This window comes from Simplicispira lacusdiani (assembly GCF_003604195.1).
Taxonomy (GTDB): Bacteria; Pseudomonadota; Gammaproteobacteria; order Burkholderiales; family Burkholderiaceae_C; genus Simplicispira; species Simplicispira lacusdiani.
Window position 1 is genome coordinate 283,995 of sequence record NZ_QXGR01000003.1, and the last position, 56,517, is coordinate 340,511.

At 67.7% G+C, this 56,517-nt stretch carries 50 protein-coding genes and 2 tRNA genes (1 of these 52 cut by a window edge); 20 read left to right on the forward strand and 32 right to left on the reverse strand.

The features are described from left to right. Window positions 1-18: 18 nt before the first annotated feature. Together D8S75_RS05810 and D8S75_RS05815 are read left to right on the forward strand one after the other, a co-directional pair. Window positions 19-495 carry a YhbY family RNA-binding protein gene (locus D8S75_RS05810; RefSeq protein ID WP_119965002.1) on the forward strand — a complete coding sequence of 159 codons (477 nt, stop codon included), beginning with the start codon at window positions 19-21 and terminating at the stop codon, window positions 493-495. Between the two features lie 4 nt (window positions 496-499). Continuing rightward, on the forward strand, window positions 500-1,249 hold the full coding sequence (locus tag D8S75_RS05815; protein WP_119965003.1) for a glycosyltransferase: 750 nt from the start codon (window positions 500-502) through the stop codon (window positions 1,247-1,249). A gap of 7 nt (window positions 1,250-1,256) precedes the next feature. Here D8S75_RS05815 and D8S75_RS05820 read toward each other — a convergent pair whose 3' ends face one another. The 21 genes from D8S75_RS05820 to rpsB form a co-directional block, all read right to left on the reverse strand. After that, window positions 1,257-1,685: a DUF4149 domain-containing protein gene (locus D8S75_RS05820; RefSeq protein WP_119965004.1), complete on the reverse strand. Its 429-nt coding sequence runs from the start codon at window positions 1,683-1,685 to the stop codon at window positions 1,257-1,259. Between the two features lie 9 nt (window positions 1,686-1,694). Further along, window positions 1,695-2,171 (reverse strand): transcription elongation factor GreA, encoded by a 477-nt coding sequence (gene greA / locus D8S75_RS05825; RefSeq protein ID WP_119965005.1) that lies wholly within the window; start codon window positions 2,169-2,171, stop codon window positions 1,695-1,697. A 164-nt stretch (window positions 2,172-2,335) separates the two neighbouring features. Beyond that, complete coding sequence (carB, locus tag D8S75_RS05830; protein WP_119965006.1) at window positions 2,336-5,581, reverse strand: carbamoyl-phosphate synthase large subunit; 3,246 nt, start codon at window positions 5,579-5,581, stop codon at window positions 2,336-2,338. A gap of 10 nt (window positions 5,582-5,591) precedes the next feature. Then, the gene (locus D8S75_RS05835; protein ID WP_119965007.1) at window positions 5,592-6,002 is read right to left on the reverse strand and encodes a hypothetical protein; all 411 of its coding nucleotides are present in this window, start codon (window positions 6,000-6,002) and stop codon (window positions 5,592-5,594) included. 17 nt (window positions 6,003-6,019) lie between these two features. After that, entirely contained in the window at window positions 6,020-7,192 is a 1,173-nt protein-coding gene (gene carA, locus D8S75_RS05840) for a glutamine-hydrolyzing carbamoyl-phosphate synthase small subunit (RefSeq protein WP_119965008.1), read from the reverse strand. 218 nt (window positions 7,193-7,410) lie between these two features. Further along, entirely contained in the window at window positions 7,411-8,184 is a 774-nt protein-coding gene (locus D8S75_RS05845; protein ID WP_119965009.1) for a TrmH family RNA methyltransferase, read from the reverse strand. After that, window positions 8,181-8,822, reverse strand: coding sequence for a ribonuclease HII (rnhB, locus tag D8S75_RS05850; RefSeq protein WP_119965010.1), 642 nt, complete (start codon window positions 8,820-8,822; stop codon window positions 8,181-8,183). The genes D8S75_RS05845 and rnhB overlap by 4 nt, the downstream gene beginning before the upstream one ends. Beyond that, complete coding sequence (gene lpxB, locus D8S75_RS05855) at window positions 8,794-9,942, reverse strand: lipid-A-disaccharide synthase (RefSeq protein WP_119965011.1); 1,149 nt, start codon at window positions 9,940-9,942, stop codon at window positions 8,794-8,796. The genes rnhB and lpxB overlap by 29 nt, the downstream gene beginning before the upstream one ends. Window positions 9,943-9,953: 11 nt before the next feature. Beyond that, window positions 9,954-10,742: an acyl-ACP--UDP-N-acetylglucosamine O-acyltransferase gene (gene lpxA, locus D8S75_RS05860; RefSeq protein WP_119965123.1), complete on the reverse strand. Its 789-nt coding sequence runs from the start codon at window positions 10,740-10,742 to the stop codon at window positions 9,954-9,956. 20 nt (window positions 10,743-10,762) lie between these two features. Continuing rightward, window positions 10,763-11,203, reverse strand: a complete 441-nt coding sequence (fabZ, locus tag D8S75_RS05865) for a 3-hydroxyacyl-ACP dehydratase FabZ (RefSeq protein ID WP_119965012.1) — start codon at window positions 11,201-11,203, stop codon at window positions 10,763-10,765. Window positions 11,204-11,209: 6 nt separating this feature from the next. After that, on the reverse strand, window positions 11,210-12,193 hold the full coding sequence (lpxD, locus tag D8S75_RS05870) for a UDP-3-O-(3-hydroxymyristoyl)glucosamine N-acyltransferase (RefSeq protein WP_119965013.1): 984 nt from the start codon (window positions 12,191-12,193) through the stop codon (window positions 11,210-11,212). Window positions 12,194-12,220: 27 nt separating this feature from the next. Next, window positions 12,221-12,733, reverse strand: coding sequence for an OmpH/Skp family outer membrane protein (locus D8S75_RS05875; RefSeq protein ID WP_119965014.1), 513 nt, complete (start codon window positions 12,731-12,733; stop codon window positions 12,221-12,223). After that, window positions 12,733-15,030, reverse strand: a complete 2,298-nt coding sequence (bamA, locus tag D8S75_RS05880) for an outer membrane protein assembly factor BamA (RefSeq protein WP_119965015.1) — start codon at window positions 15,028-15,030, stop codon at window positions 12,733-12,735. Before bamA ends, D8S75_RS05875 begins: the two co-directional genes overlap by 1 nt. A gap of 44 nt (window positions 15,031-15,074) precedes the next feature. Then, complete coding sequence (gene rseP, locus D8S75_RS05885; protein WP_119965016.1) at window positions 15,075-16,436, reverse strand: RIP metalloprotease RseP; 1,362 nt, start codon at window positions 16,434-16,436, stop codon at window positions 15,075-15,077. A 31-nt stretch (window positions 16,437-16,467) separates the two neighbouring features. Continuing rightward, window positions 16,468-17,658 (reverse strand): 1-deoxy-D-xylulose-5-phosphate reductoisomerase, encoded by a 1,191-nt coding sequence (gene ispC / locus D8S75_RS05890; protein ID WP_119965017.1) that lies wholly within the window; start codon window positions 17,656-17,658, stop codon window positions 16,468-16,470. Then, on the reverse strand, window positions 17,655-18,509 hold the full coding sequence (locus tag D8S75_RS05895; protein WP_119965018.1) for a phosphatidate cytidylyltransferase: 855 nt from the start codon (window positions 18,507-18,509) through the stop codon (window positions 17,655-17,657). The genes ispC and D8S75_RS05895 overlap by 4 nt, the downstream gene beginning before the upstream one ends. Window positions 18,510-18,532: 23 nt before the next feature. Then, window positions 18,533-19,264, reverse strand: a complete 732-nt coding sequence (gene uppS, locus D8S75_RS05900; protein ID WP_119965019.1) for a polyprenyl diphosphate synthase — start codon at window positions 19,262-19,264, stop codon at window positions 18,533-18,535. 23 nt (window positions 19,265-19,287) lie between these two features. Further along, window positions 19,288-19,848 carry a ribosome recycling factor gene (gene frr, locus D8S75_RS05905; RefSeq protein ID WP_119965020.1) on the reverse strand — a complete coding sequence of 187 codons (561 nt, stop codon included), beginning with the start codon at window positions 19,846-19,848 and terminating at the stop codon, window positions 19,288-19,290. A gap of 47 nt (window positions 19,849-19,895) precedes the next feature. Then, entirely contained in the window at window positions 19,896-20,618 is a 723-nt protein-coding gene (gene pyrH / locus D8S75_RS05910; protein WP_119965021.1) for a UMP kinase, read from the reverse strand. Between the two features lie 58 nt (window positions 20,619-20,676). Then, window positions 20,677-21,603, reverse strand: a complete 927-nt coding sequence (gene tsf, locus D8S75_RS05915) for a translation elongation factor Ts (protein ID WP_119965022.1) — start codon at window positions 21,601-21,603, stop codon at window positions 20,677-20,679. Between the two features lie 114 nt (window positions 21,604-21,717). Further along, complete coding sequence (gene rpsB / locus D8S75_RS05920; RefSeq protein WP_119965023.1) at window positions 21,718-22,470, reverse strand: 30S ribosomal protein S2; 753 nt, start codon at window positions 22,468-22,470, stop codon at window positions 21,718-21,720. A 139-nt stretch (window positions 22,471-22,609) separates the two neighbouring features. On the opposite strand from rpsB, the gene D8S75_RS05925 reads away from it, so the two are divergent. From D8S75_RS05925 to D8S75_RS05935, 3 genes are read left to right on the forward strand one after another with little or no spacing between them, the layout of a single operon-like run. Continuing rightward, window positions 22,610-23,980: an amidase gene (locus D8S75_RS05925; RefSeq protein WP_119965025.1), complete on the forward strand. Its 1,371-nt coding sequence runs from the start codon at window positions 22,610-22,612 to the stop codon at window positions 23,978-23,980. A gap of 50 nt (window positions 23,981-24,030) precedes the next feature. Next, window positions 24,031-25,275: an FAD-dependent oxidoreductase gene (locus D8S75_RS05930; protein WP_119965026.1), complete on the forward strand. Its 1,245-nt coding sequence runs from the start codon at window positions 24,031-24,033 to the stop codon at window positions 25,273-25,275. Between the two features lie 58 nt (window positions 25,276-25,333). After that, window positions 25,334-26,860, forward strand: coding sequence for an NAD(P)H-hydrate dehydratase (locus D8S75_RS05935; RefSeq protein ID WP_119965125.1), 1,527 nt, complete (start codon window positions 25,334-25,336; stop codon window positions 26,858-26,860). Here the strand turns inward: D8S75_RS05935 and D8S75_RS05940 are convergent. Continuing rightward, the gene (locus D8S75_RS05940; RefSeq protein ID WP_119965028.1) at window positions 26,847-27,581 is read right to left on the reverse strand and encodes a helix-turn-helix transcriptional regulator; all 735 of its coding nucleotides are present in this window, start codon (window positions 27,579-27,581) and stop codon (window positions 26,847-26,849) included. The two genes, D8S75_RS05935 and D8S75_RS05940, sit on opposite strands and share 14 nt — an antisense overlap. An 82-nt stretch (window positions 27,582-27,663) precedes the next feature. Between D8S75_RS05940 and D8S75_RS05945 the strand changes: the two genes are divergently transcribed. After that, window positions 27,664-28,629 carry an alpha/beta fold hydrolase gene (locus D8S75_RS05945; RefSeq protein ID WP_119965030.1) on the forward strand — a complete coding sequence of 322 codons (966 nt, stop codon included), beginning with the start codon at window positions 27,664-27,666 and terminating at the stop codon, window positions 28,627-28,629. A gap of 48 nt (window positions 28,630-28,677) precedes the next feature. Here the strand turns inward: D8S75_RS05945 and rnr are convergent, their stop codons facing one another. Continuing rightward, a complete protein-coding gene (gene rnr / locus D8S75_RS05950; protein ID WP_370807412.1) occupies window positions 28,678-30,975 on the reverse strand; it encodes a ribonuclease R in 2,298 nt (765 codons plus the stop codon). A 34-nt stretch (window positions 30,976-31,009) separates the two neighbouring features. Between rnr and D8S75_RS05955 the strand changes: the two genes are divergently transcribed. Continuing rightward, window positions 31,010-31,094: transfer RNA gene (locus tag D8S75_RS05955), tRNA-Leu, on the forward strand. A gap of 107 nt (window positions 31,095-31,201) precedes the next feature. Then, window positions 31,202-31,286 (forward strand) — tRNA-Leu (locus tag D8S75_RS05960). A 130-nt stretch (window positions 31,287-31,416) separates the two neighbouring features. Here the strand turns inward: D8S75_RS05960 and D8S75_RS05965 are convergent. Next, entirely contained in the window at window positions 31,417-34,116 is a 2,700-nt protein-coding gene (locus D8S75_RS05965) for a DUF349 domain-containing protein (protein WP_119965033.1), read from the reverse strand. Window positions 34,117-34,242: 126 nt separating this feature from the next. Continuing rightward, entirely contained in the window at window positions 34,243-37,932 is a 3,690-nt protein-coding gene (locus D8S75_RS05970) for a DUF748 domain-containing protein (protein ID WP_119965035.1), read from the reverse strand. A gap of 714 nt (window positions 37,933-38,646) precedes the next feature. On the opposite strand from D8S75_RS05970, the gene D8S75_RS05975 reads away from it, so the two are divergent. From D8S75_RS05975 to D8S75_RS05990, 4 genes are all read left to right on the forward strand, one after another. Further along, window positions 38,647-39,501, forward strand: a complete 855-nt coding sequence (locus tag D8S75_RS05975; protein WP_119965037.1) for a lytic transglycosylase domain-containing protein — start codon at window positions 38,647-38,649, stop codon at window positions 39,499-39,501. Window positions 39,502-39,749: 248 nt separating this feature from the next. Beyond that, window positions 39,750-40,994: a serine hydroxymethyltransferase gene (glyA, locus tag D8S75_RS05980; RefSeq protein ID WP_119965038.1), complete on the forward strand. Its 1,245-nt coding sequence runs from the start codon at window positions 39,750-39,752 to the stop codon at window positions 40,992-40,994. Window positions 40,995-41,019: 25 nt separating this feature from the next. Next, window positions 41,020-41,469: a transcriptional regulator NrdR gene (gene nrdR, locus D8S75_RS05985; protein WP_119965040.1), complete on the forward strand. Its 450-nt coding sequence runs from the start codon at window positions 41,020-41,022 to the stop codon at window positions 41,467-41,469. Between the two features lie 135 nt (window positions 41,470-41,604). Then, a complete protein-coding gene (locus tag D8S75_RS05990; RefSeq protein ID WP_119965042.1) occupies window positions 41,605-42,492 on the forward strand; it encodes a DMT family transporter in 888 nt (295 codons plus the stop codon). A 15-nt stretch (window positions 42,493-42,507) separates the two neighbouring features. Here D8S75_RS05990 and aroC read toward each other — a convergent pair whose 3' ends face one another. Together aroC and D8S75_RS06000 are read right to left on the reverse strand one after the other, a co-directional pair. Continuing rightward, the gene (aroC, locus tag D8S75_RS05995) at window positions 42,508-43,605 is read right to left on the reverse strand and encodes a chorismate synthase (RefSeq protein ID WP_119965043.1); all 1,098 of its coding nucleotides are present in this window, start codon (window positions 43,603-43,605) and stop codon (window positions 42,508-42,510) included. Window positions 43,606-43,777: 172 nt separating this feature from the next. Further along, window positions 43,778-44,227 carry a CBS domain-containing protein gene (locus tag D8S75_RS06000; RefSeq protein WP_119965045.1) on the reverse strand — a complete coding sequence of 150 codons (450 nt, stop codon included), beginning with the start codon at window positions 44,225-44,227 and terminating at the stop codon, window positions 43,778-43,780. A gap of 106 nt (window positions 44,228-44,333) precedes the next feature. On the opposite strand from D8S75_RS06000, the gene D8S75_RS06005 reads away from it, so the two are divergent. Further along, the gene (locus tag D8S75_RS06005) at window positions 44,334-45,635 is read left to right on the forward strand and encodes an O-acetylhomoserine aminocarboxypropyltransferase (protein WP_119965047.1); all 1,302 of its coding nucleotides are present in this window, start codon (window positions 44,334-44,336) and stop codon (window positions 45,633-45,635) included. A 3-nt stretch (window positions 45,636-45,638) separates the two neighbouring features. Further along, entirely contained in the window at window positions 45,639-46,457 is an 819-nt protein-coding gene (locus D8S75_RS06010; protein ID WP_119965048.1) for an alpha/beta fold hydrolase, read from the forward strand. 45 nt (window positions 46,458-46,502) lie between these two features. Here D8S75_RS06010 and D8S75_RS06015 read toward each other — a convergent pair whose 3' ends face one another. Beyond that, window positions 46,503-47,771, reverse strand: coding sequence for a YihY family inner membrane protein (locus D8S75_RS06015; protein ID WP_119965050.1), 1,269 nt, complete (start codon window positions 47,769-47,771; stop codon window positions 46,503-46,505). A 51-nt stretch (window positions 47,772-47,822) separates the two neighbouring features. On the opposite strand from D8S75_RS06015, the gene D8S75_RS06020 reads away from it, so the two are divergent. From D8S75_RS06020 to D8S75_RS06040, 5 genes are all read left to right on the forward strand, one after another. Then, on the forward strand, window positions 47,823-48,227 hold the full coding sequence (locus D8S75_RS06020) for a DUF2069 domain-containing protein (RefSeq protein WP_119965052.1): 405 nt from the start codon (window positions 47,823-47,825) through the stop codon (window positions 48,225-48,227). Between the two features lie 40 nt (window positions 48,228-48,267). Then, window positions 48,268-49,686 (forward strand): FAD-binding oxidoreductase, encoded by a 1,419-nt coding sequence (locus tag D8S75_RS06025; RefSeq protein WP_119965053.1) that lies wholly within the window; start codon window positions 48,268-48,270, stop codon window positions 49,684-49,686. Between the two features lie 159 nt (window positions 49,687-49,845). Next, window positions 49,846-50,658 (forward strand): thymidylate synthase, encoded by an 813-nt coding sequence (locus D8S75_RS06030; protein ID WP_119965055.1) that lies wholly within the window; start codon window positions 49,846-49,848, stop codon window positions 50,656-50,658. Between the two features lie 72 nt (window positions 50,659-50,730). Continuing rightward, window positions 50,731-51,330, forward strand: a complete 600-nt coding sequence (locus D8S75_RS06035; protein WP_119965057.1) for a DUF4337 domain-containing protein — start codon at window positions 50,731-50,733, stop codon at window positions 51,328-51,330. Between the two features lie 22 nt (window positions 51,331-51,352). Next, window positions 51,353-51,844, forward strand: a complete 492-nt coding sequence (locus D8S75_RS06040) for a dihydrofolate reductase (RefSeq protein WP_119965059.1) — start codon at window positions 51,353-51,355, stop codon at window positions 51,842-51,844. Between the two features lie 168 nt (window positions 51,845-52,012). Here D8S75_RS06040 and D8S75_RS06045 read toward each other — a convergent pair whose 3' ends face one another. The 4 genes from D8S75_RS06045 to modA form a co-directional block, all read right to left on the reverse strand. Beyond that, a complete protein-coding gene (locus D8S75_RS06045) occupies window positions 52,013-52,825 on the reverse strand; it encodes a TOBE domain-containing protein (RefSeq protein ID WP_119965061.1) in 813 nt (270 codons plus the stop codon). Then, a complete protein-coding gene (locus D8S75_RS06050; RefSeq protein WP_119965063.1) occupies window positions 52,818-53,498 on the reverse strand; it encodes a sulfate/molybdate ABC transporter ATP-binding protein in 681 nt (226 codons plus the stop codon). The genes D8S75_RS06045 and D8S75_RS06050 overlap by 8 nt, the downstream gene beginning before the upstream one ends. 177 nt (window positions 53,499-53,675) lie before the next feature. Further along, a complete protein-coding gene (modB, locus tag D8S75_RS06060; RefSeq protein ID WP_119965065.1) occupies window positions 53,676-54,347 on the reverse strand; it encodes a molybdate ABC transporter permease subunit in 672 nt (223 codons plus the stop codon). A 162-nt stretch (window positions 54,348-54,509) separates the two neighbouring features. Further along, complete coding sequence (gene modA / locus D8S75_RS06065) at window positions 54,510-55,268, reverse strand: molybdate ABC transporter substrate-binding protein (protein ID WP_119965066.1); 759 nt, start codon at window positions 55,266-55,268, stop codon at window positions 54,510-54,512. A gap of 374 nt (window positions 55,269-55,642) precedes the next feature. Here modA and D8S75_RS06070 point away from each other — a divergent pair, with 374 nt between their 5' ends. Beyond that, window positions 55,643-56,517 carry the 5' portion of a PIN domain-containing protein gene (locus tag D8S75_RS06070; RefSeq protein WP_119965068.1) on the forward strand. 298 nt of this gene lie beyond the right edge of the window, so 875 of the gene's 1,173 nt are visible here — the first part of the coding sequence; it begins with the start codon at window positions 55,643-55,645; its stop codon lies beyond the right edge, outside the window.

A 56,517-nucleotide genomic window follows, 5' to 3' on the forward strand; every position in this document is an offset into this window, starting at 1 on the left:
GCCTGGATAATACGGCCCATGCCCCAAATTGAACTCACTCCCGCCGAGCGCCGCGAATACCGTGCCGCCGCCCACCACCTCGACCCCGTCGTGCTCATCGGTGGAGATGGCCTGACCCCCGGCGTGCGCAAGGAAATCGACGCCGCGCTGAATGCGCATGGCCTCATCAAGATCCGCGTCTTCGGCGACGACCGCGCCGCGCGCGAATTGATGTACCAGGAACTGGCCGCCGAACTCAGCGCCGCGCCCATCCAGCACATCGGCAAGCTGCTGGTGCTGTGGCGCCCGCAACCCGCCAAGGAGCGCACCGTCGACGAGGACCGCATGCCCGGCCCGCGCGACGTGAAAGTGCTCAAGTTCAGCAAGCGCGGCGGCCAGCGCCCCGAGATCAAGCAGATCCGCGTGCTCGGCAACCAGCGCCTCACGCCCGGCGGCCAGATCAAGCGCGCCAAGAAGCGCAAGCCGACCTCGGTGAAGAAACGCCAGGCCGACTAAGCCGATGACCACCACCGCCGCCACGGCGCGCCAGCGCCATGTGATCTGCATGAAGTGGGGCACGAAATACGGCCCCGAGTACGTCAACCGCCTCTACGCCATGGTGCGCCGCCACCTCAGCGGCGACTTCAACTTCGTCTGCCTGACCGACGACAGCACCGGCATCCGCTCCGAGGTGCAGTGCCTGCCCATCCCGCCGCTGGACCTGCCCCCGGGCATTCCCGAGCGCGGCTGGACCAAGCTGGCCACCTTCAGCGCCGACCTGCACGGCCTGCGCGGGACGGCGCTGTTCCTCGACGTGGACGTGGTCATCACCGGCAGCCTGGACGACTTCTTCACCCAGCCGGGCGAGTTCCTCATCATCCATGACTACAAGCGGCCCTGGCGCATCACCGGCAACTCGTCGGTGTACCGCTTCGAGCTGGGCGCGCACCCGGATGTGCTGGAATACTTCCGCGGCCATTTCGACGAGATCCGCAAGCAGTTCCGCAACGAGCAGGCCTACCTGTCGGACTTCCTGCACAAGCAGGGCAAGCTGCAATACTGGCCCGCCGAGTGGTGCCCGAGCTTCAAGTACCACGGCATCCCCGCCTGGCCCACGAACTACTGGAAGGCGCCGTTCGTGCCGCCCGGCGCGCGCGTGGTGATCTTCCACGGGGAATGCAATCCGCCCGACGCCCTGGCGGGCCGGCGCAACCGGCGCTTTCGCTTCATCCAGCCCGCCACCTGGGTGGCCGAGCACTGGCGCGAATGACCCCCGCTCAGGCCGGCGGTTGTGCGCCGGCCGGGCGCAGCGTGTGCCACAGCGTGGCCAGCGCGCAGCACCACTGCAGGGTGTACATGAGCGTGCCCAGGCCATGCCAGAACTTCAGGTCCTGGCGCGCCACGATGCGCGGCGATACACCGAACTGCACCAGCAACGCCAGCAGCAGCCCACCCACTATGAAAAGTGTAGCTGCTCGCGCCCACGGATAAAGGGCTACATCGCCTTTTGGCCTTGAAATCAGAAGCAACACCATGCAGCACGCCACCGACAGCCAGGTCTGCGCGGCAAAGAGCTTGGCGGCCGTGTTGCCCGCCATGGCCGGCGTGGGCAGGTGCGCGAACAGCAATGGCACGGCCATGAAGCCGATGGCACTGAGGCTCCCCCACCAGAGGGCGGCCAGCAGGGCAGGAAGGCGGGCCTTCATGCGCGCAGCTCAGGCGTAGCGGACGCCGACAATCTCGTAGCGGCGCACGCCGCCCGGGGCCTGCACCTCGGCCGTGTCGCCCTCTTCCTTGCCGATGAGCGCGCGGGCGATGGGACTGGACACATTGATCAGGCCCAGCTTCAGGTCAGCCTCGTCCTCGCCCACGATCTGGTAGGTGACGGCGTCGCCCGAATCCTCGTCTTCGAGTTCCACGGTGGCGCCGAACACCACCTTGCCGCCCGCGTCCACGGCGGAGGGGTCGATGACCTGCGCGGCCGAGAGCTTGCCCTCGACTTCCTGGATGCGGCCTTCGATGAAGCCTTGGCGGTCCTTGGCCGCCTCGTATTCGGCGTTTTCGCTCAGGTCGCCCTGGGCACGCGCCTCGGCGATGGCGGCGATCACCGCGGGGCGATCCACGGTCTTGAGGCGGTGCAGCTCGGCCTTGAGCTTCTCGGCGCCGCGCTTGGTAATGGGAATGGTGGCCATTCGGTCAGTCTCCATTGGATAGGTGTGCCGCGCACTCGGGCGCGGCCGGTTCCGGCGCGCCACGGGCCCATAGCGGGTTTATGGCGTCGCCAAAAGCAAACCGCCGCACGTTGCCGCGCGGCGGTGTTGGTTCAGGGCGCAATTATGCCGTGATTACGGCAGCTTCAAGCCGCCAGCTGGGCGTGCATCTCCTGCACGGAAATCACGTCGAGCTGGTTCATGTGCTGCATGCCTTCCACGGCCGCCTCGGCGCCAAAGATGGTCGTGAACGTGGTCACACGCGCCAGCAGCGAGCTGGTGCGAATGGCACGCGAGTCGGCGATGGCGTTGCGGCGCTCTTCCACCGTGTTGATGACCATGACGATCTCGTTGTTCTTGATCATGTCCACGATGTGCGGGCGGCCTTCGGTCACCTTGTTCACCACCTTTACCGGCACGCCGGCCGCCTCGATGGCGGCGGCCGTGCCCTTGGTGGCGACCAAGTCAAAGCCCAGCGCGACGAGCTGGCGCGCGATGTCCACGGCGCGCGGCTTGTCGGCGTTCTTCACGGTCAGGAACACCTTGCCCGAGGTCGGCAGCTTGGTGCCGGCGCCGAGCTGGCTCTTGACGAAGGCCTCGCCGAAGGTCTTGCCCACGCCCATGACTTCGCCGGTGGACTTCATCTCGGGGCCGAGGATGGTATCCACACCGGGGAACTTGACGAACGGGAACACGGCCTCCTTCACGCTGAAGTACGGCGGCACCACCTCCTTGGTGATGCCCTGCGCGGCCAGCGTCTGGCCGGCCATGCAGCGCGCGGCCACCTTGGCCAGCTGGATGCCCGTGGCCTTGCTGACGAAGGGCACCGTGCGCGAGGCGCGCGGGTTCACTTCGAGCACATAGATGATGTCCTTGCCGTCGGCTTCCTGGATGGCGAACTGCACGTTCATCAGGCCCACCACGTTCAGGCCCTGGGCCATGGCCGTGGTCTGGCGCTTGATCTCGGCCACGGTCTCGGCCTTGAGGTAGTACGGCGGCAGCGAGCAGGCGGAGTCGCCCGAGTGTACGCCGGCCTGCTCGATGTGCTCCATCACGCCGCCGATGAACACGGCGCCGGAGCTGTCGCGCACGCAGTCCACGTCGCACTCGATGGCATTGGAGAGGAAGCGGTCGAGCAGCACGGGCGAGTCGTTGCTCACCTTCACGGCCTCGCGCATGTAGCGCTCCAGGTCGCGCTGCTCGTGCACGATTTCCATGGCACGGCCACCCAGCACGTAGCTGGGGCGCACCACCAGGGGGTAGCCCAGGGCGGCGGCCTTCTCCAGCGCCTCGGCCTCGGTGCGCGCGGTGGCGTTGGGCGGCTGGCGCAGGCCCAGGTCGCCCAGCAACTTCTGGAAGCGTTCGCGGTCCTCGGCGGCGTCGATCATGTCGGGCGTGGTGCCGATGATGGGCACGCCGGCGGCCTCCAGGCCCAGCGCGAGCTTAAGCGGCGTCTGGCCGCCGTACTGCACGATGACGCCAGCCGGTTTTTCCTTGTCCACGATCTCCAGCACATCTTCCAGCGTGACGGGCTCGAAGTACAGGCGATCCGAGGTGTCGTAGTCGGTGGACACGGTCTCGGGGTTGCAGTTGACCATGATGGTCTCGTAGCCGTCCTCGCGCATGGCGAGCGCGGCGTGCACGCAGCAGTAGTCGAACTCGATGCCCTGGCCGATGCGGTTGGGACCGCCGCCGAGCACCATGATCTTCTTGTTGTTCGTGGGTTCTGCCTCGCACTCTTCCTCGTAGGTCGAGTACAGGTAGGCGGTGTTGGTGGCGAACTCGGCCGCGCAGGTGTCCACGCGCTTGTAGACCGGGCGCACGTTGAGGGCGCGGCGCTGGTCGCGCACGGCCTGCTCGCTGGTCTTGAGCAGCTTGGCCAGACGGCGGTCGGAGAAACCCTTCTTCTTCAGCGTGCGCAGGGTGCCGGCGTCCAGCGCGGCGAGCGCGCCCTCGCCCTTCTCGGCGGTGAGCTTGTCGAGGTCGAGTTCGATCTTCACGATCTCCTCGATCTGCACCAGGAACCAGCGGTCGATCTTGGTCAGATCGAACACCTCGTCCACCGACAGGCCCATGGCGAAGGCATCGCCCACGTACCAGATGCGCTCGGGGCCAGGTTCGCCGAGTTCCTTTTCCAGCACCTCGCGGTCCTGGGTCTTCTCGTTCATGCCGTCCACGCCCACTTCCAGGCCGCGCAGGGCCTTCTGGAAGGATTCCTGGAAGGTGCGGCCCATGGCCATGACCTCGCCCACGGACTTCATCTGCGTGGTCAGGCGGCTGTCGGCCGTGGGGAATTTCTCGAACGCGAAGCGCGGGATCTTGGTCACCACGTAGTCGATCGAGGGCTCGAACGAGGCGGGCGTGACGCCGCCCGTGATCTCGTTGCGCAGCTCGTCGAGCGTGTAGCCCACGGCCAGCTTGGCCGCCACCTTGGCGATCGGGAAGCCCGTGGCCTTGGAGGCCAGCGCCGAGGAGCGCGACACGCGCGGGTTCATCTCGATGACGATCATGCGGCCGTCCTTCGGGTTCACCGAGAACTGCACGTTGGAGCCGCCCGTGTCCACGCCGATCTCGCGCAGCACCGCCAGCGAGGCGTTGCGCATGATCTGGTATTCCTTGTCGGTCAGTGTCTGCGCCGGGGCCACGGTGATCGAGTCGCCCGTGTGCACGCCCATGGGGTCGAGGTTCTCGATGGAGCAGATGATGATGCAGTTGTCCGCCTTGTCGCGGACCACTTCCATCTCGTACTCCTTCCAGCCGAGCAGCGACTCTTCGATCAGCAGCTCGTTCGTGGGCGAGGCTTCCAGGCCGCGCTTGCAGATGGTCTCGAACTCTTCGGGGTTGTAGGCGATGCCGCCACCCGTGCCGCCCAGCGTGAAGCTGGGGCGGATCACGGTGGGGAAGCCCACGTTCTTCTGCACCGCCCAGGCCTCGTCCATGCTGTGGGCGATGCCGGAACGTGCCGAGCCCAGGCCGATGCGGGTCATCGCATCCTTGAACTTGAGGCGGTCCTCGGCCTTGTCGATGGCCTCGGGCGTGGCGCCGATCAGCTCGACCTTGTACTTGTGCAGCACGCCGTTGCGCCACAGGTCCAGCGCGCAGTTCAGCGCGGTCTGGCCGCCCATGGTGGGCAGGATGGCGTCGGGGCGCTCCTTGGCGATGATCTTCTCGACCGTCTGCCAGGTGATGGGCTCGATGTAGGTGACGTCGGCGGTAGCCGGGTCGGTCATGATCGTCGCGGGGTTGCTGTTGATCAGGATGACCTTGTAGCCCTCCTCGCGCAGCGCCTTGCAGGCCTGCACGCCCGAGTAGTCGAACTCGCAGGCCTGGCCGATGATGATCGGGCCGGCGCCGATGATGAGGATGCTTTTGATGTCTGTACGTTTTGGCATGGTGTGTCTATCAGTCGGTCGCGGTTCCGGCTTCCGCGGAAGGTGTGGCGGCCACGGCGGCGGCGGGGCGCCGGGCGTTCAGCTTGTCCAGCAGGGCCTCTGCGCGCTCGGCGGGCAGGTTCTTCTGCATGAGCTGCAGCAGGCCGTCGCCCTGAACGAGGGGGCGCAGCACTTCGGCTTCGGCGTCGTAGAACGTGACGTCCCACTCCTGCAGGGCCTCGGCGAAGGTGGCTTCGTCCCAGGACTTGCCCTTGGCCACCAGCGTGACCAGGGGCATGGCCTTGTTCTCGACGAAGGCCTTCTTGTAGGGCTTTTGCTGCCAGCGCTCGGTGAACCACTCCTTGTGCGGCGACGGCAGGGTGAGCACGCGCTTGTGGATCGCCTTTTCAAGCGCTGCGGCCGGGAAGCTGAAGAGTTTCATGGCGCCGGGTTCCTGGTTTACTTGGCCTGCGCGACGCGCATGGCGTCGGTGAAGCGGTCGAACAGGTAGCCGATGTCGTGCGGGCCGGGCGATGCCTCGGGGTGGCCCTGGAAGCAGAACGCCGGTTTGTCGGTGCGCACCAGACCTTGCAGCGTGCCGTCGAACAGGCTGACGTGCGTGGCACGCAGGCTGGCGGGCAGCGAGTCGAGGTCCACCGCGAAGCCGTGGTTCTGGCTGGTGATGCTGACGCGGCCGGTGTCCAGGTCCTTCACGGGATGGTTGGCGCCGTGGTGGCTGTGCGTCATCTTGAAGGTGCGCGCGCCCGAGGCCAGGGCCATGATCTGGTGGCCCAGGCAGATGCCGAAGGTGGGGATGCCGCTGTCGATGAGGGTGCGCGTGGCGGCGATGGCGTAGTCGCAGGGCTGCGGGTCGCCAGGGCCGTTGGACAGGAACACGCCATCGGGGTTCAGGGCCAGCACATCGGCGGCCGGCGTTTGCGCGGGCACCACGGTGACCTTGCAGCCGCGCTCGGCCAGCATGCGCAGGATGTTCTTTTTCACGCCGAAGTCATAGGCCACCACGTGGAAACGCGGCGCCTCCTGCGTGCCATAGCCCTTGCCGAGTTGCCACTCGGTCTGCGTCCACTCATAGCGCTCCTGCGTCGTGACGACCTTGGCCAGGTCCAGCCCGGCCATGGGCGGCGCGGCCTTGGCGGCGGCGATGGCTTCGTCGATGAGGGCCTGCGTCACTTCCTGGCCGGCGGCCAGGCCGATGATGGCGCCGTTCTGCGCGCCCTGGGTGCGCAGCAGGCGCGTGAGCTTGCGCGTGTCGATGTTGGCGATCGCCACCGTGCGCTCGCGCACGAGGTAGGACGACAGAGTTTCGGTGCAGCGGAAGTTGCTGGCCAGCAGCGGCAGATCCTTGATGATCAGGCCCGCGGCATGGACCTTGTCGGCTTCGATGTCCTCGGTGTTGACGCCATAGTTGCCGATGTGCGGGTACGTGAGCGTCACGAGCTGCTGGCAGTAGCTGGGGTCGGTGAGGATTTCCTGGTAGCCGGACATCGAGGTGTTGAACACCACTTCGCCGACGGTGGTGCCGGTGGCACCGATCGAATTGCCGATAAAGACCGTGCCGTCTGCGAGCGCCAGGATGGCGGGCGGGAAGGTTCCCTGAAGAGACAAAAGCACTGGGTTCTCCGGATGGTTACGGTCGCCCGGCGCCTGCAGGCCACTCGCGCGCGAGTGCCAGTGGCTGCTCTCTGATGGATTGTTGCTTTGGGTGCGGTCGGGCGACGCTGTTGCGAGAAAAGCCCCTGATTGTACTCGCAGACACCACCGGTTCGCTGACGGTGGTGCACTGCAGCATGATCCGCCAGGGGTATTCCACCCGCCTGGCGGCAAGGCCGTCAGCGCCCGGCGCCGCTGGCGTGCAGGCAGATAGCGGCGGCAGCCGCCACGTTCAGCGATTCCTCCCCGCCCGGCTGCGCGATGCGGATGCGCCGGCTGGCGCGCGCCTCCAGTGCGGGCGAGACACCCTGCCCCTCGTGACCCAGCACCCAGGCGCAGGGCCACGGGAGTTCGGCGCGGTGCAGGAAATCGCCCTCGTGCACATGGGTCACCAGCAGCGGCACCCGCAGGACCTGCAGGTCCTCCACCTCCAGCCCTTCGACCAGATCGAGCCCGAAGTGCGCCCCCATGCCGGCCCGCAGCACCTTGGGCGACCACAGGGCGGCGCTGCCCTTGAGCGCCAGCACCTGGCGGAAGCCGAAGGCCGAGGCGCTGCGCAGGATGGAGCCGACGTTGCCCGCGTCCTGCACCCGGTCGAGCACAACGCTGGCGGCGCCGGGCTGCACGGCGGTAGGCGCGGGCAGGTCCAGCAGGTAGCCCATGCGCGCGGGCGACTCCAGGCCGCTGATGTCGGCGAACAAGGCATCGGCGAGCACTATGATTTTTGGAGCTGCTTGCGCCCATTCTGCGGGCGCTTGAGGCCAAAAAGACTCTGAAAAAACCGCGATGGCGGGATGCACGCCCCGCGCCAGCGCGGCGCGGCACAGGTGGTCACCCTCCAGCCACACCCGACCCTGCTTGCGGTAGGCCGTGCTGTCCTGCGCCAGGCGGCGCAGATCCTTGACGAAACCGTTGTCGCGCGACTGGATGTGGGTCACCTGCGCTGCGCTCATGCAGCCTCCTCTTGCGCCGGTCGCAGGTTCTGCGCCACGGGAGCGAACGAGCTGCGGTGCAGCGGGCAGGCGCCGTGCGCGCGCAACGCCTCCAGGTGCGCCGCCGTGCCGTAGCCCTTGTGTCCGGCAAAGCCGTACTGCGGGAACTGTTCATGAACCTGAGCGCACCAGCGGTCGCGGTGCACCTTGGCCAGGATGGACGCGGCCGAGATGGCGGCCACCAGGTCGTCGCCCTTGACGATGGCCTCGGCCGGCACGTCGAGCACCGGCAGGCGGTTGCCGTCCACCAGCACCAGCGCGGGCTTGAGGCGCAGGCCCTGCACCGCGCGGCGCATGGCCAGCAGCGTGGCCTGCAGGATGTTGAGGCGGTCGATCTCCTCCACGCTGGCCTCGGCGATGCTGCAGCACAGGGCCTTGGCGCGGATCTCGTCGAACAAGGCCTCGCGCCGCGCGGCGGTGAGCTTCTTGGAGTCGGCCAGGCCAGGAATCGGGCGCAGCTCGTCCAGGATCACGGCGGCGGCCACCACCGGGCCGGCCAGCGGGCCCCGCCCGGCCTCGTCCACCCCGGCCACGAGACCCTGGGGCGGGTGCCAGTCCAGGCAAGCCTGTTCAGGCTTCGAGCGTTTGGCGGATGGCATCGGCGGCCAGTCGGGGGGTGTCGCGCAGCAGGCTCTGGTGCAGCGAAGTGAAGCGCTGCTGCAGCGCGGCGATGCGCTCGGGCGGCGCGTCGAACCACTGCAGCACGGCGGCCGCCAGCGCCTGGGGCGTGGCGGCGTCCTGGATCAGTTCGGGCACGGCGAATTCACCGCAGAGGATGTTGGGCAGGCCCACCCAGGGCTGGAGCTGCTTGCGGCGCATCAGCCGCCAGCTCAGCGGGTGCATGTGGTAGCCGATGACCATGGGGCGCTTGAACAGCGCCGCCTCCAGCGTGGCCGTGCCACTGGCGATCAGCGTCACGTCGCAGGCGGCCAGCACCTGGTGCGATTGCCCGGTGACGATGGTCAGAACCTCGCCCAGGCCGCATGCGCGCGCTGCGTGCTCGATGCGCTCGCGCAGCGCCGGCACCGCAGGCACTACCATTTTGATAGCTGGATGCGCTTGATGGATAAGCCTTGCAGCCTCAAAGAACTTGGGAGTGATGTACTGCACCTCGGCCGAGCGGCTGCCCGGCAGAATGGCCAGCACCGCATCGCCCTCCCCCAGCCCCAACTGCGCGCGGGCCACCACGCGGTCGGGCGCCAAGGGAATCACCCCGGCCAGCGGGTGGCCCACGTAGGTGGCGGCGATGCCGTGGCGTGCCAGCAACTCGGGCTCGAACGGGAAGATGCACAGCACATGGTCGGCGGCGCGGCGGATCTTCTCCACCCGGTCGGCGCGCCAGGCCCAGATCGACGGGCAGACGAAATGCACGGTCTTGATGCCGGCGGCGCGCAGGTCGGTCTCCAGGCCCAGGTTGAAATCGGGCGCGTCCACGCCGATGAAAACATCGGGCCTGTCCTGCAGCAGGCGCGCGCGCAGGCGTTTGCGGATGCCGATGATCTCGGCCAGACGGCGCAGCAATTCAAAGCTGTAGCCGTGCACCGCAAGCTTGTCGCTGGGCCACCAGGCCTCGAAACCGCGCCGCTGCATCTGCGGTCCGCCGATGCCCTGGCTGGTGAGTTCGGGCCAGAGGCCGCGCAGGCCGTCGAGCAGCAGCCCCGCAAGCAGGTCGCCCGAGGTCTCGCCCGCCACCATGGCGACGCGGGGGGATGCCTCCATTGCGCCGTCCTTCAGCGGGCAATGCCCGCAGCCGAGCTGGCGAGGAAGGCGTCCATCAGCGCCACATCCTGCGCCGCCTCGGGATACGTGGCAGGCAGTTGCTGGATGGCGGCGCGCGCCTGCTCCAGCGTCAGGCCCTGGCGGTAGAGCAGCTTGTGCATCTCACGGATGGCGCTGATGCGCTGGTCGGAGAAATCGCGCCGGCGCAGTCCCACGAGGTTCACGCCGCGCACGGCCAGCGGGTTGCCGTCCACCACCATGTAGGGAGGCACATCCTTCGCCACATGGCTGGAAAAACCCACCATGGTGTGCGCGCCGATGCGCATGCGCTGCAGCACGCCGGTCAAGCCGCCGACGGTGGCCCAGTCGCCCACCTCGACATGGCCCGCCAGCGTGGTGTTGTTGGCCAGGGTGGTCTGGTGGCCCACGCGGCAATCGTGCGCGATGTGCACGTAGGCCATGATCCAGTTGTCGTCGCCGATGCTGGTGATGCCCCGGTCCTGCACGGTGCCGGTGTTGAAGGTGCAGAACTCGCGGATGGTGTTGCGGTCGCCGATGCGCAGCTCGGTGGGCTCGCCGGCGTACTTCTTGTCCTGCGGCTGGGCGCCCAGCGAAGCGAACTGGAAGATGCGGTTGTCGCGTCCGATAGTGGTGTGGCCCTCGATCACGCAGTGCGGCCCCACCGTCGTGCCCGCGCCGATGGTGACGTGCGGGCCGATGACGGCATAGGGGCCGATGGTGGCGGAAGGGTCGATGCGCGCCTGCGCGCCGACGATGGCGGTGGGGTGGATGCTGCTCACGGCGAACCGCGCTCCTGCCTTCAGCCCACGGCGCGCATGGTGCACATCAGCTCGGCCTCGCAGGCCACCTCGTCGCCCACGCGGCCCACGCCCTTAAACTTCCAGATGCCGCCGCGCACACGGTCGATGGTGATGTCGAGGATCAGCTGGTCGCCAGGCTCCACGGGGCGCTTGAAGCGCGCGCCGTCGATGCCGACGAAGTAGTAGATGTTGTTTTCATCGGGCACCTGGCCCATGGCATCGAACGCCAGCAGGCCGGCCGCCTGGGCCAGGGCTTCCAGGATCAGCACGCCAGGCATCACCGGACGGCCGGGGAAGTGGCCCATGAAATAGGGCTCGTTGAACGTGACGTTCTTGATGGCCTTGATGCGCTGGTTGCGTTCGAGTTCAAGCACCTTGTCCACCAGCAGGAAGGGGTAGCGGTGGGGCAGTTGCTTGAGAATTGCGTGGATATCCATCATCAGCGTTCAATCTTTGTTGTTCTGAAGAAGCCCTTCGAGGGCCTTGATGCGCTCGCGCAGGCTGTGCAGTTGCTTCAGTGTGGCTGCGTTCTTTTCCCAGCGCGCATTGTCGTCGATAGGGAACATCCCCGTGTACTGACCGGGTCGGGTGATCGAGCGGGTGACCGTCGTGGCCGCCGACACATGCACGTGGTCGGCCAGCGTGAGGTGGCCCAGCACGATGCCGCCTCCGCCCACCGTGCAGTGCGCGCCAATGGTGGCGCTGCCGGCCACGCCGACGCAGCCGGCCATGGCCGAATGGCGGCCGACGCGCACGTTGTGGCCGATCTGGACCAGGTTGTCGAGCTTGACGCCGTCCTCGATCACGGTGTCATCCAGCGCGCCGCGGTCGATGCAGGTGTTGGCGCCGATCTCGACGTCATCGCCAATGCGCACCGCGCCAAGCTGCTCGATCTTGACCCACTGCCCTTTTTGCGGCGCGAAGCCAAAGCCGTCGGCGCCGATCACCACACCCGCATGCACGATGCAGCGCGCGCCGATCTGGCAGTTCTCGCCCACGGTGACGCGCGACTTGAGCCAGGTTCCAGCACCCACGCGCGCGCCGCGCTCGACCACGCACAGCGGCCCGACCGTGGCCGTCGGGTCCACCACGGCCTCGGGGTGGACCACGGCGCTCGGGTGCACACCGGGCGCCACGGGCGTGCCGTGCGTGCGCTTCCACAGCTGCGTGGCCCGCGCGAAATACACATAGGGGTCGTCCGCCACGATGCAGGCACCGCGCGCCAGTGCGGCCTCGCGCAGGGCGGGCGCCACAATGACACAGGCCGCCCGGGAGGCGGCCAGTTGCTGCTGGTAGCGCGGGTTGCTGAGGAAACTCAGGTCCTGCGGGCCGGCGGCTTCCAGGGGAGCCAGCCGGTCGATGCGCAGATCGGGGCTTCCTTCGAGCGTGCCGCCCAGCGCCTCGATGAACTGGGCCAGGCGCAAGCTCACAGCCACCCCGCCATCGGCATCCGGGCCTTACTTGGCTGCATTCAGCGCCTTGATCACCTTGTCGGTGATGTCGTGCTTGGGATTGATGTAGACAGCCTGGTCCACGATGATGTCGTACTTTTCCTGCTCGGCCAGCTGCTTGACGACCTTGTTGATGCGGTCGCCCATCTGGCCCAGCTCTTCGTTCTTGCGCGCGTTCAGGTCTTCCTGGAACTCGCGGCGCTTGCGCTGGAAGTCACGGTCCTGGTCCACCAGCTGGCGCTGGCGCGTGTTGCGCTGGCTTTCCGACAGCGTGGGCGCATCGCGCTCGAACTTCTCGGTGGCCGTCTTCAGCGCATTGCCCAGGTCGTTGAGCTCCTTGTCACGGCGCGAGAACTCCTGCTCCAGCTTGGCCTGCGCGGCCTTGGCGGTGTTGGCCTCGCGGAATACGCGGTCGGTGTGGATGAAGCCCGCCTTGAACTCTTCCGCGTGCGCCGGGAGGGCGGCGCCAAAAGAGCCGAGGGCAAGAGCCAAAGCGATATGACGGGAAAGGGTTTTCATTAGAAAGAAGTTCCGATCTGGAATTGCAGTTTCTGGATTCTATCGCCCGCGAACTTGCGCACCGGGTTGGCATACGCCAGGCGCAGCGGGCCAAGGGGGCTGATCCAGCTCAGGCCCAGGCCGACCGAGGCACGCATTTCGCTGAAGCGCATTTTCTCGCCATCGCCATACACGTTGCCCACGTCCACGAAAGTAAAGACACGCAGCGTGCGGTCATTGCCGGCCCCCGGGAACGGAGCGATGAGTTCGGCATTGAGGGTGACCTTCTTCGGGCCGCCCAGCGAAGCGCCGGTGACGTCGCGCGGCCCCAGGGTACCCTGGTCGAAGCCGCGCACCGAGCCCAGGCCGCCCGAGTAGAAGTTCTTGAACACGGGGAACGGGCGGCCGTTCATGCCCTTGCCCAGCCCCAGTTCGCCGTTGAAGGCCAGGGTGAACTTCTTGTCCAGCGGCACGTATTGCTGGTACTGGTAGTTGGCACGCACATAGCGCGCGTCGCCGGCCACCGACCACTCGGAGTTGAGCCGCTGGTAGCGTCCCGAGTTGGGCGCCAGCGCGCTGTCGCGGTTGTCGCGCGTCCAGCCGATGGTGAGCGGCACCGACGAGCTGGTGCGGCCGTAGCGCTCGGCATAGGCGAGATAGGCCGCAGGGATGTTGGTGCCGGACTTGATGCGGGTCTGCTCCAGCGCACCACCGAAGAACACGGTGTCGACCTCGGTGAACGGCACGCCGAAGCGCATGCCCGCGCCCGTGGTGATCAGTTCGTAGTTGCCGCCCTGGTCCTCGTAGGGCTTGTCGGTGCGGTAGTACAGGTCGAGCGTGCGCGAAATGCCGTCGGCCGTGAAATACGGGTTGGTGGTGCTGAACACCAGGGTGCGCTTGAACTTGCTGGTGTTCACGTCCACGCCCAGGTAGTTGCCCGAGCCGAAGACATTTTCCTGCTTGATGGCGAACGACAGCGACAGCTTTTCGGCGCTGGAGAAGCCGGCGCCCAGCTGCAGCGAGCCGGTGGGCTTTTCCACGACGTTGATCACCAGGTCGACCTGGTCGGGCGCGCCGGAAACCTCTTGGGTCTCGATGTTGACTTCGGTGAAATAGCCCAGGCGGTCCACGCGGTCGCGCGACAGGCGGATCTTTTCGCCGTCGTACCACGAGGCTTCGTACTGGCGGAATTCGCGCCGCACCACCTCGTCGCGCGTGCGGTTGTTGCCGGTCACGCTGATGCGGCGCACATAGGCACGGCGCACGGGATCGGCCTGCAACACCAGGGCCACGCGGTTGTTCTCACGGTCGATCTCGGGCACGGCCTCGATGCGCGCGAAAGCAAAGCCGAAGTTGCCAAAATGGTCGGAGAAAGCCTTGGTGGTCTCGGCCACCTGGTCGGCGTTGTAGGGCTCGCCAGGGCGGATGGCGACGAGCGACTTGAACTCGTCCTCGCGCTCCAGGTAGTTGCCTTCGAGCTTGACGCCGGACACCACGAAGCGCTCGCCCTCGGTCACGTTGACGGTGATGGAGATGTCCTGCTTGTCCGGAGAGATGGCCACCTGGGTCGAATCGACGCGGAATTCCATGTAGCCGCGCTGCAGGTAGTACGAGCGCAGGGTCTCCAGGTCGGCGTTGAGCTTGGTGCGCGCATAGCGGTCGGACTTGGTGTACCAGCTCAGCCAGCCACCCGTGTCCTGGTCGAACAAGCCCTTGAGCGTGGATTCGCTGAACGCCTTGTTGCCGACGATGCGGATGTCCTTGATGCGCGCCGTCTCGCCCTCGACCACCGAGAAGGTCAGGTTGACGCGGTTGCGCTCCACGGGCGTGACGGTGGTGATCACCTCGGCGCCATAGAAGCTCTTGTTGATGTACTGGCGCTTGAGTTCCTGCTCGGCACGGTCGGTCAGCGCCTTGTCGTAGGGGCGGCCATCGGTCAGGCCGATGTCGCGCATGGTCTTCTTGAGCAGATCCTTGTCGAACTCGCGCGTGCCCACGAAATCCACGTCGGCGATCGTGGGCCGCTCCTCGACGACCACGACGAGCACGCCGCCGCTGGCTTCCAGGCGCACATCCTTGAACAACCCCAGGCCAAACAATGCGCGGATGGCCGCGGCACCCTTGTCGTCGTTGTATTCATCGCCCACGCGCAGGGGCATGGAGGCGAACACGGTGCCGGGCTCGACACGTTGCAAGCCTTCCACGCGGATGTCCTGCACCTTGAATGGTTCGAGCGCCCAGGCCGCCTGCGCGGCAAGAACCATGGCTGCGACAGCCGTCGCGGTGCACGCACCGAAGCGATTGAGATGTTTTTTCATGAATGAAGCCGGTACCTCCCTGGTCAAGCAGGGCGGTCTTAAGGTTAGCCAAATAGCCGGGAGATATCGTTGAACAAGGCGATGGACATCATCAGGAACAGCACGGCGATGCCACCGCGCTGCAGACGCTCCATCCAGGCATCCGAGATGCTTCTCCCCGTCACGCCCTCCCAAAGATAATACATCAGGTGCCCCCCATCGAGGACCGGCAACGGCAGCAGGTTGAGCACCCCCAGGCTCACGCTGATGAGCGCCACGAACCCCAGGTAATGCGTCAGGCCCAGGCTGGCCGAACGCCCGGCGTAGTCCGCGATGGTCAGCGGGCCACTGATATTCTTCAGCGAGGCCTCGCCAATGACCATGCGGCCCATCATCTTGAGCGTGAGCACCGACACCTGCCAGGTGCGGGCTGCGCCATTCCACAAACCTTCGAGCAGACCATGCTGCACGGTGGTGAATTGCGGTCGCGCACCCACGTAGGCACCGACACGGCCCACGGCCACGCCCTGCTCCTGCTGCACGTCGGGCCGCACATCGATGGTCAGATTCTCGGCGCCGCGCGTGATGCGCCAGGGTTGCGCCAACGGCTGCCCATCGCGCACGGAGGCGCGGATCAACTCGCGCAATTGCTGTCCATCCACCACCTCGGCGCTGCCGATGCGCAGCACCAGATCACCCTCCTTCAGCCCCGCGCGCTCGGCCGCGCCGCCTGCCATGACCTCGCCCAGCACGGGCTGCGTCCAGGGCCCCATCAAGCCGATGCGGTGCATCAACCGCGCGTCGACATCCTTGGCGTCGATACTGTCAAGCGCCAGCAGCACCGTGCGCAGCGTGGCACCCGCGGAGGGCTCCACCTCCAGCCGCACCGGCGTGGATTCCAGCGCCCCACGCGTCAACAGCCAGCGCAGATCCTCGAAGGAGCGCACCGGGCGCGGCTCCTCGTCGCCCAGGGCGGCGCTGTGCACCAACTCCCCGCCATGCAGCCCGGCCGCCTCGGCCACCGAACCCGGCACCGGGCGTGCCAGGTAAGCCATGGGTTCCTGCACACCGATCCAGTTGACGGTGGCGTAGAGCAGCACGGCCAGCACCAGGTTTGCCACCGGCCCCGCCGCGACGATGAGGGCGCGCGAGCGCAGCGGCTGGGTGTTGAAGGCCAGGTGGCGCTCCTCGGGCGCCACCGGGGCCTCGCGCTCATCGAGCATGCGCACGTAGCCACCCAGCGGGAACGCGCCCACGACGAATTCCGTGGATGAACCCTTGGGCTGCCAGCGCAGCAGCGGCTTGCCAAACCCCACGGAAAAACGCAGCACCTTGACGCCGCAGGCCACGGCCACGCGGTAATGGCCGTATTCGTGCACGGCGATCAACACCCCCAGCGCGACAAGAAAGGCAATGACGGTCAGCATCCTGGCTCCGGTGAACGGTGGAAAACTCAGCTCAGGCGGCCATGCGCTCCACGCCACGCCACGCGGCCTCGCGCGAGCGCGCGTCGAGCGCCAGCAGGTCGCCAAGCGAGTCGGGGTTGGAGGGCGCGACGGCGGACAAAGTTTCCAGGTTCAGCGCATGGATCTGGTCGAAGCGGATGCGCCGCTCCAAAAAGGCGGCCACGGCGACCTCGTTGGCGGCGTTGAGCACGGCCGTCGTGCCCCCGGGCGCCTCCAACGCCTCCCAGGCCAGGCGCAGGCCCGGAAAACGCTCGGGGTGGCCATGGTCGTCGATGGCCTCGAAGGTCATGGCGCCCAGGGCATGGAAGTCAAGCGCGGTCGCGCCCGACTCCACCCGTTCCGGCCAGGCCAGGCCGTAGGCGATGGGCACGCGCATGTCGGGCGTGCCCAACTGCGCCACCACCGAGGTATCGCGGTACTGCACCATGGAGTGGATGATGCTCTGCGGGTGGATGACCACGTCGAGCTGGCGCGGCGCCAGGCCGAACAGGTAGCGTGCCTCGATGACCTCCAGCGCCTTGTTCATCATCGTGGCCGAATCGACCGAGATCTTGCGCCCCATGACCCAATTGGGGTGGGCGCAGGCTTGTTCGGGCGTGACCTCGCGCAAGGTTTTCGGATCGCGCTGGCGGAACGGGCCGCCTGAAGCAGTGAGGATGATCTTGTCCACGCGCCGCTGCCAGGTCGCCGGGTCCTCGGGCAACGACTGGAAAATGGCCGAGTGCTCGCTGTCGATCGGCAACAGCGTGGCGCCACCCTCGCGCACCGCGCGCAGGAACACCTCGCCACCCACCACCAGGGCCTCCTTGTTGGCCAGCAGCAGGCGCTTGCCCGCGCGTGCCGCCGCGAGGCACGGCGCCAGCCCGGCCGCGCCGACAATGGCCGCCATGACAGCATCCACCTCAGGATGAGATGCTATCGTTTCAATAGCATCTGGCGCTTGCAGTACCTGCGTTGGAAGGCCATTTTGCTCAATTTTCTCGGCCAGCAACCGGGCGTGCGGCGCGCTGGCCATGACGGCATGGCGCGGACGGAAACGCGCGCACTGCTCCAGCATCAGTTCCACCTGCGTGGCCGCGCTCAGCGCGAAGACCTCGAAACGGTCGGGGTGGCGCGCCACCACGTCGAGCGTGCTGGTGCCGATGGAGCCCGTGGAGCCGAGCACCGTGATGCGTTGTTTCATGCGTGTACCAGGGAGGAAAGCATCATGGCCAGCGGCAGCGTGGGCAGCAGCGCGTCGACCCGGTCGAGAACGCCACCATGGCCGGGCAGCAGGTTGCTGCTGTCCTTGACACCCGCGCTGCGCTTGATGAGCGATTCGATGAGGTCGCCCACCACGCTCATGGCCACCATGAACAAGGTGCCCAGCAGCAACAGCCACCAGCCCTGGCGCGCCAAGCGCGTATAGAAGCTGGCAACCGGCGCCTGCCAGTGCGCATCGGCCACCACCCAGGCCAGGGCCAGGGCCAACACGCCGGCGACACCGCCCCACACGCCTTCCCAGCTCTTGCCCGGGCTGATCGTGGGAGCCAGCTTGTTCTTGGTGAAGCGCAGGCCGAAGGCCCGGCCGGCGAAGTAGGCGGCGATGTCGGCCATCCAGACCAGGGTCATCACCGACAGCAGAAAATTGATGCCCACGGCGCGCGCCTGCACCACCGCCAGCCAGGCCAGCCACAGGGCCAGGACGCCGGAGACAAGACGTACCACGGCCGGAATGCGCGGCCAGCCAGCCACGCCCGCGCGCAGCAGCCAAGCGCTGCCCAGCACCCAGAACGCCCCCGCGCCCACCCACAACGGCAACAGAACGCGGCCGGTCAGCCCAAACATCCAGGAAGCGGCGCACAACGCCACGCACACGGCGCCCACGACCACCGAGCCCGCGCCACCCGCGCCATTGAGACGCCCCCACTCCCAGGCGGCGCCTGCCATCAGCACCAGCACCACGGCGGTGAAGGGCTCCGGCGACGGGTAGAACAAAGCGGGCAGCAGGATGGCCAACAGGACCAGGGCGGTGATGATGCGCTGCTTCAGCATGAAGGCCCTTTCAGAACCTGTTTTCAGGCGCGCGCCAATGCGGAAGGCGCGGACAGGATTTGCTCGGAAGTCTTGCCAAAACGGCGCTCGCGCGCATGGAAGGCAGCGATCGCCTCGTCCAGCGCGGCATCGTCGAAATCAGGCCAGAGCTTGTCGCTGAAGTACAGCTCGGAGTAGGCGGCCTGCCAGAGCAGGAAGTTGCTCAGTCGCATCTCGCCACCGGTGCGGATCAGGAGGTCGGGATCGGGCACATGGGCCAGCGCCATGGCTGCGTTCAGGCTGGTCTCGGTGATGGGTTCGCCCCGCGCCGCCAGCTTGGCCGCGGCCTGGGCCATGTCCCAGCGCCCGCCGTAGTTGAAGCACACATTGAGCACCAGGCGCGTGTTGTGCGCCGTGGCCGCCTCGCCCTGCGCCAGGCCTTCGCGCACCTTGTCGGAGAGACCTGCGCGTTCGCCGACGAAATGCAGTTGCACGCCATCGCGCAGCAGTTGCGGCACCTCGCGCGACAGGGCCTTGGCCAGCAGTTCCATGAGGCCGGACACCTCTTCCTGCGGGCGGTTCCAGTTCTCGGACGAAAAAGCGAAGACCGTGAGCACGCCCACGCCACGCTGGGCGCAGGCTTGCACGCAGCGGCGCAGCACGTCCACGCCCTGCTTGTGGCCGGCCAGGCGCGGCAGGAAGCGGCGCTTGGCCCAGCGGCCGTTGCCATCCATGACGATGGCGATGTGGTGGGGTGGCACCAGATTCTGGGCCATGGGGGCAGACATCGCGGCGGGTTTCAAACCGCCATGATTTCCTGTTCCTTGGCAGTCACCAGGGTATCGATCTCGGCGATGTGCCGGTCGGTCACCTTCTGGATGTCTGCCTCGGCGCGCTTCTGGTCGTCCTCGGAGGCGAGCTTGTCCTTGACCAGCTTCTTCACCGCCTCGTTGGCGTCGCGGCGCAGGTTGCGCACGGCGATCTTGGCCGACTCACCCTCGTTGCGGGCCAGCTTGGTCATTTCCTTGCGGCGCTCTTCGCTCATGGGGGGCATGGGCACGCGGATCAGGTCGCCCAGGGAGGCCGGGTTCAGGCCCAGGTCGCTCTCGCGGATGGCCTTCTCGATCTTGGCGCCCATGCCCTTTTCCCAGGGCTGCACGCTGATGGTGCGCGCATCGAGCAGGGACACGTTGGCCACCTGCGACAGGGGCACCATGGAGCCGTAGTACTCCACGTGCACCGAGTCGAGCAGGGCGGGATTGGCGCGGCCCGTGCGGATCTTCTGCAGGTTGTTCTTGAAGGCCACGATGGACTGGTCCATCTTGGTTTCGGCATTCTTCTTGATGTCGGCAATCGTCATGTTTTCTCCTCGGGGGACTGCCGGCCGCGCCCTGCGCGGCCCGGCCTTCAGGCGTAGACCAGCGTGCCTTCGTCTTCGCCCATCACCACGCGCTTGAGGGCGCCGGACTTGAAGATGGAAAAGACCTTCACGGGCAGCTTCTGGTCACGGCACAGGGCAAACGCCGTGGCATCCATGATGCCCAGGTTCTGCGCCATGGCCTCGTCGAAACTGAGCTTGGCGTAGCGCGTGGCCGAGGGGTCCTTGTGCGGATCGGCCGTATAGACACCATCGACCTTGGTGGCCTTGAGCACCAGCTCGGCACCGATTTCTGCGCCGCGCAGCGCGGCGGCGGTATCGGTGGTGAAGAAGGGGTTGCCCGTGCCGGCCGCGAAGACCACCACCTTGCCCTCTTCGAGGTACTGCAGCGCCTTGGGGCGCACATAGGGCTCGACCACCTGTTCGATGGAGATGGCGGACATCACGCGGGCCGTCAGGCCCTGCTTGTCCATGGCATCGGCCAGCGCCAGCGCGTTCATCACGGTGGCCAGCATGCCCATGTAGTCGGCCGTGGCGCGGTCCATGCCGACCGAGCCGCCGGCCACGCCACGGAAGATGTTGCCGCCGCCGATCACCACGGCCACCTCCACCCCCATGCGGGTGACCTCGGCCACCTCCTGCACCATGCGCACGATGGTCGCGCGGTTGATGCCGAAGGCGTCGTCCCCCATGAGCGCCTCGCCCGACAGCTTGAGCAGGATGCGCTTGTAGGCTGGCGTGGCGGTGGTCATGGGCGGTCTCCGTGGATGGTGTGGATGGGTGAACGGCGAAAGGGGCTGGCAGAGAGGATCAGGCTGCGGCCTTGGCGGCTGCCACCTGGGCGGCCACTTCGGCGGCGAAGTCGTCCACCTTCTTCTCAATGCCTTCGCCCACGACGTAGAGCGTGAAGCCCTTGACGGTGGTGTTGGCGGCCTTGAGCATCTGCGCCACGGTCTGCTTGCCGTCGGCGGCCTTCACGAAGACCTGGTCGGCCAGCGAGACTTCCTTCAGGTACTTCTGCACGGCGCCGTCGATGCGCTTGGCGGTGATTTCGGCGCTCTGCGCAGGCTTGCCAGCGGCCACCAGCTCCTTGTTGGCTTCATCGGCCTTGCCTTCGGCGACAGCGCGCTCCTTGGCGATCAGGTCGGCGGGCACGTCGGCGCTGGTCAGGGCCACGGGCTTCATGGCGGCCACGTGCATGGCCACGTCCTTGGCGGCGTTGGCGTCACCGTCGAACTCGACGACCACACCGATGCGCGAGCCGTGCAGGTAGGCCGCCAGGTTGGCGCCGCTGAAACGCTTGAAGCGGCGGAACGACATGTTCTCGCCGATCTTGCCGATCAGGCCCTTGCGCACGTCTTCCAGCGTGGGGCCGAAGCCGTCCTGCTCGTAGGCGAGTTGACCCAGGGCCTCGATGTCGGCGGGATTGTGCTTGGCGATCAGCTCGGCCGCGGCCTTGGCCATGGCGATGAAGCTGTCGTTCTTGCTCACGAAGTCGGTTTCGCTGTTCACTTCGATCAGGGCGCCGGTGGCGCCGTCGATGAAGCTGGCCACCACGCCTTCGGCGGTGACGCGCGAAGCGGCCTTACCGGCCTTGGTGCCGAGCTTGACGCGCAGCAGCTCTTCGGCCTTGGCCATGTCGCCGTCGGCCTCCGTCAGGGCCTTCTTGCATTCCATCATGGGGGCGTCGGTCTTGCCACGCAGTTCGGCGACCATGCTTGCGGTAATTGCAGCCATTTGTGTTTCTCCGTATTCAGTTCAATCGTTCGAGATCAATCGTTTTCCAGATAAAAAAAGGGGGCCGATCGAGCCCCTCTTTTTCTCCGCGACGCATCGCGCGGGCCCGGGACTTCAGGCAGCGGACTCTTCCACTTCCACGAATTCGTCGGAGCCTTCGCCGGAAGCAGCCTTGGCCACTTCGGTGACGGCGTTGTTGCGGCCTTCGATGATGGCGTCGGCGATGGCGCGCACGTACAGGTCCACGGCCTTGGCGGAGTCGTCGTTGCCGGGGATAACGTAGTCAATGCCTTCGGGCGAGTGGTTGGTGTCGACCACGCCGATCAGCGGGATGCCCAGCTTGCGGGCTTCGGCGATGGCGATCTTGTGGAAGCCCACGTCGACCACGAAGATGGCATCGGGCAGGGCATTCATGTCCTGGATGCCGCCGATGTCCTTTTCGAGCTTCTCGATCTCGCGGGCGAACATCAGCTGTTCCTTCTTGCTCAGGGACTCCAGGCCGGCTTCCTGCTGGGCCTTCATGTCCTTCAGGCGCTTGATCGAGGTCTTCACGGTCTTGAAGTTCGTCAGCATGCCACCCAGCCAGCGCTGGTTCACGAAAGGCACGCCGGCGCGCGCGGCTTCGGCGGCGACGGTGTCACGGGCCTGGCGCTTGGTGCCGACGATCAGGATGGTGCCGCGGTTGGCCGACAGTTGCGTGGCGAACTTGGTGGCTGCCTGGAGCATCGGCAGCGACTTTTCCAGGTTGATGATGTGGATCTTGTTGCGGTGGCCGAAGATGTACGGGGCCATCTTGGGGTTCCAGAAGCGGGTTTGGTGGCCGAAGTGGACACCGGCTTCCAGCATTTCGCGCATGGTGACGGACATAAAAATACTCCAAAGGTTGGGTCTAAAATCCAGCCCGACATTTGCGGCCTTCCGGGCCGCAACACCTTGATGGGACTGGTTCGCGATTTGTCTTGCCAAGTTTCAGCACCCGGCAAAACCCAAAGATTCTAGCACAGGCATGCCCAGAGACCTTGACACCACGCGGCGCATGCTGCAGGCCGGCCAAACCAGCGCCCGCTTGGAAATGGAGGCCGCCCTGGCCGCCGCGCGCTCCCCCGCCTGCGCCCACGCCTTCACCCGCCCGCTGTTCGACGACGCCATCGCCCGCGCCGCCCAGCCCGGCATCGAGCGCCTGCCGCTGGCGGGCCTGGCCGTGTCCGTGAAGGACCTGTTCGACATGCAAGGCCTGCCCACGCCCGCTGGCTCGGTGGTACTGGCCGACGCCCCGCCGGCGGCCGAGGACTGCCCCGCCGTGGCGCGGCTGCGCGCGGCCGGCGCTGCCTTCATCGGCCGCACGAACATGGTGGAATTCGCGTTCTCCGGCGTGGGCACCAACCCGCACCACGGCACGCCCGCCGCCTGGGATGGGCGCTTTGGCGCCTTGGCCGGCCCGGCGCGCGTGCCCGGTGGCTCGTCGTCGGGCGCCGGGGTGTCGGTGGCCACGGGCGCGGCCTTCATCGGCCTGGGTTCGGACACGGGCGGCTCGATCCGCATACCGGCCGCCCTGAACGGCATCGTGGGTTTCAAGAACACCGCCCGGCTGGTGCCCACCGAGGGCGCCGTGCCGCTGTCGACCACGCTGGACACCGCCTGCGCCCTCACGCGCACGGTGCGCGACGCGGTGCTGGCGCACGAAATCCTGGCCGCGCGCCGTGTCACGCGCAGCCCGGCGCCGCTGTCGGCCTGGCGCCTGGCCGTGCCCTCCGGCATCTTCCTCGACGGACTCGACGCGACGGTGGCGCAGGCCTTCGAGCGCTCGCTCGCGGCCCTGCGCGGCGCCGGCGCGCGCATCGACACCATCGACCTGCCCCAGGTGGGCGACCTGGCCGGCATCCAGGCCACCGGCGGCTTCTCGGCGGCCGAAAGCTACGCCTGGCACCGCCCGCTGCTGGCCCGCGAGGGCCCGCGCTACGACCCGCGCGTGCGTGCCCGCATCGAGCGCGGCGCCGCCATGGCCGCGTTCGAATACATCGACCTGCTGCGGGCCCGTGCGCGCTGGATCGCCAGCGTGGAGTCCGCCATCGCGGGGTACGACGCCCTGCTCTCGCCCACGGTGCCCATCGTGGCACCGCCCATCGCCAGCGTCGCACCCGCCGAGGGCCGCGATGCGGCCCAAGACGCCGCGCGCGACGCCGCGTTCTTCCACGCCAACGGCCTGCTGCTGCGCAACACGAGCATCATCAACATGCTCGACGGCTGCGCGCTGTCCTTGCCCTGCCACGCCGCTGGGGAACTGCCGGTCGGCATGATGGTGTGGCATGCTGCACTGCACGATGACGCCGTGCTCAACATCAGCCTGCGCATCGAAGAAATACTACAAAAACAATAGCTACTGACGCTCACCAGCATTGCGCCAGAGGCCAAAAAAACTCTGAATCCATGAAGATAGCCATCGTGGGCGCCGGCATCGTCGGCGTCACCACCGCGTATGAACTGGCGCAAGACGGCCATGCCGTCACCGTGTTCGAACAACGCGGCGCCGCCGCCGAAGAAGCCAGCTTCGCCACCGGCGGCCTGCTGGCCCCCGGGCCCCTCGCGCCCTGGTCGGCCCCCGGCGCCTCGCAAGCACCGGCCTACTTCGGCCGCTCGGCCGCCCCCCGCCTGGGGCGCGCGCTCACGCTGGCCGAACTGTCCTGGCTGCGGCGCTGGCGCCGTGCCGCGCGCGCCTGCGCCAAGAGCGGCGAGCCCCTGCCTCCGCTGGCGGCCCTGGAGCGGCTGGCGCGCTACAGCCACGCACGCCTGCTGCGCCTGGCCGAGTCGCTGGACCTGCAGTTCGAGCACAGCGCCGGCACCCTGATGCTGCTGCGCACGCCACGTGACGCAGAAACACTGACACCCGTGCTCAAGGCCTTGCGCGACGCCGGCAGCACCGTCCACGAGGTGGACGCCGATGCGGCCCGCGCCATCGAGCCCGGCCTCTCGCCCGCCCTGCCCCTGGCCGGCGCGCTGCACCTGCCCGATGGCCTGGCGGGCAACTGCCGCCAGTTCGCGCTGCTGCTGCGCCAGGCCGCCCAGCAGCTGGGCGCCGAATTCCTTTTCAACACCCGCATCTCCCGGCTCGCCGGCAGCCCCGCCAGCGTACAGGTGGAAGGCGAACCCACCCCCCGCGCCTTCGATGCCGTGGTGCTCTGCGCGGGCGTGCAGAGCGCCGCGCTACTGCAGCCGCTGGGCCAGCGCCTGCCCTTGGTGGCGCTGCACGGCAGCTCGGTCAGCGCGCCACTGCGGGAAGAACTGCACGCCCCCCTGGGCGTGGTGGTGGACGTGGCCAGCCAGACCACCATCGCCCGGCTGGGCCAGCGCGTGCGCGTCTCGGGCGGCGCCGAACTGGGGCGAAGCAGCGCGCACCCGCAGACATTGAACACGCTGTACCGCGTGCTGGGTGAATGCTTCCCCGGCGGTGTGTCGCATTCCAGCGGCGTGCAGGTCTGGCGCGGCGCCCGGCCCATGCTGCCCGACGGGCCGCCCATCATCGGCCCCAGCGCCGCGCCCGGCTTCTGGTTGAACCTGGGCCACGGCGCGAGCGGCTGGGCCCTGGCCTGCGGCAGCGCGCGCGCCTTGGCCGACCAGATCGGCGGCCGCGAGGCCGATATCGGCCTCGAAGGACTGGGCGCACAACGCTTCTGATGGCCGCGGCTGGCGCACAATGGGCCATCGCCCCGACGGGGCGCCGCCGCACGCCGCCATGCACCGCATCCGCACTGACCAGCCGCATCCGCTCCATGACACCGCCGCCACGCGCCGCATCGAACATGCCGCGGCGGCCCAGTTGCCCGCGCACACGCTGATGCAGCGCGCCGGCCTGGCCGTCGCCCGGCTGTCACGCGCCCTGGCGCCGCACGCACGCACCCTCTGGATCGCCTGCGGCCCCGGCAACAACGGCGGCGACGGCCTGGAGGCCGCCATGCACCTGCGCCAGCAGGGTCTTCCCGTGGTGGTGACCTGGCTCGGAGCCCCCGAAAGCGCGCCATCAGACGCCCTGCAATCATGGCGGCGCGCCCAGGATGCGGGCGTGCAGTTCGCCAGCGAGGCACCGGCAAATCTGGGTCCGCACGACTTGTGCGTCGATGCGCTGCTGGGCATCGGCCTGGCGCCTGGCGACACCCGGCCGCCACCCCAGGGCCGGCTCCTGGCCCTGCTGCGGCAACTGCACTCCAGCCCCGCGCCGCTGCTGGCCGTGGACCTGCCCTCGGGCCTGCAGGGTGATACCGGGCAATACGCCCCCGGCTTCGCCCCCCCGGCCGATGTCGGCCTCCTATCGCCACGCCACACCCTGAGCCTGCTCACGCTCAAGCCTGGGCTGTTCACGGGTGCCGGGCGCGACGCCGCCGGCACGGTGTGGCTCGATGATCTGGGCAGCCACAGCGCCGGCAAACCGCCCAGCGCATGGCTCGCGGGCCCGCCCACAGCACCGCCCCGCATCCATGCCAGCCACAAGGGCAGCTATGGCGATGTGGCCGTGGTGGGCGGCGAGGGCCTGCAGGCGCGCGGCCTGGGCATGGGCGGCGCGGCGCTGCTGGCGGCCAGCGCGGCACTGCACGGCGGCGCGGGCCGCGTGCTGGTGGCGCTGCTGGGCGGCACGCTTGATCTCGATGTGCGGCAGCCCGAACTCATGTTCCGCCACGTCGATGCTCTGCGGCTCGGACAGCTCACCGTGGTGTGCGGCTGCGGCGGTGGCGAAGCCGTGCGTGCCGTGTTGCCCCGGGTACTGGCCGAGGCTCCGCGCCTGGTGCTCGATGCCGATGCGCTCAACGCCATCGCCTCCGACGCCACGCTCGCGCAGGCCCTGGGCGACCGCGCGCGCAGGGCGCAGGCCACCGTGCTCACGCCCCACCCGCTGGAAGCGGCGCGCCTCCTGGGCACGGACACCGCCAGCGTGCAGGCGCACCGCCTGGCAGCAGCGCAGCAGTTGGTGCAGCGCTTTGGCTGTGTGGTCGTCCTCAAGGGGTCGGGCAGCGTGGTGGCAGCGTCCGGCCAGCCACCCTGCATCAACCCCACCGGCAACGCCCTCCTGGCCACGGCCGGCACCGGCGACGTGCTCGCCGGCCTGATCGGCGCGTACTGGGCCGCCGACCTGGCGCCGCACGATGCAGCCGCCGAGGCGGTGTATGCCCATGGCCGCGCCGCCGATGCCTGGCCCGCCGGACAGGCGCTCACGGCCAGCGCGCTGGCGCAGCGCATGCGGCCCAGGGACACCTTCACACCAGCGTGACCTCGCGCAGGGGCTTGAGCACGCTCGACGGCGTCATACCGAACGTCTGTCGGAAGGTGCGGCTGAAATGCGCGGAGTCGCTGAACGCGCCGTGCAGTGCGGCATCGGTCAACCGGGGTTGCGTGGCCAGCCCCGCCATGGCCGCCCGCACCTGGGACCACACACGGTAGCTGCGAAAGCTCACGCCCATCTCCTCGCGGAACAGGTGGTTGAAGCGCGACGCCGACAGGTGCGCCGCCTGCGCCACCTGATCGCGCGGCAAGGCCCCGTCGCGCGCCATGCGCAGGTGCCGCAGGCTGCGCAATACGCGGGCATCGAGTTCGGCAGCCGTCTCGAAACGCTGGCCCAGCAGGCCCTGCAGGTCGAAGCTGCGCAGGCGGGCTTCCGTGCAGCCACGCGCGCGGGTCGGCGTGGCCGGGTCGAACACCACGCCGCCTTGCTGCCTGAACCAGGGCCGCAGGCCGCGGGCCTCGGCGGAATCGGGCTCCAAGTACACCAAGGCCACGCGCTCGCCGCACGGGTCGAACAGATGCCAGACCCCCATGTCGATGAGCGCGCTATGGCAGCTTTCCACGCGCCCCGAGGCCAGATGCACCGCAAAGTGCCCCGACAGCCCCAGCAGCAGCACGGGCGCGGCGTGGCGATGCCAGCCGGTGGCCGGCAGCTCTCCCACATACAGGGCCCGGTCGGCACCCAGGGTCAGTGTGTTCGTCGCGCGCATAGCCCAAACATACAAGTTTTCCGGCGGGCTTGCCGATAGCCTTGCGCACGGCCGATCACATCACCATCCTTTGGAGAACCCTTTGAAACGCCTTGTCCTTGCAGGCTGCACCGTGCTGCTGCTGTGCGCCGTCGCCACCTACCACGCCTTTCCGCTGCTCTACAAGGAGCCCCTGCTGTGGCTCAACCGCAGCCTCTCGGGCCTGGAGGAAATGACGGTGCAAGCCGCGGGCCACCGCATCCACTACCTGGAGGGCGGTGCAGGCAGCGCGGACGGCACGCCGGTCGTGCTGCTGCACGGCATCTTCGCCGAGAAGGACCACTGGGTGGATTTCGCCCGCCCGCTGACCGGCAGCCACCGCGTCATCGCACCCGACCTGCCAGGCTTTGGCGAAAGCGGTCGGATCGAGGGCCAAGCCTACGACTATGCGGCACACACCGAACGCCTCGCCGCATGGCTGGACGTGCTGGGCTTGCCGCGTGTGCACCTGGCGGGCAACTCGATGGGCGGCACGATCGCCGCGCTGTTCGCGCTGCGCCACCCGGACCGCGTGGCCAGCGTGGCCTTCATCGGTGCGCCGCATGGCATCCGCTCGGCGCAGCCCAGCACCATGGACCAGCTGATCGATGCAGGCCAGGCGCCGCTGGTCGCGCACGACGCGGTGGCCTTCGACGCGATGATGGACTTGGTGTTCGCGCAGCGCCCGTTCCTGCCCACGCCGATTCTGGAGGCGGCGCGCGCCGATGCCGTGCGCGACGCGCCCTCCAACCTCCGGCTGTGGCATGCGCAGCTCAAGGACCGCTACCTGCTACAGGAGCGGATCGGCGGGCTGCGACCGCCAACGCTGGCGCTGTGGGGGCAGCAGGACCGCGTGTTTGACGCCTCGGGGGCCGAGGCGCTGCGCTCACTCCTGCCCCAGGCCCGCGTCGAGATGCTGCCCGGCCTGGGACATCTGCCCATGATGGAAGCCCCCCAGGCGGTGGCGCGTCGCTACGCGCAGTTTCTGAACGAGCAAGGCGAACGCCGTGGAGAGAAAACAGAAAAATAGCCTACAGCGCTTATAAAATAAGCGCTATAAGCTATCGTATTTATAGCATCAACCACGCCGGGAGGCGCGCCCCTTGGCCTTGGCGCTCTTGCCGGACGGCGTGCGTGGCTTGCTGAGCAAGGCCGCCTTCTGGCTGGACTTGCCCGCCCCCTTGCGGTCGCCGGCCGTGCTGCGCGCAGGCGGCTCGGCGTCGGGCACCGACCGGCGCTTGCCTGCGCCGGCACCGGACCCGGTGCGCGCACCGCCCTTGTCCCGCGACGGGCGTGCCGCGCCGAGCGGCTCGCCCTCGCTGACCAGCCGGAAATCGATGCGCCGGCCATCGAGGTCCACGCGGCTGACCTGCACGCGCACACGGGTGCCGATGGCGTAGCGGATGCCGCTGCGCTCGCCGCGCAGTTCCTGCCGGGCTTCGTCGAACTTGAAGTACTCGCCCCCCAGTTCGGTGATGTGCACCAGGCCCTCGACGTACATCGCGTCGAGCGTGACGAAGATGCCGAAGCTCGTGGCGGAGGAAACAACGCCGCCGTACTCCTCGCCCAGGTGCTCGCGCATGTACTTGCACTTGAGCCAGGCTTCGACATCGCGGCTGGCCTCGTCGGCGCGGCGTTCGTTGGCGCTGCAGTGCAGGCCGGCGGCCTCCCAGGCCTGGGTTTCGGCCAGCGCGGCACCGGTTTCCTTCTTGCGCGGTTGCTTGCCCGGTGGGGCCACGCGGCTGGCCAGGCGCTTGCTGAGCTTGGCATGCGCCTCGCCCGGCGTCGGCAGCATCGGCAAGCGGTACTTGGTGTTGCCCAGGATGGCCTTGATGACACGGTGCACCAGCAGGTCGGGGTAGCGCCGGATCGGGCTGGTGAAGTGCGTGTAGGCATCGAACGCCAGGCCGAAGTGGCCGCTGTTGATCGGCGTGTAGATGGCCTGCTGCATGGAGCGCAGCAGCATAGTGTGGATCTGCTGCGCGTCGGGCCGGTCCTTGGTGGCCTCGGCGATGGCCTGGAACTCGGAGGGCTGCGGGTTCTCGCTGATCGACAGGCCCACGGCCATGGCCTTGAGGTAGTTGCGCAGGGTGTCCTGCTTCTCGGGCGTGGGGCCCTCGTGCACGCGGAACAGGCCATGCTGCTTGCCCTGCGCGATGAAGTCGGCGCTGCAGACGTTGGCCGCGAGCATAGCCTCCTCGATCAGCTTGTGCGCATCGTTGCGCGTGCGCGGCACGATCTTCTCGATGCGGCCGTTCTCGTCACAGACGATCTGCGTTTCGGTGGTTTCGAAGTCCACCGCGCCACGCTCGCGCCGCGCCTGCAGCAGGGCGCGGTACACGTCGTGCAGGTTCAGCAGGTCGGGCACGCGCTCCTTGCGCTTGGCCGCCTCGGGACCGCGCGTGTTGGCCAGGATGGCCGCCACCTCGGTATAGGTAAAGCGCGCATGGCTGAACATCACCGCCGGGTAGAACTGGTAGGCATGCACCTCGCCCTTGGCGGTGACGAGCATGTCGCAGACCATGCACAGGCGCTCGACCTCGGGGTTGAGCGAGCACAGGCCGTTGGAGAGCTTCTCGGGCAGCATCGGAATGACGCGGCGCGGAAAGTACACGCTGGTGGCGCGGTCGTAGGCATCGATGTCGATGGCGCTGCCGGTCTGCACGTAATGGCTCACATCCGCGATGGCCACCAGCAGGCGCCACCCCTTGCCACGCCCCACCTTGGCGGGCTCGCAGTACACGGCGTCGTCGAAGTCGCGCGCGTCCTCGCCGTCGATGGTGACGAACGGCACGTCGGTCAAGTCGATGCGCTGCTTCTTGTCCTGCGCGCGCACCTTGTCGGGCAAGGCGCCGGCCTCGGCCAGGCAGTCCTCGGAAAACTCGTGCGGCACGCCGTACTTGCGCACCGCGATCTCGATCTCCATGCCCGGGTCGTCGACTTCGCCGAGCACCTCGGTGATACGGCCCACGGGCTGGCCGAACAGTGCGGGCGGCTCGGTGAGCTCGACCACCACCACCTGCCCCGGCTTGGCCAGCGCCAGCGCACCGCCGGGAATCAGGATGTCCTGGCCGTAGCGCTTGTCTTCTGGGGCCACGATCCACACGCCGCTCTCCTGCAGCAGGCGGCCGATGATGGGCTGGGGAGGCCGCTCGACGATCTCTACCACGCGGCCCTCGGGCCGGCCCCTGCGGTCTTGCCGCACGATGCGGGCGCGCACACGGTCCTTGTGGAGCACGGCGCGCATTTCGTTCGGTGGCAGGAAGATATCGGACTGGCCGTCGTCGCGGATCACAAATCCATGGCCATCGCGGTGCCCCTGCACGCTGCCTTCAATTTCATCGGACGAATGCGAAGACGTCGTGCCCGAGTTCATTTTTTTGATATACAATCTAAATCTTTCCTGAAATGCCCAGGTGGCGGAATTGGTAGACGCACTAGTTTCAGGTACTAGCGAGTAACATCGTGGAGGTTCGAGTCCTCTCCTGGGCACCAAGTTTAACGAAAAGCCGCTCCTTCCAGCGGCTTTTTTCAGAGCAAGAAAAAAGCGCAAACAGTTTCAGGAAGGCGCTTTCTTGCTATACAATTTGAAAATCCTGAAAGCCCAGGTGGCGGAATTGGTAGACGCACTAGTTTCAGGTACTAGCGGGTAACTCCGTGGAGGTTCGAGTCCTCTCCTGGGCACCAAAACAAAAAAAGCCGTTGCATCCGCAACGGCTTTTTTCATTTCCGCAGGGTGTTCCGCATATCTGGCCTGCACCCTTTCCCGGCAAGGCCGACCCGCAGATGGCATGCGGACCGGCCCACCCGGACAGGATCACTTGCGGAGCAAGGCCTTCAGCACGTTCTGCAGGCGGCGTGCGCTGCCGGCGTCACTGGCGCTGGCCAGCACGCGCGCGGTATCCTGCCCCCAGGTTTCGACCGGTGCCGGATCGTTGCGGCGCGTCAGCAACTGCAGTTGCAGCATGCGCCGGTCCGACAGGTGTTCGGCCGGCGTGGGGACTTCCGCTGCCATTTCCAGGCGCAGCAACGCCTGCGCGGCATCGCCCGACGGCCCCGCGCCCAGGGCTTGCACCCAGGCGCTGCGCACGGCAGGGGCCACGCGGCCTCCCAGTTCCTGCGCCGAAGGCACCAGGGCGCCGTCGCGTTTTTCCCAGGCCGTGAGCAATTGCGTCAGGGCCTCGCCGTGCGCCTGGGCGGCCAGCTTCTTGAGCGCCTGCTGGGCGTGGTCCAGGGCCTCGCGCTGGGCGCGGAACGCCGTATCGCCAAGGCGCGGTCCGCGCTCCTCCAAAGGACGGCGTTCGCCGAAACGTCCACCACCACGCATTTCGTCACGCGTGCCACGGGCGTCGGACCGGCCAGCATCGCGCCCAGGACGGGCATCACGCCGCTCGCCAGAACGCCCACCACGTGGCGCGGCGGACGGTGCTTCTTTTTTCATGCCCGGGCGATCATCGCCACGCACCGCGACCACCGGTCGGGCAACAGGCTTGGACGCGGGCGCCGCAGGCGTCTCGGCGCCATCAGCGGGCGCCATATCGGCAGTGGGTGTCTCGACCACAGGCGTGGGCTCGGATGCCGCCGCGGCCAAGCGGCCCTCCTCGGCCGCAGCCTGCGCCTGGCCGCGCAAGGCGGCTTCCAGCGCGGCCATGGCCGCGCGGATTTGCTGCGCGTCCCCGCCCGCATTGGCGGCCTCCAGGGTCTTGGCGGCCTCCAGCACGGCACGGTCATGCGCGCTTGCCTGCGATGCACCGCGCTCGCGCTCCGCGCTCTTGCGGTTGAAAGCTTCGTCGATCGGCTTGCGGAAGGCATCCCAGAGCTTCTGCTCCTGGCGGCGCTCCAGCGGCACGGCCTGCGCCTCGGCCTGCCAGCGCTGCTGCAAGGCCTTGATGGCATCGATGCGCAGCGTGGGCGCCGCACCCAGCACCGCAGCCTCCTCGATCATGGCTTGGCGGCGCGCCAGGCTTTCAGCCTGCGCCTTTTCGAACGGCTGCGCCGCCGCCGCGATGGCCTGCTTCCACAGCGGCTGCAGCTCGGCGAAAACCTTCTCGCCCACATGGCCGCTCTCGCGCCAGCGCTCACCGAACTGGTGCAGAGCACGGTTCACGGCCTTCCAGTCGCCCGTGGCGGCATGCTCCTGCGCCCAGGCCTTGACCTCCTCGATCAGAGCCAGGCGCTGGGCCTTGTGTTCGGCGGTCTCGGCACGGATCTTGTCCAACCAGGCTTCGACCACCTTGTGCGCGGCATTGCATGCCTCGTCGAACTTTTTCCACAGGCCATGGTTGGGTGCGCCACCCTGGTCGGCCTGCTTCCACTGGTCACGCAACTGGCGCAGCGTTTCCTGCATCTTGCGGCCGCCCAGCGCCTGCCCTTCAGGGCGCTTGAGCAGGCTTTCGGCCTTGGCCACCAGCTCCTCGCGCACCTGGTCGGCGCTCCAGCGCTGCCAGCCTTCCAGTTCACCAGCCGCCACCAGCGCCGCATGCACGCGCTGCTCCAGCGCTGCATCGATATGCCGGCCCTGGGCCTTGAGCACGGCACGCAGTGCCGTGGCAGCCCCCGCACTGGCCTTGCCGTGGCCTTCGGCGGTTTCCTGCTCCAGCTTGGCCAGCGCCTCGCCGACGAGTTGTGCGGCCTTGGCGACCACTTCGGGATCGACTTTGGGCTTGGCGGCACGGGCTGGGCGTTCGGCCGCCACCACCGCCTCGGCAGGAACACCGCGCGCCAGGCGCAGCTCATCGGCCCAGACCGGCACGGGTGGCAGCGCGGCCTGCACATCCTCGGCCGCAGCCACGGCCAGTGCCAGGGCCGACTGGAAAGCCTCCCAGACCACCAGCAACTGGGTGCGCGAAGCATCGAGCAACGGCGGGAAGCGCGCCTCCACGCTGAGCCAACTGGCATCGCCCGAGAGCGATTGCGCCTGCTCCTGCCAGTGCTGCACATCGGCGCGCAGCACTTCCAGGGCCGCCTGCGCATCGCGCCACGACTTGGTGGACAGCACCTCGATGCGCTGGGCCAGCAGGACGGCGGCCTCGCGCTGGACCTGCACACGGTGCTGCAGGTCTTCGATGACCTTGACGCGGTCCGCCAATTGCGCCTTGAGCAGCGACAGCGGCTCGCGCGACAGCGGCGCGCCGGCCTTGGCCGCATCGCGCTGCCACGCCAGGGCGTCGGCGATGTTGAGCTTGGACGCCGCCAGCAGCGCCTGGGCCTTCTCGGCCCATTCTGTGGCGATGGACTCCTGGGTCTTGGCGCGGCGGATTTCATTGAGGCGCTCGCGCACGGCGCGGGCGGCCCCCTTGTCGCGGCCGCTGAGCTCCTTGAAGACTTCCTGCAACTGCTCGGAAGCGGGCTGCTTGGCCAGCCATTCGCGGATGCGCGCGGCACGCTCGCCCGACGTCGCCGCCGAGAAGGCACCGCCCGTCAGCGCATCGAGCGGATGCACATCGGGGGCTTTGGCGGGAGCCGGGGGGGTTTCGGGTGCGTCGGACATTTTGTTGCGGGAAAAGAGTGGAAACATGGAATCAACAGGTAGGCCCCCGGCCAAGGCCGGGCGGCACAAGACAGGCCCATGGCCACGGGCCAGGGCGCGCGGCGGGCTAAAGCGCTATTTTCACCGGGATTTGGCCCGGAGCCCTAACCCAGGTCAACGGGTGGCCAGTGTCAGCTCGGCATGGGGCTTCCAGGCAGCATCCTGCGGAGCCACACGCACGGCCCCAAGGAAGAGCCGGTCCGATGGCAGCTGGCGCGACGCCAGGTAGTCACGCACGGCCACGCCGCGGGCCAGCGCCAACTCGCGCATGGATGCCTCGGACACCGGGATGTTCGCCAGCAGCAGCGCCTCCATCTCGCCGGGTGGCAGATCCTTGGCGATGCCCACCAGGTTGCGCGGCTTGGCCATGTCGGAGCGGCGGTACACCTCCTTGAGCAGCGCCGGATATTCCTCCGGCGTGACAGCTTTCACCTCCTCCGCAGGCTGCCCCGCTCGCAGCGCGGCGCGGCGCTTTTGCGCCAGCAGGGACTGCTGCAGCTGGGCCCGCTTCCAGGCGTCACGCTCCACCTCAAGGCTGGCCATGCCAGCCACCGTCATCTTGAGAGCAGGCCGGTCGATCAGCGCCTTCACCACCTTGTCCAACCCTTGCAAGGCCTCTGCGTCGAGCACGGCGCTGCCGGCCGCGAAGGGCACCGAGCCCAGTTCATCGCCGCCACCGAACGCCCCGGCCAGCAGGGAGAACGGCGCGGTCACCGCCTTGAGGATGAGGTTGCCGATGATCTTGAAGATCACCGAACCCAGCTTGAACTCCGGATCATTCAGCGAACCGCTGATGGGGAGGTCCACATCGATCACGCCGTTGCGGTCCGCCAGCAGCGCCACCGCGAGCTTCACCGGCAGGCTGGCGGGCGCGCCCGGCACCGGTTCACCGAAGGTGAGCTGGTTGAGCACAAGCTTGTTGCTGGCCGTGAGCTGGCCGTCGGGCTGCACGCGGTAATTCACATCCATGCTGAGCTTGCCGCGCTCGACCCCATGGCCCGCGTACTTGATGGTGTAGGGCGACAGCGGCGGCAACTCCAGATCGCGCATGCGGCCCTGGATATCCAGGGCCAGCGGCTTGGCCAATGGATTGAGCTTGCCGGTCACCTCCAGCGAGGCCGTGCCCTCGGCCCGGCCTCGCAATTCCAGATCGGCCATCTCCGGTGTCGCACCGTCGACGGCAGGAACCGAGGAGAACGCGCTGAGCCGCCCCGCGAGCTCGCTCAGATCCGCGGAATAGTTGGGCTGGATGAAATAGTCACTGAAGTGGACACGGCCTCCCGTGAGCGTTACCGGTCCGAAACGGATGACCGGTGCTGGCGCGGCATCGGCCGCCCCACCCGAAACCGGAGCCGAGGCCGCATTGCCCGGTGACGCCGGGGGTGCGGCTTGCGGCGTCGCCGATGGTTGAAGCATGTCCTGCAGATTGATGCGTCCGTCGGACTGCACGATGATGCGCGCGAAAAAGTCGCTGAGCGCCGTTTCACGGACATCCACCGCGACGGGCTTGCCCGGGGCCATGGACACCTCGATGCCGCGCAGGCCCAGGGATTTCCAGTTCAGCAACTCCTCCCCTCGGCGCACCACCCGGGGCGTCTCCGTGCCCACCCCCTCTTCGGCCTGGCCCATCGGCGCCATGCGCACGCGCACATCGTCGAGAGCGGCATCGCCCTGCACACCCAGCCGGGGCCCGGCGGGGGTATCGGTGTACTGCACCTGCCCCTTGAAACTGCCATCGGCACGACGCACATCCACCCGCAGGGCCTTGGCGACATAGGGCTCGAACGCATGCAAAGGCAGGTGACTGGCCAGCACCCGGCCCTGGACCTGGACCGGCGCGATGCCCAGCGTGCCCTCGTATTCCAGCCGCCCTGGATCGGCCCGGCCCGTTCCCAGACGCGCCGACAGGCTGATGGCCGATGGCCTGGCCAAGGCCGCCAGCGGCGCGAAGTCCTGCAGGCGCAGTCGCAGGCCCGTCATGGTGAATGCCACGGGCTCGGCCGGCACGGCATCCCTAAAGGCCGCAGCGCCCCCGTCGATCTCGACATTCGCCAACTGCACTGCCCACGGTGCGGCACCCGCCTGGGGCTGGCGCCCGTCAGCCAACTGCTGGGGACGCTGCCAACGCTCGAACATCCATCGGCCATCGGCCGTGCGGTCCACCAGCGCGCGCGGCTGGGTCAGGGCAACCCGGCCCACGCGCACGCTGTGCTGCGCCAGATCGATACGGGCATCCTCCACGCGCAGCCGCTTGAGCTCGGCCAGCGACTGCTTGTCCCGCAGGGCCAGGGCGGCCGGAGCGGCGCCCTCACAGTCGGAAGCGCTGGCGCAGGACAGGAACACATCGTCGAGCCCCAGCCCCGCCACCTGCGCCACCAACGCCGCACCGTTCCAGGCCAGGCCAGCATCGGTGTCCAGGACACCGCCCAACCGGGGCGTGGCCCATTGCGCCAGGTAGGGCGCGGCCCATTCCAACGCCAAGGAACGCACGGAAACCGCCACCTTCCCTTGCCGGTCCGTTCCATCGCCAGCAAAAGCCAGTTCCGCCGGCTTGCTGCCCTCCGGCCCGGCCAGCCGCAAGCTGCCGGCAAAACGCGCTGGGTGCTCGACGGGCATGGAGATGGCCGAGGCATCCAACGCAATGTCATGCAGCGCCAGCCGCGCCGTGCCCGGCACGCTCTCGTCTTGCCAGGAGGCTTGGCCTCCCCGCACGGCCACGCGGCCCAGTTCCACCTTCCAGCCATGGTCCGGCTTGCTGGCGGCTGGCGCCGAAGCTTGCCCCCCCGGCCCTTCCAGGTTGAGATGGCCCGCGCCATCACGCCGCAGGGCCAGGCGTGGAGCCTCCCACTCGACGGCTTCGATGCGCAGCAGGCGCTTGAACGGCTGCAGTTCGGCCAGCCGCACTTCCAGGGCATCGAACGCCAGCAATTCATGCTGCTGGGCATCACTGAGCCGCACGCCGCTAGCCCGCAGCACGCCACTGAGCTGCACCACCGGTGCCGGCCTTTGCTCGAACGACAGGCGCAAGTCCGCATCGACCGTGCCCGCATCCAGGCGCGCCGGCAGACTGGCGGGGAGATAGCCCCGGTAAGGGGCAAGGTCGAAATCCTTCAGGCGGATGCCGGCATCGGTGCGCAGGCTTTCCGTGAAGGGCGTGGTCTCGGCATGGGACTCGAATGCGCTGCCATTGAGCTCGAACGCCAGCCGGGGCACCACCTTGACCTCTCGCTGGGCCCCGAGATTGCCGATGAACGGCAAGGCAAAGCGCAGGTCACGCACCTCATGCGTGCGATCCACGGTCTTGTCCATGAAATCGACCGCCCCACCCCGCACGGCAATGTTGTAGAGCATGAAGCCGACCGGCTTGGCCTGCGGATCACCGGGCCGCGTAAGGCGTTCCATGATGTCGTCCACATCGGTCCGCCCGGGCGCCAACTGGGTAAGGCGCAGCACCGGCGCATCCACCTCCAGGGCATCGACCACAGGCGCCAGGCGCACCAGGGATTGCAATTCGGCATCTATATAGATGCGCTCCACCCGCAACAAGGCATGGCTGCCATCGGCGCCTGCCACGGCCACGTCATGCAGGCTCAATTCCAGAGACCAAGGCCGAAAGCTCACCCCTCCGATCGTGACCTTGCGCCCCAGTGCCTCCGATGCCAGTTGCTCGCCCTGGCTTCGAAGGAGCGGCGGAACCGCGAGCCAGCCCAGGATCCAGAGCAGCACGAGCGCGGCCAGGGCCAACGCCAGCCGCCGGGGCCAGGGAGTGTTCTTGAAGGAGGTCAGGAGAACGGAGAAATTCATGGCCAATGGCTTCGGGGCGCCCGGGTATTCACTACCCGCCATTGGACCAGAGTCCGTGGCTACCCGCGCAACCGCATGAAACAAGAAAGCCCGGTGGAGCGGCTCGTGCCGCCCCACCGGGCTTGACGGCTGACACAACGGTCTTTGCCATCGGTTCGCAGCACGGAGAAGAACGGTCCGGTCTGCGAGGGGGCAAGGTATTGCCCCCAGGGGGTTGCCTTGGAAGCTCCGCGCTATCTCCACCTTCGCACTGCATGCTGGGGCAGGTGGCCTTGCTTCGTCCGGCGATGCCTTCATTCAAGAGGCGATTGCACCTTAGCAAAGAAAGCCCCGAGGCACAAATCAGCGGCTCAATCAGGGTTCGGGACGCGATTGAAATTGAGCTGAGCTCTCCATTTCGCCGCAGGCCCCACACCGTGGAAACGCCTGTGAAAGCCCTCAAAAACTGTGATTTTTCACACATTTATAATAATTCAAAAATCTAAAAACTTAGTTCAATAGTGTTGACTTGGCATTTAATGCCCTCCTAGAATCCGCCAGCTTCGCAAAAGCTAGTACAAACCCCAACCCGCTGCCGAATCCGGCTAAGTCAGTTCAGTGTTCGTGGTGCCACGCGCCAGGCACGAATTTGATGGCGTACCAATCCAGGCGAGAACCTACCGTGCCACGCTGCCCATGGCAGCCAGGCGCGGCCCCGCCGCAGAAAGGAAAGCTATGACAGCGACAGGAAAAATGGTCTCCGGCTTGCGCACCTTCGCCGCCGATGTAGCCCACGGTTTTCTGGAGATCACCCACAACAGCTTCGCCCTCCTGGGCTTGGCTGTGGCCTTCGCGGCCATTGCCCTCACGGCACGCCCCGACCTGCGCCAGGCAGGCGAGGAACAACTCATGGACTGGCTGCAAGCCCGCCAGGTCACGCTGCTCGGCGACGTGGCAGAGCCCCTGGAGCCCAGCGAGCGCGCCCTGGCCGCCGACCCGAAGGAGCTACCCAAGGAGCAGGCCCGTGTGGCCTATTGGCTCAGCAAGAAATACCGCGTGGCGCCCGAGCCGCTGAGCCTGCTCGTGGCCGAAGCCTATGAGATCGGCAGCCGCACCAAGCTCGATCCCACGCTGATCCTGGCGGTCATGGCCATCGAATCGCGCTTCAACCCGTTTGCCCAGAGCCCGGTGGGCGCGCAGGGGTTGATGCAGGTGATGACGCGCGTGCATACCGACAAGTACGAATCCGTCGGCGGTCACCTTGCAGCCTTCGACCCCGTGACCAACCTGCGCGTGGGCGTCAAGGTGCTGCAGGAATGCATTGCCCGCGCAGGCACCGTCGAAGGCGGCCTGCGCTACTACGTGGGCGCCAGTGATCCGGCCGAGGACGGCGGCTATGCCAGCAAGGTGATGGCCGAACATTTCCGCCTGCGCCAGGTGGCCGGAGGCCGTCCCATGCCCATGGAACAGCCCGTGACCCCGCCCACGCTCTCCAGCCAGGCGCCCGCCAAGGCCGTGCCCGCGGCTGCGCCTTCCGAGCGCGCCAGCACGGCCACGGAAAAAGTGGCCCTGCTCTCCCCCCAGTTCTGACCCGCACCCAGGCACCGCGCAAGGCTCCTCCCGGCAACGCCACGCCCGGGCTCAGTTACACTAACGGGGTACGCGACTGGCGATAGGCGCGGGCTCCCACGGAGCCCGCCGCTGACGTGGAAACCTGCAGGGGCCCGCCCCCTGTGAACCACCGGGGAGCGTGCCGCAGGGGCCCCGGCTTCTGCGTTCCGCCGTTCGCCTGGGCAGCCCTTGTTTCAAGGGACACCAAGTCATAGGACTGCCAAACCATGTACGACCGCAACATCCTCGTCGAACAGACCGACCCCGAACTCTTTGCCGCCATCCAGGCCGAAAACAAGCGCCAGGAAGAGCACATCGAACTCATCGCCAGCGAGAACTACGCCTCGCCCGCCGTCATGTGGGCCCAGGGCACGCAGCTGACCAACAAGTACGCCGAAGGCTACCCCGGCAAGCGCTACTACGGCGGTTGCGAGCATGTGGACGTGGCCGAGCAACTGGCCATCGACCGCGTCAAGCAACTCTTCGGCGCCGAAGCCGCCAACGTGCAGGCGCACTGCGGCGCCTCGGCCAACGAGGCCGTGTTCCTGGCCTTCCTCAAGCCCGGTGACACCATCATGGGCATGAGCCTGGCCGAAGGCGGCCACCTGACGCACGGCATGCCGCTGAACATGTCGGGCAAGTGGTTCAACGTGGTCTCCTACGGCCTGAACGCCAAGGAAGAAATCGACTACGACGCGATGGAAGCCAAGGCCCGCGAGCACAAGCCCAAGCTGATCGTGGCCGGTGCCTCGGCCTACAGCCTGCACATCGATTTCGCCCGCTTCGCCAAGGTGGCCAAGGAAATCGGCGCCATCTTCATGGTGGACATGGCCCACTACGCCGGCCTGATCGCCGCGGGCGTGTACCCCAACCCCGTGCCCCACGCTGATGTGGTCACCAGCACCACGCACAAGAGCCTGCGCGGCCCGCGCGGCGGCATCATCCTGATGAAGGCCGAGCACGAGAAGGCCATCAACAGCGCCATCTTCCCCGGCCTGCAGGGCGGCCCGCTGATGCACGTGATCGCGGCCAAGGCCGTGGCCTTCAAGGAAGCGCTGCAGCCTGAATTCAAGGCCTACCAGGAACAGGTGGCCAAGAACGCCAAGGTCGTGGCCGAGACGCTGACCCAGCGCGGCCTGCGCATCGTCAGCGGTGGCACGCAAAGCCACGTCATGCTGGTGGACCTGCGCGCCAAGGGCATCACCGGCAAGGAAGCCGAGGCCGTGCTGGGCCAAGCTCACATGACCATCAACAAGAACGCCATCCCCAACGACCCGGAAAAGCCGATGGTGACCAGCGGCGTGCGCATCGGCACCCCCGCCATGACCACGCGCGGCTTCAAGGAAGAAGAAGCCCGCGCCACGGCCCACCTGATCGCCGACGTGCTGGACAACCCGCGCGACGAGGCCAACATCGCCGCCGTGCGCGCGAAGGTCAACGCCCTGACCAGCCGCTTCCCGGTCTACCGCTGATCCGGCCCACGCGCCTGCACGCCCCATGAAGTGCCCGTTCTGCAGCCACCACGAGACACAGGTCGTCGAGACCCGCGTGTCCGAGGACGGGGACTTCATCCGCCGCAGGCGCCGCTGCGCCACCTGCGAGAAGCGCTTCACCACCTACGAGCGGCCCGAGGTCAGCTTCCCGGTGGTGGTGAAGAAGGACGGACGGCGCACCGACTATGCGCGCGCCAAGCTCCTGGGCTCGTTCAACATCGCGCTGCGCAAGCGGCCGGTGAGCACGGCGCAGGTGGATTCGGCCATCGAGCGCATCGAGGAAAAGCTCCTCAACCTGGGCCAGCGCGAGATCCCGTCGAGCCGCATCGGCGAACTGGTGATGCGCGAACTCAAGAAGCTCGACAAGGTGGCCTACGTCCGCTATGCCAGCGTCTACCGCAGCTTCGAGGACATCGACGAGTTCAAGACCCTGGTCGACGAAGTCCGCCAGTGAGCCCCGGCGGCCATGCAGCCGCTATGAATTCGTGAGCATCTGGCGCCGTATCTACGGCCTCCATAACCCCACAAAGCCCAAAACCATGTCGCGCACGGCACCGTGCGCGCGGCCCGAAGCCGGCACAATGCCGGGGTGAGAACCCGCCATCTGCTGCAGCTTGTGCTGCTGTCTGCCCTCTGGGGCGCCTCCTTCCTGTTCATCCGCATCGCCAGCCCGGTGCTGGGCCCCAACGTCATGGCCGCGCTGCGCATCGGCCTGGCCACGCTCACGCTGGCGGCCATCATGCGCGCCACGGGCGAGCCCTGGCCCTGGCGGCACTGGCGCGAGCTGACGGGCCTGGGCGTGATGACCGTCGCCCTGCCCTTCCTGCTCTACGCCTGGGCGGCGCTGCGCCTGCCGGCGGGCTACAGCTCGCTGCTCAACACCATGGTCGTGCCCTTCGGCGTGCTGGCCTCGGCCTGGATGAAGGAGGACCAGCTCAGCCCGCGCAAATGGCTGGGCTGCCTGTGCGGCTTCATCGGCGTGGCCTTCATCGTGCGCCTGGGCCCCGTGCAGCCCACGCCCGAACTCATGGTGGCCGCCCTGGCCTGCGTGGCCGCTGCCGCCTGCTATGGCATCTGCACCCCCTGGATGAAGCGCGCCACCCAGCGCATCAGCCCGCTGGCCATCGCGGCGGGCATCCATGCCACGGCGCTGGTGGGCTTGCTGCCCGGCGCTGCCTGGGACCTGCCGCACGCCCGCTTCACCGCGCCGGCCCTGCTGGCCGTGCTGGTGATGGGCGTGGTGACCTCGGGCCTGGCCTACTGGCTCAACCTGCGCGTGCTCAGCCAGATCTCGCCCGTGGCGGCGATGAGCTCGGCCTTCATGATTCCGCTGTTCGGCGTGGCCTGGGGCAGCCTGTTCCTGGGCGAGGCCCTGGGCCCGGGCATGCTGTGGGGCGGCGCGCTGGTGCTGCTGGCCACCACCCTGGTGACCGGCTTCAACCCGCTGCGCTGGCTGGGCTTCCTGCGAACGCGCTAAGCGCGCTTGAGAGGCTCAGGGCCGGGCGGCGGGGATGGGCGGCACCGGCTGCGCCACATCGCCGCACTGCGCGCGGTGGCGCAGCGCGTGGTCCATGAGCACCAGCGCCAGCAGCGCCTCGGCAATGGGCGCGGCGCGGATGCCCACGCAGGGGTCGTGGCGGCCCTTGGTGACCACCTCGGTGCTCTGACCGTGGATGTCGATGGACTCGCGCGGGCTCAGGATGGAGCTGGTGGGCTTGATGGCGATGCTCACCTCCAGGTCCTGCCCGGTGCTGATGCCGCCGAGCACGCCACCCGCATTGTTATTGGCAAAACCCTCGGGCGTGAGCGAATCGCCGTGCGTGGTGCCGCGCTGCGCCACGCTGGCAAAGCCGGCGCCAATCTCCACGCCCTTCACGGCGTTCAGGCCCATCATGGCGTAGGCGATATCGGCGTCGAGCTTGTCGAACAGCGGCTCGCCCAGGCCCACGGGCACGCCCGAGGCCTGCACGCGGATGCGCGCGCCGCAGGAGTCGTGCGCCTTGCGCAGCTGGTCCATGTAGTCCTCGTAGCGCTGCACATCGGCCACGGGCGCGAAGAAGGGGTTGTGCGGCACATGGTCCCAGCTCTCGAACGGAATCTCCAGTTCGCCCAGCTGCGTCATGCAGGCACGAAACTGCGTGCCGTACTTTTCCTGCAGCCACTTCTTGGCCACCGCGCCGGCGGCCACGGTGGGGGCCGTCAGGCGCGCGGACGAACGGCCGCCGCCACGTGGATCGCGCAGGCCGTACTTGTGCCAGTAGGTGTAGTCGGCATGGCCGGGGCGGAAGGTGCGCAGGATGTCGCCATAGTCCTTGCTGCGCTGGTCGGTATTGCGGATCAGCAGCGCGATGGGCGTGCCGGTGGTGCGGCCCTCGTACACGCCCGACAAAATTTCCACCGCGTCGGGTTCGTTGCGCTGCGTGACGTGGCGGCTGGTGCCTGGGCGGCGGCGGTCCAGGTCGTGCTGGATGTCGGCCTCGGACAGCAGCATGCCGGGCGGGCAGCCATCGATCACGCAGCCAATGGCCGGGCCGTGGGATTCACCGAAGTTGGTGACGCAAAAAAGGGTGCCGAAGGTGTTGCCGCTCATGGCGAAGAATTATCCCAGACGGTCGCCTGTGACGAAGGCAACATAGTTGAAGGCCTCGTGACTGGCGCGGCCCAGGCCAGCAGACACCGCGCAAGGGCCGCCCCGCCGCGCTGGTGTCGTCCCCTTCCGCAGCGCGCAGCGCTGCAAGAGAAGGGGGAAGCGGCACAGCCGCTCAGGGGGCAGTCTTTTCCTCCGGCCAATCGCGGATGTAGGCCTTGAGCATCTTGTTCTCGAAGTTCTGGCTGTCCACCACGGCCTTGGCCACGTCGTAGAAGCTGATCACGCCCATGAGCATGCGCTTGTCCATCACCGGCATGTAGCGCGCGTGGCGGTCCAGCATCATGCGGCGCACCTCGTCCATGTCGGTCTCGGTGGTGCAGGTCAGCGGGTGGTCGTCCATGGCGGTGCGCACGAGCATGGTGCCCACGTTGCCACCGTTCTTCACCATGGCCTGGATCACCTCGCGGAAGGTGAGCATGCCCACCAGGTCGCCGTGCTCCATCACCACCAGCGAGCCGATGTCCTTCTCGGCCATGGCCTCGGCCGCGCGCGCCAGGGGCTCGTCGGGATGGACGGTGAACAGGGTGTTGCCCTTGACGCGCAGGATGTCGCTGACTTTCATGGTGCTTCTCCGTGGACGCCACTGGGGCGCTATGCATTTAGAAGTCAAATATAGCCCACAATGCCAGGGGCTCCGCCCTAGTCCGATACACCTTGGAGACAACTTCATGCCCGGTTACGCCGATCCCGGCTTCGACACGCTGGCCCTGCACGCAGGTGCCACCCCCGACCCCGCCACGGGCGCGCGCGCCGTGCCCATCCACCTGACGACCTCGTTCGTGTTCGATTCGAGCGACCACGCGGCCGCGCTGTTCAACATGGAGCGCGGCGGGCACGTCTATTCGCGCATCAGCAACCCGACCAACGCCGTGTTCGAGCAGCGCATGGCCGCGCTCGAAGGCGGCGCGGGCGCCATTGCGGTGGCCAGCGGCCAGGCCGCGCTGCACCTGGCCATCTGCACGCTGATGGGCGCGGGCTCGCACATCGTAGCCAGCACCGCGCTCTACGGCGGCTCGCAGAACCTGCTGCACTACACGCTGCGCCGCTTCGGCATCGAGACCACCTTCGTCAAGCCCGGCGACATCGACGCCTGGCGCGCCGCCATTCGCCCCAATACCAAGCTGTTCTTCGGCGAAACCGTGGGCAACCCCGGCCTGGACGTGCTCGACATCCCCACCGTCAGCGCCATCGCACACGAGCACGGCATTCCGCTGCTGGTGGACTCGACCTTCACCACGCCTTGGCTGCTCAAGCCCTTCGAGCATGGCGCTGACCTGGTCTACCACTCGGCCACCAAGTTCCTCAGCGGCCACGGCACGGTGATCGGCGGCGTGGTGGTGGACAGCGGCGCGTTCGACTGGGAAGGCTCGGGACGCTTCCCCGAAATGACCGCGCCCTACGAGGGCTTCCACAACATGGTGTTCAGCGAGGAATCGACCGTGGGCGCCTTCCTGCTGCGCGCACGGCGCGAGGGCCTGCGCGACTTCGGCGCCTGCATGAGCCCGCACACCGCCTGGCTCATCCTGCAGGGCATCGAGACCCTGCCGCTGCGCATGCAGCAGCACATGCGCAACACCGAGAAGGTGGTGCAGTTCCTGGCCAGCCAGCCCTTCGTCGAGCGCGTGGGCCACCCGCTGCTCGAATCGCACCCCAGCCACCAGCTCGCGCAAAAGCTGCTGCCGCGTGGCGTGGCCTCGGTGTTCAGCTTCGACCTCAAGGGCACGCGCGAGCAAGGCAAGAAATTCATCGAAACGCTCAAGATCTTCAGCCACCTGGCCAACGTGGGCGACTGCCGCAGCCTGGTGATCCACCCGGCCAGCACCACCCACTTCCGACTGGCGGACGACGCGCTCGCGGGCGCGGGCATCACGCAGGGCACGATCCGCCTGTCCATCGGACTGGAAGACCCGGACGACCTCATCGACGACCTCAAGCGCGCCCTGAAGGCCGCAGAAAAGGCGGGGGTTTAAGCCATGGAACTGCAAGTCAACGGCCACAAGACCTTCTGCTACACCGGCGGCAAGCCCTTCAACCCGGCGCAACCCACCGTGGTGATGGTGCACGGCGTGCTCAACGACCACAGCGTCTGGGCCATGCAGAGCCGCTACCTCGCCAACCACGGCTGGAACGTGCTGGCGGTGGACCTGCCCGGCCACTGCAAGAGCGCCGGCCCGGCGCCGGCCTCGGTGGAGGAAGCAGCGGACTTCGTCATCTCCCTGCTCGACGCCGTGGGCGCGCCGCGCGCCGCGCTGGTGGGCCACAGCTGGGGCTCGCTGATCGCGCTGGAGGCCGCCGCGCGCCTGCAGGAACGCGCCAGCCACCTCGTGCTGGTAGGCACGGCCTTCCCGATGAAGGTCTCGCCCGCGCTCATCGAGGCCTCGCTGAACGAGCCCGAGAAGGCGCTGCGCATGGTCAACGTGTTCTCGCGCAGCACCCTGTGCGCGCCGCCCACCGCGCTGGGCCCCGGCACCTGGGTGTACGGCGCCAGCATGGCGCTGGGCCGCCGCGTGCTGCGCAGCAACCGCGAGGTGAACCTGTTCCACCGGGGCTTCGTGGCCTGCGACAGCTATGCAGGCGGCGAAGAGGCCATCGCGCGCATCACCTGCCCCGTGCTGTTCGCCCTCGGCGCGCAGGACCAGATGACCACGCCCAAGGCCGCGCAGGGCCTGATCGCCAAGGCACGCGAAAGCGGCAAGCAGGTGCAGGTGGCCCACCTTCCGGTCGGCCACCACCAGATGACGGAGACACCGGAGGAGACGCTGTTCGCCATCCGGGACTTCCTGGCGCGCTGAGTTTTGCTATTGAATAAATAGCTGCTAGCGCTTTCTGGGATTAGCTCAGGGCCGTTTTTCTGCCTCAATGCTGGTCAACGCATCGCCCAGCAGCAGGCCATCGAGCCCCGCCCGGCCCCACACCCCCTCCAGGCTGGGGCTGCGCACCAGCAGCAGGCGCTGCACCAGCGGCGCCAGCGGGGTGGTTTGCGGGTCGGCCAGCAGCACGTAGCGCGATTCGGCCTGGCGCGGCGTGGCCCCGTTCTCCTCCTGCAAGCGCCCCACCCAGTCCAGGGCGAGGAGGACATCGAGCGCGGGTTCGAGCTGCAGCGCATCCACGCGCAGGCGCTGCGCCAGCGCATCGGCGCGCAGGCCCCGCGCCGGGGTGTGGCGGGCCACGTCGAGCTGCTGCAGCACCTCCACGGCCAGCTCGAAATTCCAGCCCTGGTGGCCCGAGCGCCGCGCCACGCCCGCCAGCAGGCTGGGCAGGTAGGCGGCCACCACGGCCCCCAGCAGCACGATGACCCAGGCCACGTAGATCCAGACCAGCAGGATGGGCAGCGTGGCGAAAGTGCCATACACCGCCGAATAGGTGGGCACCTTGGCCACGTACAGCGCCAGCCCCTTCTTGGCCAGTTCCATGCCCACCGCCACGAAAACGCCGCCCGCCCAGGCATGGCGCCAGTTCACCTGGGTGTTGGGCACGTAGTGGTACAGCCCGGCCATGCCGGCGGCGAGCACGAAGAATTCGAGCGAATCGAGCAACAGCCGCAGGCCGCCCGGGATCTGCCCCACCAGCCCGCGCGAGGCCGACAGCGCATACGAGGTCAGCGCCAGGCTGGCGCCCAGCAGCAGCGGCCCCAGCGTCATCGCGGCCCAATAGATCAGCACCCGCTGGCCCAGCGGCCGCAGCCGGCGCACGCGCCAGATGTTGTTGAGCGTGCGGTCGATGGTGAGGATCAGCGCCAGCGCGGTCGCCAGCAGCACGGAAAAGCCCAGCAGCCCCAGGCGGTTGGCCTTGGACGCGAACTGCGTGAGGTAGCCCAGCACCTGGCGCGCGATGTTGTCGGGCACCAGGCTCTCCACCAGCCAGCGCTGCAGCACGTCCTGCAGCTTGCCGAACATGGGGAAGGCTGTGAACACGGCCAGCGCCACGGTGACGAAGGGCACCAGCGCCAGGATGGTGGTGAAGGTCAGGCTGCTGGCCGTCAGGCCCAGGCGGTCTTCGCGGAAGCGCTCGCGCAGGGTGTGGGCCGTGGTTTTCCAGGGGAAGTGCGATAGCTCGGCAGCCAGCGCCTCCAGGCGCCGCACCACGGTCTGTAAGGAAAAGGGCATGCTCGTATGATCCCAGATTTCCCCGGGCGCACGCCTGGAAACGCCGCCACCATGAACCCTGCCTCCCCCGCCCCCCTACCCGCCGCCGCCCCGCTGGTGGACGGCGCGCGCCGCGTGGCCGTGGCCAGCCTGCTGGCCCTGATCGCGCTGTGCCTGGCCTGGGAGCTGTTCCTGGCGCCGCTGCGGCCCGGTGGCTCGTGGCTGGCGCTGAAAGCCTTGCCGCTGTGCATTCCTCTCGCCGGTTTCCTGAAGAACCGCATGTACACCTACCGCTGGGTCAGCCTGCTGGTCTGGCTGTATTTCACCGAGGGCGTGGTGCGCGCCTGGAGCGACCGCGCCCCCGGCAACTGGCTGGCGCTGCTGGAAATTTTGCTGTGCCTGGTGCTGTTCACCGCCTGCACCGTGCACATCCGCATGCGCCTGCGCAGCGCCCGGCCGGACGCCAGCGCCCCCTGAACCCACCTGGCGGCGCGCCTGCCGCCCTGGAGCCCTTCCCATGCAAGACCTGATCGAATCCCTGCGCCAGATCGTCGGCGCCGCCCATGTGCTCACCGAGGGCGACCTCAGCGCCTGGGAGCAGGACTGGCGCCGCCGCGTGCGCGGCAAGGCCCTGGCCGTGGTACGCCCGGCCAGCACGCAGGAGGTGGCCGGCGTGGTCAAGGCCTGCGCCGCCGCGGGCGCGCCCATCGTGCCGCAGGGCGGCAACACGGGCCTGTCGGTGGGCTCCACGCCCGACACCTCGGGCCGCGAGGTGGTGCTGAGCCTCACGCGCCTGAACGCGGTGCGCGCGCTCGATCCGGACAACCTCACCCTCACCGTCGAGGCCGGCTGCATCCTGCAGAACGTGCAGGACGCCGCCGAGAAAGCCGGGCTGCTGTTCCCGCTCTCGCTCGCGGCCGAGGGCAGCTGCACCATCGGCGGCAACCTGGGCACCAACGCTGGCGGCACGCAGGTGGTGCGCTACGGCAACTCGCGCGACCTGTGCCTGGGCCTGGAAGTCGTCACGCCCCAGGGCGAGGTGTGGGACGGCCTCAAGGGCCTGCGCAAGGACAACACGGGCTACGACCTGCGCGACCTGTTCGTCGGTAGCGAGGGCACGCTGGGCATCATCACCGCCGCCACGCTCAAGCTCTATCCGCGCCCGGCGGCGCAGCTCACCGCCTGGGCCGCAGTCTCCTGCATGGAGCAGGCCGTGCGCCTGCTGGCCCTGGCGCACCAGCACCTGGGCGCGGGGCTGACGGGCTTCGAGGTGATGGGGCGCTTTGCGCTGCAGCTCGTCGACAAGCACATGCCGCAACTGCGCGTGCCCTTCATCGACCAGGACGAGGTGGCCTACGGCGTGCTGCTGGAGAACTCCGACAGCGAATCCGAGGACCACGCGCGCGCCCGCTTCGAGGCCCTGCTGGAAACCGCCTTCGAGGCCGGCTGCGTGCAGGACGCCGTGGTGGCCGAGAACATCACCCAGGCGCACCAGCTCTGGCACATCCGCGAGAGCATCCCACTGGCGCAGGCCGAGGAAGGGCTGAATATCAAGCACGACATCTCGGTGCCGATCTCGCGCATCCCCGCCTTCGTGGAGCATGCCGACGCGCTGCTCACGCGCGAGATCCCCGGCGTGCGCCTGGTCAACTTTGGCCACCTGGGCGACGGCAACCTGCACTACAACGTGCAGGCCCCCGAGGGCGGTGACGCCAAGGCCTTCCTGCGCGACCAGGAAGACCAGGTGAACCACCTCGTCTACGAGGCCGTGGCGCAATTCGGCGGCTCGTTCTCAGCCGAGCACGGCGTGGGCGCGCTCAAGACCGACAAGCTCGCGCGCTACCAGTCGCCCGTGGCCCTGGGCATGATGCGCGCCATCAAGCAGGCGCTGGACCCGCAGAACCTCATGAACCCGGGGCGGGTGCTGGGCGGCTGAGCCGCGTCCCATACGCTCTTATAGCTATTATTTTTGTAGCTATTCGCGCTTGCCAGATAAGCGCTGGAGCACTATTTCTTCATAAGCCCTAGAATGGCACCCGGCGCACGGCCCAGCCCGTGCGCCATGTTATTTCTGCCGCCTTGCCGAGACCGTTCCATGCCCTCCCGCCCCATCCGCTCCCAGTACGAAGACTTCATGCGCCATGTGTTCTTCCATGGCGTGGCCAAGGGCGACCGCACGGGCACGGGCACCAAAAGCGTGTTCGGCCACCAGATGCGCTTCGACCTCTCCGAGGGCTTTCCGCTGGTCACCACCAAGAAGGTGCACCTCAAGAGCATCATCCTGGAACTGCTGTGGTTCCTGCGCGGTGACAGCAACGTGCGCTGGCTGCAGGAACGCGGCGTGACCATCTGGGACGAATGGGCGCGCGCGGACGGCGACCTGGGCCCCGTGTACGGCGTGCAGTGGCGCAACTGGCCCACGCCCGGCGGCGGCCACATCGACCAGATCCAGCAGGTGATCGACACGCTCAAAAGCAACCCCGACTCGCGCCGCATCATCGTGAGCGCCTGGAACGTGGCCGAACTCGACCAAATGGCGCTCATGCCCTGCCACGCCTTCTTCCAGTTCTACGTGGCCGAGGGCCGGCTCAGCTGCCAGCTCTACCAGCGCAGCGCCGACATCTTCCTCGGCGTGCCCTTCAACATCGCCAGTTACGCGCTCCTGACCCACATGGTGGCGCAGCAGTGCGACCTGGAGGTGGGCGACTTCATCTGGACCGGCGGCGACTGCCACATCTACAGCAACCACACCGAGCAGGTGCAAACGCAGCTGGCGCGCGCGCCCTACCCCTACCCCACGCTGCGCATCAAGCGCCGCCCCGACAGCATCTTCGGCTACGAATACGAAGACTTCGAGGTGCTCGATTACCAGTGCCACCCGGCCATCAAGGCGCCGGTGGCGGTGTAGCACGGCCTTCACCCGGCATGGCACCCTCGCGGTGCCCGCCTTCCCTCAAGAACCCTGACTTTCCGACGCACCATGTCTTCCGGTGGATTCCACGTACACGGCCCCCACGACCACGCCCTTGAGCACGCCACGCACGGCCACCATGAGGCCGCGCACGACGAGGGCGGCGCCATGACCAACCAGATCGCCATGTTCACGGCCATCATCGCCACGGTGGGCGCGATCTTCGCGTACATGGGCGGCGCCACACAGGCCAATGCCGGCCTGTACAAGAACGATGCGGCCATCAAGAAAACCGAGGCCTCGAACCAGTGGAATTACTTCCAGGCCAAGAGCACCAAGCAGTCGCTGGCCGAAGTCTCGCGCGACCTGACGCCCAACGCCGAGGAAAAGGCCAAGTACCAGGCCAAGATCGACCGCTACGAGAAGGAAAAGAACGAGATCAAGGTGGCGGCTGAAAAGCTCGAACAGGAAGCCACCGCGTGGGACAAGAAGAGCGACGCGCAGATGCACCAGCACCACCGCTGGGCGCAGGCCACGACGGCGCTGCAGGTCGCCATCGCGCTGGCCGCCATTGCCCTGCTGACCAAGAAGAAGTGGCTGGAATACGCCATGTTCGGCATGGGCGCCATCGGCGTGGCCGTGGGCGGCCTGGCCGCGCTGCACATCTGAAACCCGCGACCGAAAGCCCGCCATGCAAGTGCACCTCATCTACGCCCGCGCCGCCAATGGCGTCATCGGCAAGGACGGCACCATGCCCTGGCATCTGCCAGAGGACATGGCGCACTTCAAGGCGCTCACGCTGGGAGCGCCCGTCATCATGGGCCGCAAGACCTGGGACTCACTGCCGCCGCGCTTTCGCCCACTGCCGGGCCGCGCCAACATTGTGGTCACGCGCCAGGAAAGTTGGAGTGAAACAGGCGCGCAGCGCGCATCCAGCCTTCGCGATGCGCTACAAATGGCAGAGCAATCCAAGCCTGCAACGGTGTGGGTGATTGGCGGCGCGCAGATCTACGCCCAGGCCCTGCCGCTGGCCCAGCGCGTGGAAGTGACCGAGATCGCGCAAGACTTCGACGGCGATGCCCACGCCCCCGTACTCGGCCCCGAATGGGTGGAAACCGCGCGCGAGGCGCACACCAGCGCGGGCGGCCTGCCGTTCAGCTTTGTGCGCTACGAGCGGCGCTGATTCGCAATCCCGCAGCGTAAAGAACCGGCACGGCCCAGGCCAGGGCTCCCGCGCAAGGGCCGCCAGTATTCCCACGTGCGGGCGCTGGGAGCGTCCCCTTGCCCGCAGCGCACAGCGCTGCGAGAGCGGGGGGAAGGCGCCGCAGGCGACTCAGGGGGGGTATTCACCTCATGCCGGGGCGCCCACGATCACGCTCGACGCCTTGAAGATCGCCGTGGCCGTGCCGCCCTCGGTCAGGCCCAGCGCCTCGCAACTGCCGTGCGTGATGATGGCGGCCACCGAGCCGCCGCCGGGCAGCGCGATCACCACCTCGTCGTTCACCGCGCCCGGCGTGATGCGCGCCACCTGGCCCGTGAGGCGGTTGCGCGCCGAGAACTTGGCCCCATCCGCCTCCGTCACCACCACGATGGACGAGGCCTTCACCAGCGCGAAGGCCTGCGCGCCCACCTGCAGGCCCAGGCCCTCGGCGCTTTCGTGCGTGACCGTGGCCACGATGGCATGGCCGCCCGCCACCTCGATCTCGATCTCGTCGTTCACCGCGCCCCGCAGGACGCGCGTGACCTGGCCCAGGAAATGGTTGCGTGCGCTGGTTTTCATGCTGATGTTCCGGATCAGGAGATAGTCGTCCGCGATGCCCTGGGCCTGCTGGCCCAGCTGCGCGATGAAACGCTGGTGCTCCGCCTCGATGCGGCGGAAGTTCTCCACCAGTTGCAGGCCCCGCTGGGTGAGCCGCGTGCCGCCGCCACCCTTGCCGCCCGCCACGCGCTCCACCAGCGGCTCGCCGGCCAGGTTGTTCATGGTGTCGATGGCGTCCCACGCGGCCTTGTAGCTCATCTTCATGGCCTTGGCGGCGTGGGTGATGGAGCCCTGCTCACCCACCAGCGCCAGCAGCTGCACGCGGCCCGAGCCGCCCAGGCTTTCGCCGTCCACGGTCATCCAGACCGAGCCGCCGAGTTCGATGCGTTTGTCTTGTTCAGGCATGGGCTATCTCCTCCGTCATGTGGCCGCCCTGCATGCGCAGCACCTGTTCGCCGAACACGCGCACGTCCTCGGGGTCGTGCGTGATCAGCACCATCGGCACCCGCAGGCGGCGCTGCAGCGCGTCCAGCTCGGCGCGCATGCCCACGCGCAGCTCGGTGTCTAGCGCGGCGAAGGGTTCGTCGAGCAGCAGCGCGCGCGGCCGGGCCACCAGCGCGCGCGCCAGGGCCGTGCGCTGGCGTTGCCCGCCCGACAGCTCGTGCGGATGCTGGTGGGCCACCTCGCGCAAGCCGAAGGCATCGAGCCAGCGCTCCACCTCCGGGCTGGCATGGGCCGCCGGCGGGTTGCGCCAGCCGCGCCGTTCGCCAAAGGCAATGTTCTGGCGCACATTGAGGTGCGGGAACAGCGCGTAATCCTGGAACAGGTAGGCCACGTTGCGCGCCTGCGGCGGCTGGTGGATGCCCTGGGCGGTGTCGAACAGCGTTTCGCCATCAATGCGCACATGGCCCGCGTCGGGCCGCACCAGCCCGGCCAGCGCCTTGAGCAGCATGCTCTTGCCCGCGCCCGAGGGGCCCACCACCACCACGCGCTCGCCCTGCGCGCAAAAGCGCGCCTGCAGCTCGAAGGTGCGGTGGCCCGAACGCAGCGTTTGGCGGATGTCCACGTCAAGCCGCATGCACACCTCTCTGTGTTTCGCTGCTTCGCAAACGGCAAACAGCCCACGATGCGGGCGCGGCCCAAGCCAGCGGCCACCGCGCAAGGGCCGCCCCGCCGCGCTGGTGGCGTCCCCCTTCCCGCTTCGCGCAGCGAGGCGAGAGAAGGGGGAAGGCGCGCAGCGCCACAGGGGGATGCCTCATTGCCTCGCAACGCGCCCCGGCGCCAGCTTGCCCACGGCCAGCAGCACCGCCACGCACACCACCGAGGTGATGAGCACCAGCAGGTTGGCCACGTCGTCCTGCCCGGCCTGCACGGCCTCGTACACGGCGATCGACAGCGTCTGCGTCTTGCCCGGAATGCTGCCCGCCACCATCAGCGTGGCCCCAAACTCGCCCAGCGCCCGCGCAAAGCCCAGCAGCACCCCGGCCAGGATGCCGCGCCAGGCCAGCGGCAGCGTGACGCGCCAGAACACACCCAGCTCGGAGATACCGAGCACGCGCGCGGCGTCCTGCAACTGCGGGTCCACCGCCTCGAAGGCGGCGCGCGCGGGCTTGAACACCAGCGGGAACGCCACCACCGTGGCCGCGATCACCGCACCCGTGAGCGTGAAGATCAGGTTGATGCCAAAGGTGGCATGCAGCCAGCCGCCCACCCAGCCCTTGCGCCCCAGCAGCACCAGCAGGTAGTAGCCCAGCACCGTGGGCGGCATCACCATGGGCAGCGTGAGCAGCGTGTCGATGAGGTCGCGCCCCGGAAAGCGCCAGCGCGCCAGCGCATAGCCCACGCCCGTGCCCAGCACCAGGCACAGCAGCGTGGCCCAGGTGGCCACCTGCAGCGAGAGCCAGAGCGCGGGCCATGCGTTTTCCATCTCAGCTATCCATTCCGTGAACGCGGCACCAGCGGCGCATGAAACTGGCGCACCCCAGGACAGGGCCGCCCCGCCGCGCTGGCGGCGTCCTCCTGCCCGCAGCGCGCAGCGCTGCGAGAGCGGGGGGAAGGCGCCGAAGGCGACTCAGGGGGGTGTTTCACTTCAGGGTTTCAGAAAGCCGTAGCGCGCCAGAATGGCCTGCCCGGCGGGCGAGCGCACATAGGCGATGAACGCCGCCGCCTCGGCAGCATTGCCGCTGGCGGCGGTGCGCGCGATGGGGTAGAGGATGGCCCGGTCCAGCGGCACGGCAAAGGCTGTCTTCACCTTGTCCTTCATCAGCGCGGCATCGGTGGCATAGACAAAGCCCGCATCCACCTCACCGCGCGCCACGTAGTCGAGCGACTGGCGCACGTTCGTCGTGTTCACCGCCTTGGCCTGCACCGCGCCCCACAGGCCCGCTGCCTCCAGCGCGTGCCTGGCGTAGCGCCCCACGGGCACGCTGGCGGGCAGCGCCAGCGCCACGCGCGCCACGCCGGGCCCGGCCAGATCCTTCAGCGCGGCGGGCGGCGCTTTGGCATCCATGGGCGCAATCACCACCAGGGTGTTACGCACAAAGTCTTGCCGGTCCGCCGCGCGCACCAGGCCCTGCTGCTGCGCCGCGTCCATGGTCTCCTGGTCGGCCGAGGCGAACACATCCACCGGCGCACCCTTGGCCATCTGCTGCAGCAAGGCGCCGGAAGCGCCGAAGTTCAGCAGCACCTTGCTGCCGGGGTGCGCGGCTTCATAGCCCTGGGCCATGTCCTTGAAGGCATTGGTCAGGCTGGCAGCGGCGGACACCGTGACTTCACCCGCCGGGGCGGCGCTGGCAAGGCCTGCCAGAAGACCGGCGGCAAGGCTGCGTTTCAGGGACGTGAGGGCCATGGGATGGGGCTCCGGGGGCGTTACAAACGAGCGAAGTATACGCTTGGTTATAACGCGAGTTTTGGCCCTGGAATGCGGCCTTTTGATGCAGCGCAACCGTCTTGTCGGGATCGATCTGGCTCGCAGCAGAGGGCGCGGGTTGTGCTACGCCAACCGCCAGGGATTTTTAATGAAATCAGCCTCTATCGCTTATAGATAGGTCGCAAAAAGCTATATATTTAATAGCAATACTGGCAAAACCAAGATGTCACGGCGAAGACCGAAATCGGCTAGGAGCGGTCACGAGCAACCGATTGATATCAAATCGCGCAGCGCGTCGGCGCTGAGCAGGGACGATACTTCACCTGACCAGAAATCAAGAAAAGAGGGACAGCATGGAGTGGTCTGCAGACGAGATTAAGCGCGCAATAGCTGACAACGAAATCAACGCGATCACACTGGACACGTCCGTATTCGATGGAAATGGAAACCGGTTCGAACATGGCCTGCTTCCTCGACTCGCGCAGTTCAACACCACCGAAGTAATGTTTGTCCTATCTGATGTAGTTGCGGGGGAAGTCTGCAGACACGTCGCACAAGAGGCGGCTGAGGCGCGGTCTAAGGTGACCGCTGCACTCAAGGAGGTCGGGAAAGCTTGGCAGGTGAGCAATGTCCAACGGGACGAAGCGCTGGCGCAACTTTTCGGCAAGGAACTGCCAGACGCGTTGGCGCGTCGCCGCTTCAATGCCTTCGTTAAAGCAGTTGGAGCAGGGATCATTGAGTCCGGTTCGCGTGTTGACGTGGCACGCATGCTCGACGACTATTTTTCATCGAAACCGCCTTTTGGTAAGGCCGCCCTCAAGAAGAACGAGTTTCCCGATGCCATCGCGTTGCAGGCGCTAGCGAGCTGGGCAGCGGAACAAAACACCGTGCTCCTTGCTGTCTCTCGGGACGCAGACTGGAAGAGGTTTGCAAAGACCTCCGAGCATCTCGTTGTGATTGACGATTTGGCCCAGGCGCTTGGCTACTTTCATCAAAATGCGAATGTCGCTTGCGCTAGGTTGGTGGAGCGGGTCAAGAACGGCCAACTTGACTTGATCGACAGGATTCGTGAAGTCGTCGAAAGCGAGATTGAGCGCTCGGTCTTCATCCCAGAGATGGCATCGGCGTACAACTTTGACGCAGACATAAATGAGGCAGTGGTCAAGACGGTAGCGCTCGACACCATCGCATATCTGGCCGGACCATTCAGTGTTGTAGACAAACCCAG

Coding starts and splice junctions, on each gene's coding strand:
- D8S75_RS05810 (WP_119965002.1), top strand. CDS start 19: ATGCCCCAAATTGAACTCACTCCCGCCGAGCGCCGCGAATACCGTGCC.
- D8S75_RS05815 (WP_119965003.1), top strand. CDS start 500: ATGACCACCACCGCCGCCACGGCGCGCCAGCGCCATGTGATCTGCATG.
- D8S75_RS05820 (WP_119965004.1), bottom strand. CDS start 1,685: ATGAAGGCCCGCCTTCCTGCCCTGCTGGCCGCCCTCTGGTGGGGGAGC.
- greA (WP_119965005.1), bottom strand. CDS start 2,171: ATGGCCACCATTCCCATTACCAAGCGCGGCGCCGAGAAGCTCAAGGCC.
- carB (WP_119965006.1), bottom strand. CDS start 5,581: ATGCCAAAACGTACAGACATCAAAAGCATCCTCATCATCGGCGCCGGC.
- D8S75_RS05835 (WP_119965007.1), bottom strand. CDS start 6,002: ATGAAACTCTTCAGCTTCCCGGCCGCAGCGCTTGAAAAGGCGATCCAC.
- D8S75_RS05845 (WP_119965009.1), bottom strand. CDS start 8,184: ATGAGCGCAGCGCAGGTGACCCACATCCAGTCGCGCGACAACGGTTTC.
- rnhB (WP_119965010.1), bottom strand. CDS start 8,822: ATGCCATCCGCCAAACGCTCGAAGCCTGAACAGGCTTGCCTGGACTGG.
- lpxB (WP_119965011.1), bottom strand. CDS start 9,942: ATGGAGGCATCCCCCCGCGTCGCCATGGTGGCGGGCGAGACCTCGGGC.
- fabZ (WP_119965012.1), bottom strand. CDS start 11,203: ATGATGGATATCCACGCAATTCTCAAGCAACTGCCCCACCGCTACCCC.
- D8S75_RS05875 (WP_119965014.1), bottom strand. CDS start 12,733: ATGAAAACCCTTTCCCGTCATATCGCTTTGGCTCTTGCCCTCGGCTCT.
- bamA (WP_119965015.1), bottom strand. CDS start 15,030: ATGAAAAAACATCTCAATCGCTTCGGTGCGTGCACCGCGACGGCTGTC.
- rseP (WP_119965016.1), bottom strand. CDS start 16,436: ATGCTGACCGTCATTGCCTTTCTTGTCGCGCTGGGGGTGTTGATCGCC.
- ispC (WP_119965017.1), bottom strand. CDS start 17,658: ATGAAACAACGCATCACGGTGCTCGGCTCCACGGGCTCCATCGGCACC.
- D8S75_RS05895 (WP_119965018.1), bottom strand. CDS start 18,509: ATGCTGAAGCAGCGCATCATCACCGCCCTGGTCCTGTTGGCCATCCTG.
- uppS (WP_119965019.1), bottom strand. CDS start 19,264: ATGGCCCAGAATCTGGTGCCACCCCACCACATCGCCATCGTCATGGAT.
- frr (WP_119965020.1), bottom strand. CDS start 19,848: ATGACGATTGCCGACATCAAGAAGAATGCCGAAACCAAGATGGACCAG.
- pyrH (WP_119965021.1), bottom strand. CDS start 20,618: ATGACCACCGCCACGCCAGCCTACAAGCGCATCCTGCTCAAGCTGTCG.
- tsf (WP_119965022.1), bottom strand. CDS start 21,603: ATGGCTGCAATTACCGCAAGCATGGTCGCCGAACTGCGTGGCAAGACC.
- rpsB (WP_119965023.1), bottom strand. CDS start 22,470: ATGTCCGTCACCATGCGCGAAATGCTGGAAGCCGGTGTCCACTTCGGC.
- D8S75_RS05925 (WP_119965025.1), top strand. CDS start 22,610: ATGCCCAGAGACCTTGACACCACGCGGCGCATGCTGCAGGCCGGCCAA.
- D8S75_RS05930 (WP_119965026.1), top strand. CDS start 24,031: ATGAAGATAGCCATCGTGGGCGCCGGCATCGTCGGCGTCACCACCGCG.
- D8S75_RS05935 (WP_119965125.1), top strand. CDS start 25,334: ATGCACCGCATCCGCACTGACCAGCCGCATCCGCTCCATGACACCGCC.
- D8S75_RS05940 (WP_119965028.1), bottom strand. CDS start 27,581: ATGCGCGCGACGAACACACTGACCCTGGGTGCCGACCGGGCCCTGTAT.
- rnr (WP_370807412.1), bottom strand. CDS start 30,975: ATGAACTCGGGCACGACGTCTTCGCATTCGTCCGATGAAATTGAAGGC.
- D8S75_RS05965 (WP_119965033.1), bottom strand. CDS start 34,116: ATGTTTCCACTCTTTTCCCGCAACAAAATGTCCGACGCACCCGAAACC.
- D8S75_RS05970 (WP_119965035.1), bottom strand. CDS start 37,932: ATGAATTTCTCCGTTCTCCTGACCTCCTTCAAGAACACTCCCTGGCCC.
- D8S75_RS05975 (WP_119965037.1), top strand. CDS start 38,647: ATGACAGCGACAGGAAAAATGGTCTCCGGCTTGCGCACCTTCGCCGCC.
- glyA (WP_119965038.1), top strand. CDS start 39,750: ATGTACGACCGCAACATCCTCGTCGAACAGACCGACCCCGAACTCTTT.
- nrdR (WP_119965040.1), top strand. CDS start 41,020: ATGAAGTGCCCGTTCTGCAGCCACCACGAGACACAGGTCGTCGAGACC.
- aroC (WP_119965043.1), bottom strand. CDS start 43,605: ATGAGCGGCAACACCTTCGGCACCCTTTTTTGCGTCACCAACTTCGGT.
- D8S75_RS06000 (WP_119965045.1), bottom strand. CDS start 44,227: ATGAAAGTCAGCGACATCCTGCGCGTCAAGGGCAACACCCTGTTCACC.
- D8S75_RS06005 (WP_119965047.1), top strand. CDS start 44,334: ATGCCCGGTTACGCCGATCCCGGCTTCGACACGCTGGCCCTGCACGCA.
- D8S75_RS06010 (WP_119965048.1), top strand. CDS start 45,639: ATGGAACTGCAAGTCAACGGCCACAAGACCTTCTGCTACACCGGCGGC.
- D8S75_RS06015 (WP_119965050.1), bottom strand. CDS start 47,771: ATGCCCTTTTCCTTACAGACCGTGGTGCGGCGCCTGGAGGCGCTGGCT.
- D8S75_RS06020 (WP_119965052.1), top strand. CDS start 47,823: ATGAACCCTGCCTCCCCCGCCCCCCTACCCGCCGCCGCCCCGCTGGTG.
- D8S75_RS06025 (WP_119965053.1), top strand. CDS start 48,268: ATGCAAGACCTGATCGAATCCCTGCGCCAGATCGTCGGCGCCGCCCAT.
- D8S75_RS06030 (WP_119965055.1), top strand. CDS start 49,846: ATGCCCTCCCGCCCCATCCGCTCCCAGTACGAAGACTTCATGCGCCAT.
- D8S75_RS06035 (WP_119965057.1), top strand. CDS start 50,731: ATGTCTTCCGGTGGATTCCACGTACACGGCCCCCACGACCACGCCCTT.
- D8S75_RS06040 (WP_119965059.1), top strand. CDS start 51,353: ATGCAAGTGCACCTCATCTACGCCCGCGCCGCCAATGGCGTCATCGGC.
- D8S75_RS06045 (WP_119965061.1), bottom strand. CDS start 52,825: ATGCCTGAACAAGACAAACGCATCGAACTCGGCGGCTCGGTCTGGATG.
- D8S75_RS06050 (WP_119965063.1), bottom strand. CDS start 53,498: ATGCGGCTTGACGTGGACATCCGCCAAACGCTGCGTTCGGGCCACCGC.
- modB (WP_119965065.1), bottom strand. CDS start 54,347: ATGGAAAACGCATGGCCCGCGCTCTGGCTCTCGCTGCAGGTGGCCACC.
- modA (WP_119965066.1), bottom strand. CDS start 55,268: ATGGCCCTCACGTCCCTGAAACGCAGCCTTGCCGCCGGTCTTCTGGCA.